The following is a 57,671-nucleotide window of genomic DNA, read 5'->3' on the forward strand; positions in this document are numbered from 1 at the left end:
TTATCGCTTTAATGCAGGAAGACATGAAAAAGCTAATTGCATATTCATCTGTAGCACATATGGGTTTTGTAACTTTAGGTATTTTTACTCTTCAACAGCAAGGTATTGAAGGAAGTATAATTCAGATGATTAGTCATGGATTAGTTTCTGCAGCTTTATTTTTGTGTGTTGGTGTTGTTTATGACCGTATGCATTCAAGGATGATAAATTCTTATGGTGGTATTGTTGCCATAATACCAAAGTATTCGATTTTATTTATGTTATTTACATTAGCCGCTTTAGGATTACCCGGAACAAGTGGTTTTATCGGTGAATTTTTAATTTTGATGGGTGCCTTTAAGGATAATTTTTTAGTAGCTGTGTTAGCAAGCTTAGGAGTAATTTTAGGAGCTGCTTATATGCTTTGGTTGTATAAAAGAGTTGTTTTTGGAAAATTAGTTAATGAAGATTTAAAACAAATGTTAGATTTGAATAAATCAGAATATGTAATTTTAACATGCTTAGCTATACCAACTTTATTTTTTGGTTTTTATCCAGATCCTTTGATTAATACAATTGAGGTTTCCGTTTCAAATTTAATAAATATGCATAATATTAATTTAGCGAGTAAATAACATGGAAAATTTAAATTTAATTTTACCTGAAATTTTTATCTCATTATCAATAATGTTTTTGCTTGTATTGGGAGTATTTAAAAAAAATAGTTCAGGCATTACTTTTAACTTGTCTTTATTTGTATTTTTAATCGCCGCTATAATTACTATTAACGAAACTTTCTCTGTGAATAGAGAAACTTTGTTTAATGGCAGTGTTGTAATAGATAAGATGTCTTCATTTATGAAGATCATTACATTATTAGGTGGTTTTCTAGTATTGGTTATTTCTTCTGGTTATTTAAAAATATTTAAAATTTTTAATATTGAATATCCAGTTTTAATTTTGAGTTCTGTACTAGGAATGATGGTTATGATTAGTTCTAATGATCTAATTGTGTTTTATATGGGCCTAGAGTTACAATCATTAGCCTTATATGTTTTAGCAACTTACAACAGAGATCAACTAAAATCATCTGAAGCAGGCTTAAAGTATTTTGTTTTAAGTGCATTATCATCAGGATTATTACTTTATGGATGTTCACTAATTTATGGTTTTTCAGGATCTACAAACTTTGATGTGATTTCCACGCAACTTAATTCAAATGAGTATGTACTGACTTTTGGGATAGTTTTTATTTTAGTAGGTTTAGCATTCAAAATTTCAGCAGTGCCATTCCATATGTGGGCACCAGACGTATACGAAGGATCTCCAACCACAGTAACTTTATTTTTTACAATGGTACCAAAAATCGCTGCGTTAACCGTATTTATTAGATTTTTATATGTTCCATTTTTAAATCTAATCGATCAATGGCAAATGATAATTGTATTTTTATCTATTGCCTCAATGCTATTTGGTGCAATTGCAGCAATTGGACAAACAAATATTAAAAGACTAGTTGCTTATAGCTCTATTGGACACATAGGTTACACATTGGCTGGTCTTGCCACTGCTTCTAATGAAGGAATTCAAAGTTCAATAATTTATATTTCAATTTATGTTGTAATGAATTTGGCTCTTTTTTCTTGTTTGTTAATGCTTAGAAGAAACAATCAATATTACGAAGATATTGATGACTTATCTGGTTTATCAAAAAATCATCCATTATTATCACTTTCTTTACTTGTAATATTATTTTCATTAGCAGGGATACCACCACTAGCAGGATTTTTTGCTAAGTTTTATGTTTTCAAAGCAGTTTTAGAACAATCAATGTATTTTTTAGCTATTGTTGGATTGTTATCTACTGTTGTTGCAGCTTTCTATTACTTAAGAATAATTAAGATTATGTACTTTGATAAAGAAAAAGATAAATATGATTCGGATCATAGTTTATGGTTAAAATTTTCATTAACTTTTTCTACAATATTAATTCTTTTATACTTCATATTTCCAAGCCAATTAATTGAGGTAGTATCAAGAATTAATATTATTTAATGAAATTTAAGAAATTTAATTTTAAAATAATAAAAAGTACTAACGATACAGCTGCAAGAATAATAAAAAAAACTAACTATAAATTTGGTATGGTTGTTGCTGAAAAACAATTTAGTGGTCGAGGTCAGTATGGAAGAAAATGGATTTCATATAAAGGAAATTTATTTGCTTCTTTTTTTCATCCATTTGATGAAAATAGATACTCAATAGAAAGAGTTACAAAGTTAAATTGTAATTTAGTTAAACAAACACTCTCTAAATATATAAAAAATAAAATTAATTTTAAAAAACCAAACGATTTATTAATTAATAAAAAAAAGATTAGTGGGATTTTACAAGAAATTATAACGAAATCAGATAAAAAATTTTTAATTACAGGAATAGGAATTAATGTAATAAAAAATCCAAATATTAAAAATTATCCAGCTACAAATTTATATAGAATAATAGGAAAAAAAATTAATAAATCTGAATTAGAAAAAAATTTGAAACTAGTTTTTGAAAAAAGAATATCAAAAATGTATAAAATAAATTAATTAATATGTATATTTTAGGTGACATAGGAAATACTGACACTAAAATTTTTTTAGTTTCCAAAAGGAATAAAATTTTAAAAAGAATTACTTTTATTTCAAAAAAAATAAATAATAAGCAATTAAAAATTTTATTTAAAAAAAATAAAATTCAAATAAATAAAATTGAAAAAATATTGTTTTGTAGTGTTGTCCCAAACACTTTTAAAATTATAAAAAACTACTTTTCTAAAATCACTAAAGTTAAATGCAATGAAGTAAAAAATTTGAATTTAAAATCAATGATTAAAATTAAAGTTGATTACAAACAGGTAGGTTCTGATAGAATTACAAATGCCATAAGCTTATTGGATAACAAAAATAATTATATAATTTTAGATTTTGGTACTGCTACAACATTTGATGTTTTAATAAAAAATACGTATATGGGAGGAATAATAGCTCCTGGTATTAAGTTGTCTCTTAATACTTTGTCAGACAGAGCTACTTTAATCCCAAAAATTGAGCTTAAACGTATGAAAAAAGTAATAGGCAGCAACACACTTTCTGCTGTTAGATCAGGTTTTTTTTGGGGTTATGCTGGTTTAATTGACAATATGATTAATTTAATTAAGAAAGAAACAAGAAAATCCTTTAAAGTTGTATTGACAGGTGGATTTTCTGATTTATTTACAAGTTCAATAAAATCGAAAGTTAAACATAACCAAGATATTACAATTAAAGGTCTAATAAAGATTTCTGAGCAAATAAAATAATATGAAAGATGAATTGTTATTTTGTCCACTAGGTGGATCTGGTGAGATTGGTATGAACATGAATTTGTTTGGTTACGGTCAACCAAGCGATCATAAATGGATAATGGTAGACATTGGTGTAACTTTTGCTGATGACACTATACCAGGTGTTGATTTAATTTATCCTGATCCTGGATTTATTGTTGAGAGAAAAGATAACTTGCTGGGTATAGTTTTAACTCATGCACATGAGGATCACATTGGAGCAATCGCACATTTATGGCCAAAATTACGATGTAAAATATTTGCTACTCCATTTACAGCAGTTTTGATTAGAGATAAGTTTCGAGAAAAACAAATAGATATTACTAGTGATTTACAAATTGTTGAATTGAATGGAACTGTTTCATTAGATCCATTTGAAATTGAATATATAACTTTAACTCATTCAATTTTAGAACCTAATGGCTTAAGAATAAAAACTCCAGCTGGTGTAATTTTACATACAGGAGATTGGAAAGTAGATCCCAATCCACTTATTGGTGAAAATATAAATGAGAAGAGATTAAAAGAAATTGGTGATGAAGGAGTATTGGCAATGATCTGTGACTCTACTAATGTTTTTAGTGCCGGCAAGTCTGGATCTGAACTTGATGTCAGAAAAAATATGTTAAATGTAATGTCGAGATTAAAAAAGAGAATTATAATTACTTCTTTTGCATCTAATGTAGCAAGAATGGAGACAGCATTTTATTGTGCTGAACAAACAGGAAGACAAATTTCACTAGTTGGAAGATCGATGCATCGTATTTACAAAGCTGCACGTCAATGTGGATATTTAAAAAATACAATTGAACCAATTGACCCTCGTGAAGCTAAAAATTTTTCAAGAGAAAAAATAGTTTATCTTTGTACAGGTAGCCAAGGAGAACCAATGGGAGCCATGATGAGAATTTCTAGTTATGTGCACCCTGATGTTTTCATTGAAAAAGATGATGCTGTAATATTTTCATCAAAAATTATACCTGGAAATGAAAAAAAACTTTATAAATTGCACAACCAACTTGTTAAAGATGGTATAGAAGTGATATCTGAAGAGACTGAATTTGTTCATGTTTCTGGTCATCCAAATAGAGAAGATTTAAAGGAAATGTATCAATGGGTTAAACCTAAATGCGTAATACCTGTACATGGTGAACATAGGCACATGATAGAACACATAAATTTTGCAAAAGAAATGCAAGTTCCATATCCTGTACAAGTAGAAAACGGTGATATAGTTAGGTTATATCCTGGTAATCAGCCTGAAGTTTACGACAAAGCTCCAAGTGGTCGATTATATTTAGATGGCAATGTAAGTGTTGATCCAGACTCACAGTCAATAAAAGATAGAAAAAATTTGAGTGCTAATGGATATCTAGAAGTAACTTTAATGATAACACCTAAGGGAAATATTCACAGCAATCCTGTGCTTTCTTTTCGTGGGTTGCCAGTAGATGATAGAGAAGAATTTGTATATGGGTTAGAAGAAGAAATAGAAAAAACTTCTAGAACTTTTAAAATTGGAAGCAAACAACAAGAGCATAATTTAATTGATGCATTGAAAATTGCCTGCAGAAAATTTTCTAAAGAAAGAACGGGAAAAAAACCTTTCACCAATATTAACTTAGTTAGAATTTAATGAGTGTAACTGGTTTAGCAATTATCTATGTAATTATATGGTGGATAGTTTTTTTTGCTATACTTCCTATTGATGTAAACAGAGCAAAAACAGTAAAAATTGATGGTGAAGATCCAGGATCACCTGAAAACCCAAAAATGTTGAAAAAATTCTTGTATTGCACTGGTATAACAACTGTAATTTTTATCATTATTTATTTATTAATAAAATTTGAATATTTAAATTTAAGAAATATGATTAGTTAAGATGCTTTTATCAAATTCATTTATTCCGATATTAAAAAATAATCCTTCTGAAGCAAAAATTAAATCTCATCAATTAATGTTAAGAGTTGGTATGATAAAGCAAGCTTCTGCAGGAATATACTCATGGTTACCTTTAGGCTTTAAGGTAATGAAAAAAATAGAACAAATTGTTAGAGAAGAGCAAAATAAGATTGGAGCTCAAGAAATATTAATGCCAACAATTCAATCTAGTGAGATATGGAAAGAAAGTGGTCGATATGATGATTACGGTGAGGAGATGCTTAGAATAACTGATCGTCAAAATAGAGAAATGCTTTATGGACCTACCAATGAAGAGCAAGTTACAGAAATTTTTAGATCTTCAATTAAATCTTATAAATTATTACCCCAACTTATGTACCACATACAATGGAAATTTAGAGACGAAATAAGACCTAGATTTGGAATAATGAGGGGAAGAGAGTTTTATATGAAAGATGCTTATTCATTTGATGTATCAGATGAGGAAGCATTTTTTTCTTATAATAAATTTTTTCTTTCATATTTAAAAACTTTTAAAAGATTAGATCTAACCGCAATACCTATGGCTGCTGATACAGGCCCAATTGGAGGAAATTTATCTCATGAATTTATTATCCTAGCAGACACGGGAGAAAGTAAAATTTTTACTGATAAAAGAATTTTTGACTTAAATAGTGATGATACTCAATTAGAAAAATCATCGTTAGAAGAAATGAGAAAAAAATATGAGCAATTTTATGCTGTGACAGATGAAAAGTTTAATAAAGATGAATTTGAAAAAATAGTTTCTAAAGAAAATCAATTAATCACAAAAGGTATTGAGGTAGGCCATATATTTTATTTTGGAGACAAATATTCAAAACCTATGAATGCATCAGTAGATTTACCAGGTGGAAAAAAAGATTTTGTTAAAATGGGTTCTTATGGAATTGGTGTATCAAGGTTAGTTGGGGCAATAATAGAGGCAAAATATGATGAAAAAAATGAAATCATGAAATGGCCATTGTCTGTTGCTCCATATGATATTGCTTTGATACCAATGATAAATAAAAACGATAATTCAGCACTTGTTAAAGCCAATAATATTAACAGTGAGTTATTAAAAAATAATATTGATGCTCTTATTGATGACACTGATGAAAATTTTTCATCCAAAATTAAAAAAATGAATTTAATTGGGGCTCCGTATCAAATTATCATTGGAAAGAAGAGTGAAGGTGATTTATTAGAGTTCAAAGAAACAGGTGGTGAAACTCAAAACTTGCCTTTAAGCAAAATTATAGAAATTATAAATAAACAAAAAAATTCAATTTGATTTCTACTTTAGAAAAAGAAATTACTTTAAGATTTTTAAAAGCTAGAAAAAAGGATGGCTTTTTAAATGTTATTTCAATATTTTCCTTCATCGGAATAAGTCTAGGAGTTGCTGTTCTTATTATTGTTATGTCAGTAATGAATGGCTTTAGAACAGAATTAATTAATAAAATTGTAGGATTTAATTCACATATTACTGTTAAACCTTATTCAAATTCAATAGATGAATATAAAATAAATAATAAACTAAAGTTAATCTCTAAGAATATAATTTTTAGTAATTCAGGAGAGGCAATTATTCTAAAAAACAATAATACTAAAGGAATAGTGTTACGAGGCTATAAACACAATGATCTTTTAAATTTAGAGGTATTAACAAATGAAAAATTTAAAGGCGACTTAAGTCTATTTGATGAAAATTTTATATCAATTGGAAGCGAACTAAGTTTTTCTCTAAATCTTGAAATAGGAGATGAATTGACTTTAATGTCACCATCCGGTGTTCAAACAATAATTGGCAGTATGCCAAAACAAAAAACTTTTATTGTTAATTCAATTTTTAATAGTGGTTTAGCAGAATTTGATAACAATATTGCATTTATAGAACTTAATGTTTTAGAAGAATTCTTTGGATACGATCCCAACGACAGAAATTTAGAAATTTATCTGAAAAATCCAAATAATATTGAAACTCAAAAATTAATAGTGAAACAAGTTTTTGATGATGATTTTGTCTTTAGTTGGGCAGATATGAATAGTTCATTATTTTCAGCTCTAAAAGTTGAACGGAATGTTATGTTTATTATTTTGTCACTAATAATAATTGTTGCTGCATTTAATATTATTTCAGGATTAACTATTTTAGTAAAAAACAAAACGAGGGATATTGCTATCTTAAAATCAATTGGAGTATTAAATAAATCAATAATTAAAATATTTTTTTTAGTTGGAGTAATAATAGGTACTTCTGCAACAATTTTTGGTATTTTTTTAGGTGTAACTTTTTCTATTTATATTGAAAATTTTAGACAATTTTTAAGCTCAGTTTTCAATATAAGTTTATTTCCTGAAGAAATATATTTTTTAAGCAAGATGCCTTCTGAAATCAATCTGACATCAATTATTCTAATTTCAGTTTGCTCAATAATTATAACTATTTTAGTATCAATTTTTCCTGCTTTTAAAGCAGCTAGATTAGATCCAATTAAATCTTTAAAATATGAGTAAGTATTTAGAATTAAAAAGTATATCTAAAAGCTTTGAGACTGAAAAAAAAATTAAAGTCTTAAAAGATTTGTCACAAAATTTTGAAAAAGGTAAAATTTATTCAATCATGGGCCCTTCTGGCTCAGGTAAATCAACTTTGTTAAATTTAATTTCTTTAATAGACAGACCTTCATCAGGTCAAATTATGTTTAATCAAAATCAAATTAATTTTAATGAAACAGAAGAAAATGATATTTTAAGATCCAAAAAAATTGGTATTGTTTATCAACAAAACAACCTTCTTTCTGATTTTACTGCCATCGAAAATATTTATTTAGCATCACTTGCTAACAATAATGATAAAGAATTAGCAATTATAAAGTCTAAAAAATTATTAAAAAAAATTGGTCTTTCAAATAGATCAAATCACTTTCCTTCACAACTTTCAGGCGGTGAGGCTCAAAGAGTAGCTATAGCAAGAGCTATCGTAAATGATCCTGAAATAATCTTGGCAGATGAGCCAACAGGTAGTTTGGATATGAATACAGCAAAAGAAGTTTTTAAACTTTTATATAATCAAAAAAAATCAGATAGATTAATAATATTTGCAACTCACAATAGATTTTTTGCTAATAAGGCAGATTGCCTATTGGAGATGAGAGATGGTATTATAAAATCATCTAATGTCTGAGTCATTAAATCAAAACTTTAATCATTTAAAAGTCCATACACAATATTCTATATGTGAAGGCGCAGCCAAGATTGATGATTTACAAGAATATTGTAAATCAAACAAAATTAAATCTTTAGGAATAAGTGATACTTCTAATTTATGTGGAGCTTTAGAATTTGCAGAAAAAATTTCTAAATCAGGAACACAACCAATTATTGGTACTCAAATTAATTTTAAACTAAATCATACAACTGGATTGTTGCCTTTATTTGCCTTGAATGAAACAGGTTATAAAAACATTATTGAATTGTCCTCGAATTCATATTTAGAAAACGATGAATTAAGTGATCCACATGTAAATTTTGATGAATTATTAAAAAGTTCTGATGGTGTTTCAGTTTTTTCAGGTACAGTTTTAGGTCTTTTTGGAAAATTATTTGATAAAGGAAAATATACAGAAATAAACGAAATTTATTCAAAAATTAAAGAAGTTTTTGGAGATAGGTTTTATTTAGAAATTCAACGTCATAATGATACAAATGAAAATGGGTTTGAAAAATTTAATCTAAAAAAGTCTATAGAATTAGAAATACCAATAATTGCTACTAATGAAGTTTTTTATTTATCAAAAGATATGCATGAAGCACATGATGCTTTGATTTGTATTGGTAACAAAACCTATATTAATGAAAAAAATAGATTAAAATTAAGCGATCAACATTATTTAAAAACTAACTCTGAAATGACAGAGTTATTTGCTGATATACCAGAGGCATTAGAAAACAATTATAACTTTCCTTTAAGATGTAATTTTAGACCATTATTCTCTAATCCTATATTGCCAAACATTAGCACTGATAAAGATGGTAATGCAGATGATCTTTTAACTAAATATTCTTTAGAAGGACTGCGAGATAAATTTTTAAAAGTTTTTAATGTTAAAGATAGCGAACTTGAAAATGATAAAAATTTTCTTCTTTATAAAGAAAGACTAGATCATGAACTTTCAATAATTATTAAAATGAAATATTCGAGTTATTTTTTAATTGTATCTGATTATATTAAATGGGCTAAAGAAAATGATATACCAGTTGGTCCTGGTAGAGGTTCAGGTGCTGGATCATTGGTTGCTTGGTGTATATCAATTACTGATGTTGACCCAATTAAGTTTAATTTAATTTTTGAGAGATTTTTAAATCCAGATCGTATTTCCATGCCTGATTTTGATATAGATTTTTGTGAGGATAAAAGAGACCTTGTTTTTGAATACTTAACAAAAAAATACAAAGATAGTGTAGCTCACATAATTACTTTTGGTAAACTTAAAGCAAGGATGGTGATCAGAGATGTTGGTAGAGTTATGGGATTACCTTATGGGTTTATTGATAGCATTTCAAAAATGATACCTTTTGATCCCTCCAGACCTCAAAATCTAACCCAATGTATAGCTGGAGAGCCAAGATTACAAAAGCTAATTAATGAAGATACTAGAGTAAAAAAATTAACAGAGTTGTCATTAAAATTAGAAGGTCTGAACAGAAATGTTGCTACTCATGCAGCAGGAGTTGTGATTGCTGATAAAAAATTAACAGAAGTAGTTCCTTTATATAAAGATACTTCTGCAGATTTACTTTTACCTTCAACACAATTTGATATGTATTCAGCTGAAAATGCTGGTTTAATTAAATTTGATTTTTTAGGGTTAAAGACATTAACAGTAATAAATAACACTCAAAAATTAGTTAGAAAAAAAGATAAAAAATTTAATATTGAAGAAATAGATTTTGATGATCAGAAAGTTTTTGATCTATTATCATCTGGTAAAACAGTAGGCTTATTTCAAATTGAAAGTGCTGGAATGAGAGAGGCTTTGCTTCATATGAAGCCAAATCATATTGAAGATATTATTGCACTAGTAGCATTATATAGACCAGGCCCAATGAGTAACATACCAACCTATAACGACTGCAAACATGGAAAGCAAAAACCTGATTACTTACACCCATTATTGGAAGATATTTTAAAACCCACATATGGGGTAATTATTTATCAAGAGCAAGTAATGCAGATTGCTCAAAAACTCTCAGGATTTACTGCGGGTCAAGCTGATCTTTTAAGAAGAGCAATGGGTAAAAAGAAGAGAGCAGAACTAGAGAAACAAAAACAAGGTTTTATTGCTGGAGCAGTTAAAAACGGTATTGCTAAAGATGTTGCAGCTGGAATATTTTTAAAAATCGAACCTTTTGCAGAATATGGTTTTAACAAAAGTCATGCTGCAGCTTATGCAATAATTTCTTATCAAACTGCATATTTAAAAACTTATTATCCTAAAGAATTTATTGCTGCATCAATGACTATGGATATTTCTAATCAAAATAAATTAAGTGAGTTTTATGAAGAATTAAAAAGACTTGATGTTGAAACAATTAGACCTGATATTAATGAATGTTTTGCTGATTTTAGAACTATTGATGGAAAATTTTATTATGCCTTAGGTGGAATTAAAGCTGTAGGTTATGAGGCAATTTCTAATATTGTTGAAGAAAGAGAGTTAAATGGAAATTTTAAATCTATTAATGACTTTATAAATAGAATTAATCCCAAAGATATAAATAAATTACAATTAGAGGGATTAGTAAAAGCTGGAGCATTTGACAATTTAAACTCAAATAGACAAGCAATCTTTAACTCAATACCTAATTTAATTTTAAAAAATAAAAATATTTCTGAAAATAAGCTAGCTAATCAAATAGATTTATTTTCTGATAACATTGAAACAGAAGAAGATATTATCGTTAAAATAGAAGATTGGAAATTTGAAGAGCGATTATCTAGAGAATTTGAAGCGGTTGGATTTTTTATATCTGATCACCCATTAAATCAATTTACAGAAATTTTTGAAGACTATAAAATTAATGATTATGCAAAATTTATATCAGATGATAATTCAGAAAATGTTAATGTAGCCGCAACATTACTTAAAGTTCAAGAGAGAAAAACTGCTAAAGGAAATGCGTATGCTGTTTTAAAGTTAACAGATTTAAATAGTGTATTTGAAATATTTATTTTTTCAGATTTGTTAGAATTAAATAGAGAAATCCTAAAAGAAGGTAACTCATTAATTTTAACCTTGGTTAAGAATATTTCTAATGATGAAAATCGTTTTAAAAGAATTAATGTTCAAAAAATAGCTTCTTTAAAAGATTTATTTAATAGTCCAATTAATGAAATATCATTTAATGTTAAATCTATTGAACAAATCCAAGAGATTTCAAAATTCTTAAATCAAGAAGGTAAAACCCAAGTAAAATTTAATCTCTCAACAAAAGATCAAATTTTAAATTTTCAATTAAAAAAACCAATGAATCTTGATAGAAAATCTTTAAATCTTTTAAGAAAACAGCAAATTCAAGCAGAAATTAGCTAAATAAAACTTGTCAATTTTAACAAATGTTTGTAAATAACCATTAATTTAAATTAACACGCACACAGTTGTTGGTTTTATACCTCCGGTCCTTAATTGGAAATTACTGTGGTGGCTTAACCGGGAATAAATATGAAAATACCTAACGTCACAATTCAACAATTATTAGAAGCTGGTGTTCATCTTGGACACAAAACTTTGAGATGGAATCCAAAAATGAAGAAATACATTTTTGGAAAAAGAGACTCAATTCATATAATGGACTTAACTCAAACACTTGAGTTGACTAAAGTAGCTTTAGAAAAAGTCTATAATACAATAGCAAATAATGGAAAAATTTTGTTTGTTTCAACTAAAAAACAGGCATCAGAAGCTATTGCAGAAGTAGCAAAAGAGACAGATCAATACTTTGTAAACTATAGATGGTTAGGTGGAATGTTAACTAATTGGGGAACAATATCTAATTCAATTAAAAAATTAAAAAAATTAGAAATTGATTTAGCTGCTGAAAATAGAGGGTTTACTAAAAAAGAACTTCTTAAAATGAGTGTAAAAAAAGATAAACTTCAAAGATCTTTAGGTGGAATTGCAGAAATGAAAAAAGTTCCTGAATTAGTTTTTGTAATAGACACTAACTATGAGTCATTAGCTATTGCCGAGTCATCAAAATTAGGTATTCCTATAATTGCCATTCTCGATAGCAACTCAAATCCTGATAATATTGATTATCCAATTCCAGGAAATGATGATGCAAGAAGAGCAATAGACCTTTATTGTAATTTAATTAAAGAAACAATTAATAATGCAAAAAGTTCAATCCAATCATCTGAACCTAAGCAAGAAAAAACAAAAGATATTAATGATGATAGTAAAAACAAAACTATTCAAGAAATTGATAGAGAAAAATTAGAAAAAAAATTCTCAAATGAAGATAAAGGAAAGTTAAATTAAAATGAGTGATATAGAAAAAGTAAAAAAATTAAGAGAAGCAACAGGTGCTGGATTTAAAGATTGTAATTTAGCAATTAAGGAATCTGATGGTGATTTAGATAAAGCAATTGAAATTTTAAGAGTAAAAGGAATATCAAAGGCGTCAAAAAAAATGTCTAGAGATGCCAAAGAAGGTGTTGTTGTAGTATCAGGCGATGAAAATAAAACTTCTGTAATTGAGGTGAATTGTGAAACAGACTTTGTTGCGAAAAATGATGATTTTATAAGTTTTGTTAAAGAATTAAGTGAATTAAATAATCAACACAGCTCTAATCAAGATGAATTAAAAAAATCTGTGATGCAAAATGGACAAAGTGTTGATGATAACTTAGTAGCATTAATTGCAAAAATTGGTGAAAAAATTACAATTGGGAAATCAAAAACTATTGAAAATAAAAATGGAGTAAACAATCATTACCTGCACACAGTAGTAAAAGATAATGTAGCAAAATTAGCAGTATTAGTATCTCTGGATACAAGGGATAAATCAGATACAGTTAAGTCATTTGGCAAACAACTGTCTATGCATATTGCAGCTTCAAATCCTTTAGCTCTAGAATCAAATTTAATTGATCAAGCATTAATTGACAAAGAGCAAGAACTTGTTGCTGAGGAATTGAAGAATTCAGGTAAACCCGAGGAAATTGCAAAAAAAATAAGTTTAGGTAAAATGAACAAATTTAAGGAAGAAAATGCACTTTTAACTCAAGCTTGGGTCATGGAACCAAAGAAAAAAGTTCAGGATATAGTTAAAGAACTATCTATAGCTGACCTAAAAATTAAAGAATTCTTTAGAATAAAAATAGGAGAATAAATGTTTGATGAAAAAACATATGGTGTAAAAATGGATAAAGCCATAGATGTATTTTCTAAAGAATTGTCTTCTTTAAGAACTGGTAGAGCAAATGCAGCAATGCTTGATCTCATTAAAGTAGATGTTTATGGTCAACAAATGCCAATTAATCAAATCGGAAGTATAACTACACCTGAACCAAGAATGATTAATATTCAAGTATGGGACGCAAATAACGTTCCTATGCTAGATGCCGCAATAAAAAAATCTGATCTAGGTTTAAATCCACAAATAGACGGTCAGTTAATAAGACTTCCTGTTCCAGAATTAAATGAGGAAAGAAGATCTGAATTAAAAAAATTAATTAAGACGATTGGTGAAAAATGCAAAGTATCAATAAGAAATATTAGAAGAGAAGCTAATGAAGATCTTAAAAAATTATTAAAATCAAAAGAAATTGGTGAAGATGATGAAAAATCTAAAGAAAAAATAATTCAAACAATAACTGATGATCATATTAAATCTGTTGATGAAAAAGTTTCTTTAAAAGAAAAAGAAATAATGACGATATGAACCCACTGAGTCATGTGGCCATAATTATGGATGGCAACGGTAGATGGGGTTTAAAAAATAAAAATTCTAGAAATGCAGGTCATAAAGCTGGATTAATTACTGTTGAAAATATCATTAAACATTCAATTCAAAGAAAAATAAAATTTTTAACTCTATATGTTTTTTCCACTGAAAATTGGAAAAGACCTAAAAGTGAGATTGAATATTTATTTGCCTTATTAGAGCATTTTTTAAAAAAAAAAATCGGAGAATTTGATAAAAATAAAATAAAACTTGTTGTAATTGGAAAAAAGAAATTCTCAAATAAACTTAATAAGTTATTATCTGAAAGTGAAAAAATAACCAAAAATAATTCAAAAATTCAAATTAACTTAGCATTAAATTATGGATCTAGGTCAGAAATTATTGAAGCTTTTAATAAACTTTATAAAAAAAAAATTAAGATAAATGAAAGAAGTGTTTCAAATTCTTTATATACAAAGAATATACCAGACCCAGATTTACTTATTAGAACTGGAAATACAAAAAGATTAAGTAATTTTTTATTGTGGCAATTATCATATTCTGAAATTTTCTTCTCTAAAAAATTATGGCCTGAATTTAATGAAAAAGATTACGATAATATAATTTATGAATTTAGAAGAATTAAAAGAAATTTTGGTAAAATATAATGAAGAATGAGTTAATTTTAAGAATTTTAAGTTCAATATTACTTTTACCAATATGTTTATATTTAATAATTAATGGTTCTTTAATTTTTAATGTTTTATTAATTATAATTTTTATAATAGCATCGTATGAGTGGCATTTAATGTCTAAGAATAAAAGATATTATTATTATGGATTCATTTTTTTAATATTTTCTCTTATTACAGTTTTCAAATTAAGAATTGATTTTCAAAATGATTACTGGCCATTGTTAGTAGCATCTTTAATCTGTATTTTCACAGATATTGGTGGGTATCTTTTTGGAAAAGTTTTAAAAGGTCCAAAATTAACAATTTATAGTCCAAATAAAACTTATTCAGGACTATTGGGGAGTTTTATTATTTCTTTTTTTTGTATTCCTATTTTTTTTTATTTTAATATTTTAAACGAGGAAAAAATTCTCAATTTTGTATTATTTATATTTATAATCTCAAGTACAAGTCAATTTGGAGATATTCTAATTTCATATTTCAAAAGAATTTCTAATATTAAAGATAGTGGGAAAGTTATACCAGGACACGGTGGCATACTTGATAGAATTGATGGAATGCTATTTGCATTACCAGTAGCATATTATTTATTCTTATTAGATTTTTTTAATGTATTAAAATGAAAACTCAAATTGCTATACTTGGTTCAACTGGATCTATTGGTAAATCTTTATTGAAAATTATTTCAAGAAATAAAAATAGCTTCAAAATATCTCTATTAACCGCTAATAAAAATTATAAATTATTATTAAATCAAGCAATAAAATTTAATGTAAGAAATGTGATTATTACTGACAGTGATTCTTATAATATTTCTAAAAATATATTTAAACAATATAGGATAAGAACATACAATAATTTTAAATATTTTAAAAAAATTTTTTCAAAAAAAAATGATTATGTGATGAGTTCAATTGTTGGTCTTGATGGTTTAATCCCAACTTTTGAAATAATAAAATTTACAAATAGAATTGCTATTGCTAATAAAGAATCAATAATATGTGCTTGGAATATATTAGCAAAAGAACTTAAAAAATATAAAACACAATTTATACCTGTTGATTCAGAACATTTTTCTGTTTGGTATGCACTTAAAGGAACATGTTTAAACAATGTAGATAAATTATATTTAACAGCATCTGGTGGACCTTTATTAAAAACGTCATTTAAAGAATTAGATAAAATCAAAATTAAAAAAATAATTAACCATCCTAATTGGAAAATGGGTAAAAAAATAAGTGTTGATTCTTCTACAATGATAAACAAAATTTTTGAAGTTATTGAGGCAAAAAAAATTTTTAATTTATCTTATAAAGATTTAGAAATAATAATTCATCCGAAATCATATATTCATGCTTTTATAAAATTTAAAGATGGTATGATTAAAATTATAGCTCACGAAACTACAATGGAGATACCTATATATAATACACTCAAATATCATAATATAAATAAACTTAAATCAAAAAAAATAGATTTAAAAAAACTTAATAATCTTAATTTCTCAAAAATTAGTTCAAAAAAGTTTCCTCTTATTAAAATAATTAATGAATTACCTAATTCTGAAACATTATTTGAAACTGTTTTAGTTACAATAAATGATGAGTTAGTAAAATTATTATTAAATAAAAAAATTACTTATTTAGATCTTATTAAAAAATTATTAAAACTTATTACCAGTAAAGAATTTGTGGAATATAAATTTATAGAACCTAAGAAAATTAATGATATATTAGATCTTAATAAAAAAATTAAATCAGTAATTCAAAATCATGATATTATTTATAAAAAATTTTAATGTAAAACTTTTTATTTTATTAATTATTTTTGTATTTAATTTTTCAATTTTGAATGCAAATACAATAAACAAAATTAATATTGACGGCAATGATCGTATTTCTAAAGAAACAATAATATTATTTTCAAATGTTCAATTAAATGAAATAATTAATGATGATAAGTTAGATCTAATTTTAAAAAATTTATATGAAACTAACTATTTTAAAAATGTTTCAGTGAAATTAGTTAACAATGAGTTATTTATTTATGTAGATGAATCGCCAATTATTGACCGTGTAGAGTTTGTTGGAATAAAAGCTGGCAGAATTATAGAAGATTTGAATAAATTAATAAGTCAAAAATCAAGAGTATCTTACAACGAATTCTTAATAATAAATGATAGAAATATTATAACAAACTTTTTAAAAAATTTAGGATACTATTTTTCAAAAGTTGAAACAATAGTTGAAGACTTAGAAAATAACTTAGTTGTTGTTAACCATAAAATTGATTTAGGTGATAAAGCAAAAATTAAAAAAATTTCTTTTTTAGGAGATAAAATTTATAAAGATAATAAATTAAGAAACATTATTGTAAGTGAAGAATATAAATTTTGGAAGTTTATTTCTGGCCGTAAATATTTAAATGAACAAGCAATAAATTTTGATAAGAGATTGTTAAAAAATTTTTACCTTAACAAAGGTTATTATGATGTAGAAATTAATAGTTCTTTTGCAAGACTTGTAGATGAAAAAGATTTTGAATTAATTTTTAATATAGACGCTAAAAAAAAAATTTATTTTAATAATATTTCTTTAAATATCCCAACTGATTTCAATATTAAAAATTTTGAAAATTTGAATGAATTTTTTGATGATTTAAGAGGAGAGCCTTATTCAATTAATAAAGTAGAATCTATTTTAGATAAATTAGATAAGATTACATTACTCGAAGAGTATAAATCAATTAATGCAAGTGTTAAAGAAAATTTTAATAACAATCAATTAGATCTTGTATTTGATATAGAAGAAACAGAAAAACTTTTTGTAGAGAAAATTAATATTTTTGGAAATAACATTACAAGAGAAAGTGTCATTAGAAATAATTTAGAAATAGATGAAGGTGATCCGTTTAATGAAATATTACAAAATAAAAGTGAAAATAATCTTAAAAGTTTAAATTTTTTTAAATCAGTAAACTCTGATATAGCAAATGGAAGCAAGCCTAACACTAAAATAATAAATATAAAAGTTGAGGAAAAACCAACTGGCGAAATATCAGCTGGTGCTGGAGTAGGAACATCAGGTGGAACTTTTTTATTTGGCATTAAAGAAAACAACTATCTTGGTAAAGGGCTGGGTGTTGATGCTAATGTCACTGTTAATTCTGAATCTTTTAAAGGTAAAGTCGGTATTGAAAACCCTAATTTTAATAATACAGACAAATCTCTTTTTGGAAACTTGCAGGCAATAGAAATAGATAGAATGAAAGCAAATGGTTATAAAACAAACAAAACTGGTTTTGAATTTGGAACAAGATTTGAATATTATGAAGATTTCAATCTAGGTTTGTCAACTAGATCGTTTTATGAAAAGATAGAAACAGATAGTACAGCATCTGCTAGACAACAAGCTCAGGAAGGAAATTATTGGGACACTTTTTTAAACACACGATTTGATTATGATAAAAGGAACCAAAAATTCAGAGCTGACGATGGGTTTAGATCCACTTATACTTTAGATATACCATTAATTAGTGACAACAATACATTAACTAATACTTATAATTTTCAAAAATATACATCTTTTTATCCAAATAATGTTTCCTCTATTGGATTCTTTATTGAAAGTGCAAATTCAATAACAGGAGACGATATTAAACTTACTGAAAGATTATTTATACCAACAAGTAAGTTACGTGGTTTTGAAAGAGGAAAAGTTGGACCTAAAGATGGGAGTGATTTTATTGGAGGTAATTTTGTTTCATCATTGAATGCTACTACAACTCTTCCTGTATTATTTGAAAATAATCAAAATCTTGACGCTTCAATTTTCTTAGATGTAGCCAATATATGGGGTGTTGATTACGACTCGACATTAGATGAAAGCAATAAAATAAGAAGTGCTATCGGTATTGGTATTGAATGGTTTTCAGCATTAGGACCTGTAAGTTTTTCTATTACAGAAACAATATCTAAAGCAGACACAGATATTACTGAGTCATTTAGATTTAATTTAGGAACAACATTTTAATGAAAGTAATTAAAAAATTTATTTTATTATTAATTTTCTTTTTTTCATCACCAAATTATGTTTTTGCTAATGAAAGTTATATGTTTTTAAATATCGATCTTTTAATTAAAGAGACAAATATTGGAAAAAATTCTTTAAAAAAAATTGGTAATATAGATAAAGAAAACTTAAAAAAACTAAATAAATATGAGGCAGAATTAGTTAAAATAGAAAATGAGATCAAAATTAAAAAAAATATTATCTCTGAAGAAGAATATAAGAATGAAGTTAATCAATTGAAATTAAAATTAAAAAAATATAATGATGAAAAGAACTTAATGGTTCAAGATTTAAATAATGTTAAAAAAAAGGAAATGAAAATATTTTTTGATACTATAAATCCAATTTTACAAGAATATATGAAACAAAATTCAATTGATATAATTTTTGATAAAAAGAATATTTTTATTGGAAATAAAAAATTAGATTTAACTCAATCCTTAATAGATGAAATAAATAGTAAAATTAAATAATGAGTGATTTCAAATTAAACAAACATCAAATAAGAGAGTTGTTGCCACATAGGGAACCAATGTTACTAATTGATGAACTTTATGATATAAAAAAACTTCATTCTGCAACTGCCGTTGTCTATGTTAAAAAGGATAGCTTTTTTGTGCAGGGTCATTTTCCTGATCAGCCCGTGATGCCTGGTGTATTAATTGTAGAGTCCTTTGGTCAAGCAGCTGCTGCTTTAACAGCTCATGGTTTGGATAAATCAACATATGAAAATAAACTTGTATTTTTAATGGGTGTAGAAAAAGCAAGATTTAGAAATCCAGTAATTCCTGACTGTAAATTGATATTAAAAATTGAAGCAATAAGATCTCATGGTAGAGTTTGGAAATACAAAGGTGAAGCTTTTGTAAATGAAGTTAAAATGGCAGACGCAATTTGGTCAGCTACAATTGTAGATAAGAAATAAATAGCAATAAATTTTGATAACCTTAATATAATTGCTCTGTTAAAAGCAATTATGTCTAATCCTTTCTTTAAAAACAGAGGTCCTTTTTTTATTCAAGATATTTTAAAGTTTATTGATGTTAAAGCTGAGAATGAGATAATAAATGTTGAAGTAAAAGACATAAAGGATTTATATAGCTCTAATAATTCTGAGATAACATTTTTTCATTCAAAAAAATACAAAGATTTAGCTCAAAAAACAAAAGCATCTTTTTGTATCACAACAGAGTCTTTAAAAAATGAACTTCCAACTAATTGTGTACCCATAATTGTTGAAAATGTATTGGTTTCAGTATCAAAGATAACTTCCAAGTTTTATCCTGATGCTGTTGATGATGATTTTGATAATAGTGCAACTTATATTGATGAAACAAATTTTAAAGATAATGTAATCCATGGCAAAAATGTTTTAATTGGAGAAAATGTATCATTAGGTAAAAATTGCAAGATAGGTCACAATACAATAATTGAAAAAAATGTTTTTATTGGAGACAATTGTTCAATAGGTTCAAATACAATAATTAGAAACTCACTAATAAGTAATAACGTTAAAGTTTTAGATAATTGCGTTGTTGGAAAACATGGTTTTGGTTTTTTTCCAAATAAAAATAAAAATTTAAGATATCCACATATTGGCATTGTAATTATTGAGGAAAATTGTGAAATAGGATGTGGGTCTACTATTGATAGAGGTTCGATGTCGAATACTGTTATTGGGAAAAATACATTTTTAGACAATCAAATACATGTAGCTCATAATGTTAAAATAGGAGAAAACTCTATCATAGCTGGACAGGTAGGAATTGCTGGCAGCTCAATTATTGGTTCTAATGTAAGAATAGGTGGCCAAGCTGGTATTTCAGGGCATATTAATGTTGGTAATAATGTGGAAATTGGAGGTAGCTCAGGTGTAATAAAAAACATTCCTGATAATGAAAAAGTAATGGGTTATCCAGCAAAAAATATCAGAAAGTTTTTAAGAGATAACAAATGATACACAAAACTGCAATTGTTGATTCAAGTGCCAAAATCTCAGTAAATACAAAAATAGGACCTTATTCCGTAATTGGTCCCGATGTGGAAATTGGAGAGGGTACAGTTGTCCAATCTCATGTTAATATAACAGGTAATACTATTATAGGTAGAAATAATAAAATTTATCCATTTGCATCTATAGGAAATGATCCACAAGATTTAAAATTTAGAGGTGAAAAAACATCATTAGAGATAGGTGATAACAATAAAATAAGAGAGTACGTAACCATTAATCCAGGCACCGAAGGTGGTGGAGGTAAAACTCAAGTTGGTAATAATTGTCTGTTTATGGTGTCTTCTCATATTGCCCATGACTGCATTGTTGGTGATAATGTTATTTTAGCAAACAATGTTCCATTGGGTGGTCATGCGCATGTAGATGATAATGCCATAATTGGTGGTAATTCAGCTGTACAGCAATTTACCAGGGTTGGTAAATTTGCAATGATAGGTGGTATGTGTGGAGTAGTTAGAGATGTGATACCATATGGTATAGCACATGGAAACAGAAGTATATTGCAAGGATTAAATCTTATTGGTTTAAGAAGAAAAAATATTCCAAATAAAGAAATATTATCTCTAACAGAAGCTTATAAAATATTATTTAAGAATGAGAATTTAACAGAGAATTTAAGTAATTTACCAAATGAATTAAGAAAAAATAAATTAGTTTCAGAGGTAGTTAATTTTATAACAAAAGATAAAAAAAGACCAATTTGCACTCCTTTTTCAAAATAAAATGATTGGTTTATTTTTAGGTGATACAGATTTTCCTGAAATAGTTTTAAATAAAATTAAAAAATTAAAAAAAGAATATTTTATTATAGATTTTTCAAAAAATAATAAATTTCATAAAGATAAAAACTCTCATAGGATAAGTATTGGAAAATTTGGAAAAATAATAAATTTAATTAAACAAAAAAAATCTAAAAAAGTTTTGTTTGCAGGTAAAATAGCTAAGCCTAATTTTACTTCTCTTAGATTAGATTTTAAAGGTATATATTATATGCCAAGTGTTATTAGAGCTTCTAAAATTGGTGATGCTGCAATTATAAAATCTATAATTAAGATCCTTGCAGATGAAGATATTAAAGTTATTAGCTCAATATATTTTAACCCAGAACTATCTCTTAAAAAAGGAAACTATACAAAAGCTAAGCCTAATAAGAATGACAACAACTCAATTGAAAAAGCTAAAAATTATTTCAATAAAATTAACAGTTTGGATCATATACAGGCTTTAGTTGTCAAAGATCAAAAAATAATTGCAAAAGAGGGAAGGCAAGGAACAAAAAAAATGCTTTCAAAAGTCAAGAAAAACTCAAAAGGTATATTAATAAAATTACCTAAAAATAAACAAGATTTAAGAATGGATTTACCAACTGTTGGTTTGCAAACTTTAAAAGATATAAAAAAATATGGATTAAAGGGTCTAGTCTTAAAATCTAAAAAAAATATTTTTCTCGATAAAAAAGAAGTAATAAATTTTGCAAATAAAAATAAAATTTTTATTAAAGTTATATGAAAAAAATTTTTGTGTTAACTGGTGAACCATCAGGAGATAAACTTGCATCGACTTTAATTTCAAGATTAAAACAAGAAAATTATGAAATTGAGTATTTATCCGTTGGTGGCACTCACTTAAAGAAACTAGGAATTAATTCTATATATGATTTGAAGGAAATTACTTACTTGGGGTTTACAAGTGTGTTGCTTAATATTTTTAGAATTAAATCAAAAATAAATAAAACTGTAGAAGAAATAGTAAAATTTAAACCTGATATATTGCTAAGTGTAGATAGTCCTGATTTTACTTTGCGTGTAGCTGAAAAAGTTAAAAAAATAAACAGCAACATTAAAACAATTCATTATGTAGCACCTCAAGTATGGGTATGGCGAAAGAACAGAGTTAAAAAAATTAAAAAATTTATTGATCATATTCTTTTGTTGTTTGAATTTGAAAAAAAATACTTTGATGAAGAAAATATTAATAATACTTTTGTTGGTCATCCTCTGATAGAAAGAAATGAAAACAACAAGACTATTATTGATAATATTTTACCTAAAAATAAAAAAATTATATCTTTATTTCCTGGTAGCAGAAATTCTGAAACTAATGTTTTGCTACCTATATTATTAGATTTTATTAAATTAATGAACAAAAAGCATAATGAATATTTTTTTTATATTCATGGAACAGAAGAAAATAAAAGTTTAATTTTAGAACATGTAAAAAAATATAACTTTGAAAATATAGATATAGTGTCTGATGAAAATATTAAATCTGAAATTCTGTCTAAATCTATTTTTGCTGTTTCAAAATCTGGTACTGTTTCACTACAAATTTGTAATTTTAATGTTCCATCAATTATTATTTATAAACTTAGTTTTATTAATTTTATGATTTTTAAAATGTTAGTTAACGTAAAATTTGCAAATATTATAAATATAATTAATAATCGTGAGGTAATTCCTGAGTTGCTTCAAAAAGAATGTAATGCAGATGAAATATATAGGTCTGTTATTTATTTTCTTAAAAACCCCGAGTTGATGAAAAAACAAGTAAGTGAGTGTTCCAAAACTTTAGAGGGCATCAGGTCTAAAACTTCATCTGCAGGAGAGGCAAGTTCTATTTTAATTAAGTATCTTTCTTAATCTTTTCTCAACATCTGCTTTACCTAAAGATATAACAATATCATATAGCCCTGGTCCAAACTTAGATCCTGTAAGGGCTACTCTTAACGGTTGACCTATACCTTTGAAATTTGTTTCATGTTTTTTTATCAAGTTGTTGACTATTGGCTCTAAATTATCTCTAGTTAAACTTTCTAAGTTTTTAATTTCATCTTGAAATTCATTAATTATTTTTTTCGACTTATCGTCAATTAGTTTTAAATCATTTTCATTAAAATTAACTTCATCACTAATGATATATTTTGCATTATTAAATATTTCTTCCAGTGTTTTTGCTTTATTTTTTAAAAATACTAAAGATGATTTTATTTTTGATGCTTTTTCTGTATCAATTTTATCTTTATATTCTTCACAATATCTCAAAAGATGATCATACAGATCATTTTCATCAATATTTTTGATATAATGCTCATTCATTGACAAAATACGGCTCATATCTAATTTTGACGGTGATTTTCCAATACCTTCTAAGTTAAAAAATTTTATACTTTCTTCTAAAGTAAATATTTCTTTGTCTTGATATGACCATCCTAGTCTTAGTAAATAATTTCTTAAAGCATCAGGCATAATTCCAATTTTTGAATAGTCATCCAAGGTTGAAGCATTATCTCTCTTGGATAATTTTTTACCCTCTATTGTGTGAATTAAAGGAATATGGGCAAATAGTGGCACATCCCATTTCATTGCTTCATAAATTTGTATTTGTTTAAAGGTATTTATTTTATGGTCATCACCCCTAATTATATGCGTCATTCCCATTTCATGATCATCTACAGTTGCTGACAAATTATAAGTTGGAGTTCCATCATTTCTTAATATTACAAAATCTTCTATTGTACTGTTTTCAATTTCAACATCGCCTTGAACTAAATCTTTAAGAATTGAACTTCCTTCAATTTTACTTTTAAATCTAATTACAGGTTTAATTTCTTTAGGAGCATCTTTTTCATCTGCATCTCTCCATTTTCTGTTGTAAATATAAGGTATTTTTTTTTGTCTAGCTCTTTTTTTTTGCTCTTCTATCTCTTCAGGTGAACAGTAACATTTATAGGCAAATCCATTTTTTAATAATTCATTTGCAATTTTTACATGATCATCAATTTTCCTTGACTGAATATATTCTTCACCATCATGTTTAATCCCTAACCAATTTAAGGATTTAATTATTTGTATTTTATGTTCTTCTTTAGATCTTTCTTTGTCAGTATCTTCAATTCTTAAATGAAAAGTGCCTTTTTGATTTTTCGAATATAACCAATTAAACAAGGCAGTTCTAACACCACCAATATGAAGAGCCCCAGTAGGAGAGGGAGCAAAACGAGTTGCTACTTTTGACATCAGAGATGTTTAGACTATTTTTTTAGAAGTTTCTATATAAAGATACTAAAACACCCTGAACTTTTACTCTATCAGGGCCAAATATTTTGGTTTCATAGTTTCTATTTGCACTTTCCAATGCAACAACTTTACCTTTTTTACGAATTCTTTTTAACATTGCTTCGTGTTCGTCAATTAATGCGACTACAATTTTTCCATTATCTGCTGTATCTGTTCTTTTAATAATAACTGTGTCTCCTTCGTGGATTCCAGCTTCAATCATTGAATCTCCTTGAACTTTCAATCCAAAATAATCTCCATTTTTTTCTAAATTATTTGGTAATGGAATTCTTGAAACTTCATTTTGTATTGCCTCAACAGGAGTACCTGCTGCAATTTTTCCTAATACTGGTACTTCCATTTCATCTGAATTGTTAATTTCTTCATCTAAACCACCTTTGATAACGCTTGGTGAAAAACTATTGTAAATATCGTTTGCTGAAGCTGTTTCTGGCAATTTTACTACCTCTAAAGCTCTCGCTTTATGAGCCAATCTTTTAATAAATCCTCTTTCTTCTAAGGCACTAATCAATCTATGAATACCCGACTTTGATTTTAAGTTTAAAGATTGTTTCATTTCTTCATAAGACGGAGATACTCCAGAACTTCTCAACTTTTTGTTGATAAATAAAAGCAGGTTTTTTTGTTTTTTTGTTAGCATAAGAACAAATATCGTACAAACAATGTTCTATAAAAGTTCTTTTGTTTTAACAATACTAAAAAAAGTCAGTAAAATAGGGCTTAAATTAACTACAAAACTGAAAAAATTGAATTTTCATCCAATTTTTTCAAAAGTGATTCACCAATTAAAAAAGTATTAATTGAAGTCTTACTGTTTAATTCCAATAATTCTTCTTTAGATTTAATACCACTCTCAGAAATTAGAGGTCCTTTATGGTTTTTTACAACATTATAAATATCATAGGTTGTATTTATATCAGTTTTAAGTGTTTTTAAATTTCTGTTGTTAATACCAATTAGTGCATCTTTAAAATTTAATGCTTTTTGAGCCTCTTCAACAGTATGTACTTCTACTATTACTGACATATCTAATTTCAATGCCTCTTGATATAAATTGTTTGCAAGATCATCTGAGACACCAGCTAAAATAATCAGAATTGCATCTGCGCCATAACTTTTGGCAAGTGGCACTTGAAAAGTATCAATAAAAAAATCTTTACATAATATCGGTAAATTAACCTTATCTTTTATTTTACTTATATGGATTAAATTTCCTAAAAAATAATCTTCTTCAGTTAAAACTGATAAACAAGTAGCATTATTTTTTAAATAAATATTAGCAATTTCTACTGGATTGTAGTCCTCAATTATAACACCTGCGGAAGGACTTGCTTTTTTTATTTCAGCAATAATTGAAGTTTTATTTTCTTTTAAATTGTTTTCAATTTTATCTTTAAAATTTATGTATGATTTATTTTTTTGTATTAATTCATCTAATTTTTTAAGATCTATTGATTTTTTTAGATTATCAATTTTTTCAATTTTTTTTTTAATTATATTTTCTAAAACGTTTTCAGACATTTTGTATTTGTTCCAAATGTAAAAAAGTTTTACCAGAAAGAATAAATTGTCTTGCATGATTATAGGCTTCTTCAAAATCAACAAACTTTTCTGCAACGATTAAACCAGCTGCAGCATTTAAACAAACTGCTTTTGAAAAATCATTATCTTTACCTTTGAATATTTCAATCATTTTATCTGCATTAAATTTTGCATCATTACCAATTAAGTTCTCAAATTTTTCTGCATTCACACCAATTGAATTAGGATCAACCAAGATTTCAGATATTTCTCCATTCTTCAATTGTATTATATTTGTTTTTGCATAAGGAGATATTTCATCCAATCCATCTTCGCTATTTACTATCCATGCAAATTTTATATTTAAATTTTTTAATCCCTCTGCAAAAATTCTTAACAATTTTTTATCAAATACTCCAACAACCTGTCTTTCTACTAGAGCAGGATTGCTTAAAGGACCAATCATGTTGAAAATAGTTCTTTTACCAATTTTCTTTCTTACAGGACCTACAAATTTCATGGCACTATGATAATTTGGAGCAAACATAAAACCAAAATTTTTATTGCTTATTTCTTGTTCTATTTCTCTCGGCTCTAAATCAATTTTAATATTAAGAGCTTCCAAAACGTCTCCAGAGCCACATTTTGAAGATACCGCTTTATTGCCGTGCTTTGCAACTTTTATACCCATACTAGCTAAAAGTAAGGCTGATGCAGTTGATATATTAACAGTGTTCATGCCATCACCACCTGTACCACATGTATCTATGCAATCTTGAACTTTTACTCTTTTTGATTTTTCTCTAAGTACATAAACACCTCCAGCAATTTCATCTGCAACTTCTCCTTTTTCAGACAGAAGTGTTAAAAAATTATAGATTTGATCCTCATCAGCTTTACCAGTCATTAAAATTTCAAATGCTGACTTACTTTCTTCAAAGGTTAAATTTTCTTTATTTTTAAGTTTTTCTAAAATCTTTTCCATAAAATTAATAATTTATAAAACTTTTTAAAATTTTTATTCCTATTTTAGTTTTAATACTTTCTGGATGGAATTGTACACCATGAATATTAAATTGCTTATGTTGGATAGCCATAATTACCCCATCATCAGTTTCAGCTGTAATCTCTAAATCTTTCGAAAGGGTTTTTTTATCAATAATTAAGCTATGATATCTTGTAGCTTCAAAGGTACGAGGTAGATTTTTTAAAATTCCAATTTTTTGTGACTTAATTTTGCTAGTTTTTCCGTGCATTAATTTTTTTGCTTGAATAATTTTAGATCCAAAGACTTGACCTATAATTTGATGTCCAAGACAAACACCTAAAAAGGGCAATTTTTTATGTAATGATTTTAAAATGCTTATGCAATTTCCAGATTGATTTGGATTTCCAGGTCCAGGTGAAATAACAATTTTATCATATTTTTTTCTTAATATTTCTTTAGAGTTAATTTTATCATTTCTTATGACATCAACTTTTACATCTAATGAAGAAATATAATGATAAAGATTAAATGTAAAACTATCATAATTATCTATTAATAATATTTTCATTATCTTAAAGCATTTATCAAAGCTTTCGCCTTGTTCACTGTTTCATCATATTCGTTTGTAGGCTTACTATCAGCTACGATACCTGCTCCAGCTTGTACATAGAATTTTTTATTTTTTGCTACAGCTGTTCTTAATGCAATACAAGTATCAAATTCACCATTAGCAGAAAAATATCCAATTCCACCAGCGTAAACTTTTCTTTTTGATGTTTCTAATTCATCAATAATTTCCATTGCTCTTATTTTAGGAGCACCAGATACAGTGCCAGCAGGAAATCCTGCCAACAGTGATTTAAATTTTGAAAACTTTTTATTATACTCTCCAACTACATTGGAAACTATATGCATTACATGAGAGTACCTCTCAATTATGAAACTCTCAGTTACCTTTACAGTATTTATTTTCGATACTTTACCGGCATCATTTCTTCCTAGATCTAAAAGCATTAAATGTTCAGAAAGTTCTTTTTTGTCTTTAAGAAGGTCTTTTTCATAAAAAAGATCTTCTTTTTTATTTTTTCCTCTTGGTCTAGTACCTGCTATTGGTCTAACTGTAATTTTATTATCTCTTAGTCTTACTAAAATTTCTGGACTTGCCCCAATAATTTGGAAGTCATTAAAGTTGAAGTAAAACATGAAAGGAGAGGGGTTAGTTACTCTAAGTTTTTTATAAATTTCCAAAGGTTTTTTTGTTAATTTTGCTTCAAATCTTTGACTTAAAACAACTTGAAAAATATCACCAAGTTTAATGTATTTCTTAGCTTTATTAACCATTGCAAGAAATTTATTTTTAGATGTGTTTGATTTAACTTTAATTTTTTTTTCTTTAAATACTCTTTTTGTATCAATATTTTTGATCGATGATTGAATTAATAGTTTAAATAGATCAGTTTTTATAGAGTCATACTTTTTTTGATAATTTTTAATTTTTTCATCATTAAAAACATTACTTATATAAAATATTTCTTTTTTTAAATTATCATGAATAACCAAGGTTCTTGGTCTCATCAATCTTACATCAGGTAAATTAAGATCATTTTTACATGAGTTAGGAATTTTTTCTATGTATCTAATAGAGTCGTATGAAAAATAACCAGAAATTAGCGAACAAATCTTAGGTAAATTCTTAGGTGTATCAAATTTAAAATTTTCAATAATCTTTTCTATTAGCTCTTCTGGTTTATCTTTAAGAATAATTTTCTTATTTTCAGTGATTAAATATGACTTTTGATTGTTGAACTCCCATATCCTATCAGGATTTTTACCAAAAATTGTGTATCTACCTTTAATTTTTCCTTTTTCAACAGACTCAAATATAAAACTATTTTTTTCCTCTAAAAAATTATCAATTAAATTTATTACTTCATCATCAGAATTTACTTTTTTAGAAGTGTATATAATTTGATTTTTTTTGCTTCTATGTCGAAACTTAAAATCTTTGAAGCTTCGATTAATTATCATTTGAAATAGTTTTTAATTCTATCAATAGTTTTTTGATTCAATTGAACCTGATATTTATTATTCAACAGGGTATCGTAAGATTGTAAAATACTTTTTCTGTTGTTTGTATTTTGTGAATTTACAAATCCTTTATATTCCTCACCTTGTTTATTTATAGTATTTTTATTTATATCTTTTATTTTGACTAAAAATATTTGATTATTAGTATTACTTACTAAAGCAAAAGAATTTTGAGGTAATGAGTAGAGCATTTTAATTGAATTTACTTCAAACAGCCCATCATCACTAATTGAATTAATTGATCCAGTTTGGATTTTACCTGAACTTAACTCTATAAATTTACTTTCATTAAATCCATCATTTTGTATTTCTTCAATTATTTTTCTATTGTAATCAAATTTACCTTTTTGATAAATAAGCTCGATAATTTCACTTTTTACTACCTCATCATTTAGATCTGGTGAACGATCATATTCATTCTCTATATTATAAAGAATATAATTATCGCCACTTTCAAATATATCTAATTTGCTTGATTTCTTAGAGTAAATTAACTTTTCGTTCGTACTAGTGTTTTCATTTGGAGCAAATTCATTAATATTATTCACATCCACATTTATGTTTTCGATTATCGAACTAAAACTTTCATTTTGAGAAATTTTATTTTCTATTGCATCAATTTCATTAAAAAAATCTTGATTAAATTCATCAATTCCAATTAAATTTTTTGGATTTAAAACCACATATTTGAAGTCAATATATTCTCTTTTTAATTGATCTTTATTTTCTTCAATAAATTTGTTGATTTCATCTGATGTATAATCATCTTTAATCTTATATAAATTTTCCATATCGAAGTATTCAATAGATAATGATTTATTGTTTTCTTCAAATTTACTTTCTGTTAGAAATTCAGGGGTAACAGTACCTGCACCGATAAAATCAAATAAGTGTTTCTGTAAACCTTGATTTTTTAATTTCAACTCAAACAAAGGAGCAGACATATTATTTGAAAGTAAAAATTTTTCGTATTTAATTCTTTCAAAAGCACCATTCTCGTCTTTAAAATTTTTATTGTCTCTTAAATATTTTAAAATTGTCTTTTCGTTTATAGAAAGTTTAAAATCTTCAATCTCTAGATCAATTAAAGTTGTTGAAATAAGTCCTGATAGTAATTCTTCTATAATGTTGTTGTCTAAATTATTTCTTATTGCTTCTTGTGAAATTCCACTTTGATTAACATAGTCCATAAAATCTTGAGTGGTAACGTTAGTTTTATTTATTTTAGCAATATTATTTTGATTGTTAGTACTAAAGCCGCCTCCAAAACCTCCAAAGATAAAAGCGAAAGCAACAAAAGCCATCACCAAAAATCCTCCAGATTTTTTCCAACCTAAATTTTTTATAGTGTTAAACATAGTGTTAAAATTTATTGATCTGTAAAAAACAAATCTATAGATTAAAAAGTCAATTATGACAAATAAATATATGTATTTTATAGCTAATTGGAAAATGTTTGGAGATTTAAAAACTATAAATTCATTAGATAAAGTTATTAAATTCTCAAAAAGTCATAAAAAAAATAAGTTCAAAGTAATTTATTGTCCTCCAAACACTCTAATACGTCCAATTTCAAAAAGACTTAGTAAAACAAATATTGAAGTTGGTGCACAAAATTCTCATCAAAATTTAGATTATGGAGCTTTTACAGGCCAGGTTAATGCAAGAATGCTTAAAAGTGTTGGAGCAAAATATGTGATCTTGGGTCATTCCGAAAACAGAATGGCTGGAGAGAATGATAATCTAATTAATCTTAAAATAAAAAATTCAATTAAATCTGGTTTAAAAATTATTTTTTGTATTGGTGAAACTCTAAAACAAAAAAGAGATAAAAAGACTAATCAAGTTTTAAATAGTCAATTAAAGAAAGGATTAAAATCTGTCAAAAAAATTAATGATATAATTATTGCGTACGAACCAGTATGGTCAATTGGAACTGGTTTAATTCCTTCATCAGAGGAACTGTCTAAATCAATTAAATTTATAAAAAATAAATTTGGAAAAAAATCTCCAAAAGTTTTGTATGGAGGCTCTGTTAACAGTAAAAATATTGATCAATTAAAAATAATTCCTGACATAGATGGTTTTTTAATAGGTGGAGCATCACAAAATCCAAAGAAATTTATTGATATAATTAAAAAAACCATTAATTAGTCCCCCATGGAAACATTATTACTTGTAATTAACATCATACTTGCATTTATTTTAGTTGTGCTTGTTCTACTTCAAAAATCAGAGGGTGGCGCTCTAGGTATTGGTGTTTCACAAGAAAATTTCATGCTATCGAGATCAGCTGGTAGTTTTATTACCAAAGCAACTGCGATAGTTGCAACTTTATTTATCATTTGTAGCTTAGCGCTGACAATAATTTCAAGAGCAGAATTAACGCCTACAGGATCAGTTTTAGACACGGTTGAAGAAAAAACTGAAGATACTCCATCAATTCCTGAAAATAATTAATTAATACTTTCTATTTCTTTTTTTATTAGCTATAAGATAATTCCATGGCGCGATATATATTTGTCACTGGCGGCGTGGTTTCATCACTTGGAAAAGGTCTATCATCAGCATCACTTGCTTATCTTCTACAATCTCGAGGTTACAAAGTTAGACTTAGAAAATTAGATCCTTATCTAAACGTTGATCCTGGAACAATGAGTCCATTCCAGCATGGAGAGGTTTTTGTAACAGATGATGGCGCTGAAACAGATTTAGATTTAGGTCACTATGAAAGATTTTCAGGAGTTACTGCAAAGAAAACAGATAATATTACTACAGGAAAAATTTATAGCGATGTTCTGAGGAAAGAAAGAAAAGGAGAATATCTTGGAAAGACAGTACAAGTTATTCCACATATAACCGATAGAATTAAAGAATTTATTAAATACGATACTTCAAAAGAAGATTTTGTAATTTGCGAAATAGGTGGAATTGTAGGTGATATTGAAAGCTTACCATTTGTTGAGGCTATTAGACAATTTTCAAATGATATTGGAAAAAAAAATGCTTTATTTATCCATTTAACTTTAGTTCCATATTTAAAAGCATCAGATGAAATAAAAACTAAACCAACACAACATTCCGTAAAAGAATTGAGAAGTATTGGTATTCAACCTGATATAATTATTTGTAGATCAGAAAGACCAATACCTTTAGAGCATAGAAAAAAAATATCTCTATTTTGTAATGTTGATATTAAAAATGTAATTGAAACGGTTGATGTAAAAACAATTTATGAAGCACCAATTAGTTTTGCTAGAGAAAAGTTAGATGTTCAAGTTTTAGATTACTTTAAAATAAAATCTAAAAAATCAAATAACTTAAATCCTTGGAAGAAAATTACCAAAATTACACTTAATACAAAAAAACAAGTTAATATTGCGATAATAGGTAAGTATGTAGAATTAAAAGATGCATATAAATCATTAGATGAAGCCTTAACGCATGGAGGAATTACAAACAACCTGAAGGTAAATTTAATTAGAATTGATTCAGAAAAATTAAAAGTTTCTGAAATTAAAAGCAAACTTAAAAATGTTTCAGGTATTCTAATACCAGGAGGATTTGGAAAAAGAGGAACTGAGGGAAAAATCGAAGCAATTAAATATTCAAGAATTAATAAAATACCATTTCTAGGTATTTGTTACGGTATGCAAATGGCAATAATAGAATTTGCTAGAAATAAATTGAAAATTAAAAAAGCAACTTCTTCTGAGTTTGATAAAGGTGGTGTTCATATAATTGGTTTAATGAATGAGTGGGAAAAAAGTGGAAAAAAAGTTAAAGGTACAGATAAAAATTTAGGTGGAACAATGAGACTTGGTTCTTATGATGCAATTTTAAAAGATAAGTCTAAAATTAGAGATATCTATAAATCAAGATTAATCAAAGAAAGACACAGACATAGATATGAAGTGGATATTTCATTTAAGGAAAAATTTGAGAAAAATGGACTAATATTTTCTGGTTTATCACCAGATAATAAACTTCCTGAGATAATTGAACTTAAAAATCATCCTTGGTTTATTGGAGTTCAGTTTCATCCTGAATTTAAATCTAGACCTTTATCTCCTCATCCTTTATTCTCTTCATTTATCAAAGCAGCAAAAAATCATAAATGAGTAGTATTACAGTCAATTGTGGGAACATAGAAATTTCAAACGATAAAAAAATTTGTATTATTGCTGGTCCATGTCAGCTTGAAACAGAACAGCATGCAATGGACATGGCTGGAAAAATAAAAGAAATAACTTCCAAATATGGTTTAGGTTTTATTTATAAAACTTCTTTTGATAAAGCTAACCGAACAAGTTTAAAAGGTAAGAGAGGTGCTGGTTTGGAAGCTTCATTACCTGTATTTGACAAAATTAAAAAAGAATTAAATGTTCCAATTTTAACTGATATTCATAATTCAGAGCAATGTTCAGTAGTTGCTAATCATGTTGATGTTTTACAAATTCCAGCTTTTCTTTGTAGACAAACTGATCTTTTAATTGCTGCTGCAAAAACAAACAAAATTATAAATGTTAAAAAAGGTCAATTTTTAGCTCCTTGGGACATGGTAAATGTTACAAAAAAAATATCAGACTCAGGAAACTCAAATATTCTTGTTACTGAAAGAGGTGCAAGTTTTGGATACAACACTTTGGTTTCTGATATGAGATCTTTACCTATTATGGCTAAGAATGGTTATCCAGTTATTTTTGATGCAACGCATTCAGTTCAGCAACCTGGAGGACAAGGAGAGTCTTCCGGAGGTCAAAGAGAATTTGTTGAGTATCTTGCAAGAGCGGCTGTTGCTGTTGGGGTAGCTGGTGTATTTATAGAAACTCATCAAGATCCTGATAATGCGCCATCTGATGGACCTAACATGGTTCCTCTAGATAAACTAGAAAATTTACTAAAACAGTTAACTGAAATTGATAAGCTTATTAAGTGAGTAAAATAACAAAAGTAAAAGCACGGCAAGTTTTTGATAGTCGGGGAAATCCAACTGTAGAAGCTGAGGTTTATACAAATAATTTAAGTGCATCTGCCATATGTCCATCAGGTGCATCAACTGGAACTTATGAAGCTTTTGAAAAACGAGATAAAAATAATAAGAAGTATCTAGGTAAAAGTGTTTTAAAAGCTGTTGAATTAGTAAATTCAAAAATTTCAAAAAAATTAAAAGGTCAAAGCGTTCATAATCAAGAGAGAATTGATGCCTTATTAATTAATTTAGACGGTACCAGACAAAAAACTAATCTAGGTGCAAATGCTATGCTCGCAGTATCAATGGCTGTAAAAAAACTTTCTGCAAAAGTAAAAAAACTACCTTTGTATAAAACATTTTTTTTAAAAAATAATTTTCAATTACCTTATCCATTAATGAATATTATTAATGGTGGAGCTCATGCCAACAATGGTCTAAGAATACAAGAATTTATGATACGACCAGATAGAGCAAAAAGCTTCTCAGAAGCAATGAGGATTTGTTTTGTTGTAATTAAAAACTTAGGTAATTTAATAAAAAACAAAGGTTATTCTACTTCAGTTGGTGATGAAGGTGGTTTTGCACCTATGATTAGTAGCAATAACCAGGCTTTAGATTTGATTGTTTCAGCAATTAAGAAATCTGGATTTGTTAATGGTAAAGATGTTTCAATTTGTTTGGATGTAGCTGCAAATGAACTATTAAAAAAAAACAAATATTCAATCCATTCAAAAAATTTTGTTTCCGTTGAAAAATCAATAAAAGAATACCGAAAAATTATTAAGAAATATAAAATTAAATCTATAGAAGATCCTTTTGCAGAAAATGATTGGTTAGCTTGGAATAAATTAATGCGATCTGTTAAAAACATTCAGATTGTGGGAGATGATCTTTATGTTACAAATCTTGAGAGATTAAAAAAAGGATTTTTAAATATTTCATCTAATTCGATATTAATTAAGCTTAATCAGATAGGCACTGTTTCTGAAACTCTAGATGTAATTAAATTTGCTCAAACTATCGGTTATAAAACAATAATTTCTCATAGATCTGGAGATAGTGAGGACACATTCATTGCTGATTTAGCAGTTGGAACAAATTCTAATCAAATTAAAACAGGATCTTTAGCACGTTCAGAAAGAGTTGCTAAATACAATCAATTAATTCGTATTGAAGAAGAACTTGGAAATAAGGCAAGAATGAATAAAATCAATTAATGTTGAGATTAATAAAAAGAAATTATTTTTTATTAATATCAATTTTTTTAATATTTTATTTTATTTTTAATTTAGTTTCTGGAGAAAGAGGGCTTTTTTCGTATTTTGAAAAAAAAGAACTTTTGTCTGACTTGAAAAAAGAAGAGACATTATTAACTAAGAAGATAGAGGATATAGATCATAAAAATTCTCTATTAAGCACAAATCTAGATTTAGATTATGTAGAAACATTAATTAGAGAAAGATTTTTATTTGGTAAAAAAGGTGAAACGATTTATTTAATTAAAAAAGATGAAAAGTAGACATCCTGAAAAAGAAAATAAGCCGATAAATCCAATTAAAAAAAAACCAGATTGGATTAGATCAAAGCTTACAAATAGCAAAGAATTTTTTTTAACAAAAACAATAGTTAATAATAATAATTTAGTAACTGTTTGTCAGGAAGCAAACTGTCCAAATATTACTGAGTGCTGGAGTAAGAGACACGCAACTTTTATGATAATGGGTGATACTTGTACAAGAGCATGTGCTTTCTGTGATGTTAAAACTGGCGTTCCAGGAAATTTAGACTTATTAGAACCAGTCAAAATTGCAGAAGCTGTAAAAAAATTAAACTTAAAACATGTTGTAATAACTTCAGTTGATAGAGATGATTTAGATGACGGAGGTTCTGAACATTTTTTTAGTGTGATTAATCAAACAAGAAAATCAAATCCAAATACAACTATAGAAGTTTTAACACCAGATTTTTTAAGAAAAGGGGAAGCGTATAAAAAAGTTATTGAAGCTAAACCAGATGTTTTTAATCATAATATTGAAACTGTACCTAGTCTTTATTTAAAAGTAAGACCAGGATCTAGATATTTTGCATCTTTAGAACTTTTAAAAAATGCAAAGAAAATTGATAAAAATATTTTTACTAAATCTGGAATTATGGTCGGGTTAGGAGAAACAAGAGATGAAATATTGCAGGTTATGGATGATTTAAGAGCAGCTGATGTAGATTTTATAACTATCGGACAGTATTTGCAGCCATCAACAAAACATTTTCCATTAGATAGATATTATACCCCAAAAGAATTTGATGATTTAGGAACTATAGCAAAAGCTAAGGGATTTTTATTAGTTTCCTCATCACCTTTAACAAGGTCTTCTTATCATGCTGATGAGGATTTTGCTAAGTTACAACAAAACAGAATAAAAAATAGTTAATGCCTAAAGCATCAGTTACACGTCACATTGCACGTGATAAACAAACATTAATTGATTTTGTCTTAGATATTGAAAAGTACCCTGAATTCATTCCATTTTGTATAGACTCAAAAGTTTATGAAACAAATGACGAAGGAGATGTAAAAAAAATAATTGCTGATCTGACCATTGGTAAAAGACCCTTTATAGATACTTATAAAAGTGATGTAAGATATGATAAAAAAAATGACTCTATTCATGTAACCAATGTTGAAGGTCCCTTAAAACATCTAGAAAATAATTGGAAATTTGTAGAAAAAGATAATTTAACAGAAGTTCAATTTGATGTTGATTTTGAAATTAAAAATAAGTTTTTGAATTTAATAATGGAAAAATCATTTCAATTTGGTTTAAATAAAATAGCTGATGCTTTTCAAAAAAGAGCTGAAAATCTTTAGGAAATAATTTTTGTAATTTTATTTAATACTTCTCTTACTGTATTTTTTTGAATACTTGATCTGTTCCTAGATTTAAATTTATTTTCTAAAATTAATAAATATTTTCCTGTTTTAATCCCAATATAGACAAGACCAACTGGTTTTAATTTTGATCCTCCTCCTGGTCCAGCTATACCAGTGATTGATACATTAATTTTGCTTTTAGAAATTTTAGATAAATTTTTTACCATTTCTTCACAGCATTCTTTGCTCACAGCACCATATTTTTTAATGATATTTCTATCTATTTTTAAGATTTTAGTTTTTGCCTCATTAGAGTAAGTAATTAAACCCATTTGAAAGTATTTGGATGAATTTGCTAGTTTAGTAAGATTGCTAGCCAACAAACCTCCTGTACATGATTCAGCTACAGAAATTGTTAATTTTTTATCTATCAATTTTTTATGTAGTTTTTTTAAATTCATCAAAATACGAAACTAACTAGATAGACTACAAACATTGAGTAAAGACCAGCCATTATATCATCCATAATTATACCAAAATAATTTTTATGATTTTTATCGAAATAGCTTACCGGAAATGGCTTTAAAATATCAAAAAATCTAAATGATAATAAAGATATGATGTAATAAAATTCAATAGTAATATTGATTTGATTGGTTTGATTTAAATATAGCAGAAGTATCAAAGGCATGGATTGACCTAAAACTTCATCGATTACAATTTGTCTAGGATCTTTATTTTCAAATTCACTCTCTGTATCTTTGACTGCATAAAAAGAGTAAAAAAACAAAATAATAAAAAAAACTATTGAGAATTTTAAACTTGTATAATCAAGAATTTCATAAGCTATATAAATAAAGATTGTAGTGACAACCGATGCAACAGTGCCAGGCATTTCTGTTAAGTATCCGTACCCAAAGAAAGTTGAGATTAAAATATTAATTTTTTTCATATTGATATCGAACAAATTACTTCACAGGCAATCGCTTTTTCTTTTCCTATTAATCCAAGTTTTTCTGTAGTTTTACCTTTTAAATTTATTAAATCTTTATTTAAATCTAACAGATTTGAAAGCGAATTTATTATTTTATCTCTGTATTTTGATATTTTTGGTTTTTCACATATCAAATTTATATCTAAATTATTGATATGGTAATTATTTGAATTTAATAATTCTATTATTGGTTTCAGCATTTTTGGAGATCTAATATTTTTAAACTTGTTACCGTTATCTGGAAAAAAAGTTCCAATATCCTTTTCTCTCATAGCTCCTAATATCGAGTCAATTATCGAATGAATAATTACATCACCATCAGAGTGTCCTTTTAATCCTGAGTGATAAGGTATTTTAATACCTCCCAAATAAAGTTTTTTACCTTTGATTAATCTATGAATATCAAATCCTAAACCAAAGTAGGTTTTTTTTCCTTTAATATCTTCTTTGAAAGTAATTTTAGTATTTAGATTTTCACCTTGAATAAATTTTACTTTAAGATTGTTTTCAATAAATATTGTTGCTTCGTCTGTGACTATCTTTTTTTGCCTTATTGATAAGTTATATAAATCTTTAAATTTAAAAGCCTGGGGGGTTTGTGTTAAAATAGAATTATCTCTGCTTAAATTGAATATTTGATTTTTAATTTTATATTTGATTGAGTCTTTAGATTTGATTGCAGGTATTACTGCTTTATATTTTTTTAGTGAAGTTATTAATTTATTTAACAGATTTATTGTAAAATTTGGTCTTGCGGCATCATGTATTAGTACATTGGTGGGTTTGTATTTCTTAATAAACTTTAAAGCAATCAATGAAGAGTCAGATCTTTCTTTCCCACCAATAATAATTGAAACATTTTTAGGAAATTTTTCTTTTATTTCCTTTTTTTTATTAACTACAATTACAATTTTTTTGAAAAGTTTTGATTTTAAAGCTTTATCAAGAGAGTGTTTGAATAAAGGCTTACCCTCATAAATGTTGTATTGTTTAGGTTTTTTTGAATTAAACCTTTTGCTTTGTCCTGATGCAAGTATTATAAAATAGTTATTCATAATTTTTGAAATTTTATACCTAAATGACAGATTTTATTAAAAAAAATATCTATATGATAATATTATTTATTATCACATTATCGATAGGTTTTTTAACATTTTTAACTTTTATTGATAAAGGGTTTATAAAACTAACTGATAAGAATTTACAATATCTTTTAATATTAAATATACTGCTTCTAACTTCACTCTTTGTATTTATTTTTTTTGAAATAAGAAGAGCAATTAAAACAGATATTGATAAAGATGGTTTAAAATCGAACAAAAAGTATATTACTGTATTTGCTCTATTTACTTTAATACCTTCAGTTTTAATCTCTATTTTTTCACTTTTTCTATTCTCTTTTGCTTTAGAAAAATATTTTGATAAGAAAGTTACGACTGTAGTTAATAATTCATATGAGTTAGCAAAAAACTATGTAGAAGAAATTAGAAATAAAATTCAATCAGATATAGTTCTTATTGCCTTCGATACAACCAAAAGTAAGAATTTTTTAAATGATAATCCTAAAGAGTATAAAAGATTTTTAGATACGCAAAAATTAATCCGTGGAGTTGATGAGATCCATATTATAAATTTAGATAAAAAATTACTATTTACATCCTTAAAAGATAATCAGCCATATATACCTCCTCTTGATGGTGCTTTGGCTTTAGTGATAGATGATGATCGCCCTTTAAAGATTATTGATGCACCAAAAAATATTTCAGCAGCTATAATGAGATTGCAAAATTTCGATAATAGGTTTGTATACGTAGTGAAATATTTAGATAAAGATATTTCAAAATATTTAACTGAGTCAGAAGAAGCTATTAATTTTTATTACACTGTTGAGGAAAAAAGTACTGGTATTAAAATATCTTTTGCGATTATTTATGTGATAGTTGTAAGTGTGTTATTGTTTGTTTCCATATCTATAGCTATAAGATTTTCTTCTAGGTTTTTCAGATCAATTAACAATTTAATTAATGCATCAGTCTCAATAGGAGATGGTAAATTTGACACCAAAGTTCCTGAAGTAAAAACTGATAAAGATTTAGAAATTTTAAACAAAAATTTTAATTTAATGATTGATAGACTTAGAAATCAACAAGAAAAATTAATAATAAACGAAAGACACGAAGCTTGGAGTAACTTAGCAAGAAAATTAGCACATGAAATTAAGAACCCATTAACCCCAATTCAGTTAACAATAGACAGAATGAAATCAAAATACTCCAATCAAGTTAATGAAAAAGATAAAAATAATTTTGATGAAAATCTAAAGATAATAAATAATCAAATTAAACAAATAGGAAATTTAGTTAATGAATTTTCTGATTTCGCTCGGATGCCAAAACCTATTTTAAAAGAAAACAATTTAATTCAAATTATTGAGGAAAATATTAAACTATTAAATGAATTAGATAATTCGATTAGTATTTCTGTTAACACCAATACAAAAGAGGTTTTTTTAAATAGTGATAAAGAACAACTTGCAAGAGTTTTCTTTAATTTAATTAAAAATTCGATCGAAAGTATTCAACAAAGAGCAGAAAATGACAGTAATATTGAGAAAAAAATTACCATTGAAGTTAATGATCAAAATAACCACATAACAATCAACTTAGTAGATAATGGTATAGGTTTTGGAATATTTTCAGCGAATATTAAAGATATTTTAAATCCATACTTCACTACAAAAAAAAATGGAACTGGATTGGGTCTTTCAATAGTTAGTAAAATTATAAATGACCATAACGGAAAAATTGAATTTATACCTTTAGATGTAGGTGCAAAAATTAAAATAGATTTTATTAAATAGAATGAGTTCTGAAATTTTAATTGTAGATGATAATGCTGATATAAGGAATATCATTAATGAATTAATTTTAGATGCTGGTTATAAAACAAGACTTGCTGCTAATTATAATCAAGCATTATCTGAGATAGATAAAAAACTTCCAGATGTTGCAATTCTTGATGTTAAATTAGATAAGGGTGATAACGATGGTATAGAATTGTTATCACATATTAAATCAAAAGATAAAGATGTACCAGTTATAATAATATCAGGACATGCAAATATAGAAATGGCTGTCAAATCTCTACATGAAGGAGCCTTTGAATTTATTGAAAAACCCTTTGATCAAGAGAGGCTGCTTAATTTTGTTAGAAGAGCTGTTGAAAACTATAATCTTAAAAAGCAAAATAAAGAATATGAAACAAAATTGTTTTCATCCTATGAATTAATTGGAAATAGTAAAAATATTTTAAATATAAACGATCAAATTAAAAAAATTTCAATTACAGAAAGTAGAGTGTTTATTAATGGTCCATCAGGATCTGGAAAAGAATTAATAGCAAGAAAAATTCATAAATTATCTAAAAGAAATAAAAATCCTTTTGTAGTTTTGAATGGAGCTTTATTAGATTCAAATAAATATGAACTTGAATTATTTGGAGAAGAAAAAGACAACGGCTCTATATCTTATGGGGCGTTAGAAAAAGCAAACAAAGGTACTTTAATGATAGACCAAGTTTCGGAAATACCTTTGGATATACAGTCAAAAATTTTGAGAGTTTTAACAGATCAAAAGTTTAAAAGAGTTAATGGTTCAAATGATGTCACTGTAAATGTTAGATTAATTTGTTCTTCAAGTAAGGATTTGAAGCAAGAAATTGAAATAGGAAATTTTAGAGAAGATCTATTTCATAGACTTAATGTTTTTGAAATAAATGTTGAACCATTGAGTCAACGTATTTCAGATATTCCACTTTTGATTAAATATTTTTCAAAAAAAATATCTGAAAATTACAATATTAATGAGTTAGAAATAGATGAAGACAATGCTTATATCCTAAATCATGATTGGCACGGTAATGTTAGAGAATTAAGAAATTTAATTGAACGAATTGCAATTTTACAACCTGACACAAAGGAAAAAATTTCAAATATAATAAAAGAATCCTTAAAAAATATTAATTTCAACGAACAATTGGCTGAAAACAGCCTATCTGTACCATTAAAAGAGGCTAGAGAAAAATTTGAAAAGGAGTATTTAACTATTCAATTGAAAAAATTTAATGGAAATATTTCAAAAACAGCTAATTTCGTTGGAATGGAAAGAAGTGCCTTACATAGAAAGTTAAAAGGCTTAGGAATTAAAGAATTTAATTAAATGAACATAATCATTTGTGGTGCAGGTAGAGTAGGTTTTACTATTGCTAAACAGCTTAGTGAACAAGGTCATTCTATCACCGTAATAGATCCTTCTAGCGAGGATATTCAAAAAATTGACGATGCACTTGATGTAAAAGCTATTGTTGGAAAAGGCAGCTATCCATCAATACTTGAAAAAGCAAATGCTCAAGAAGCAGACATGATTATTGCCGTAACTCGAAATGACGAAATTAATATGGTAATATGTCAAATTGCATTTTCTATTTTTAAAATACCAAAAAAGATTGCCAGAATAAGATCTCAGGATTATTTAAATCCCAAGTTTACAACAGTTTATAATAAGGAAAACTTACCAATAGATGTTATTATTTCACCTGAAATTGAAATTGCAAAATCGATTCAAAGAAAATTAGAAGCCCCAGGAGCTTTAGACAGCGTACCTTTTGCAGAAAATAAAATTAGGTTACTCGAAATATTAATTAATGAAAATTGTAATTTGATCAATATTAAATTAAGTGATCTTACAAAAAAATACCCTAATCTTAAAGCAAATGTTATTGGTGTTATAAGAGAAGAAAGATTTTTTATTCCAAAAAAAACCGATGAAATAAAGATAAATGATAAAATTTATGTAATTATAAACTCAACCCAAATGTCCGAAACATTGGAAGCATTTGGACATACCGAAAAAGTTTCTAAAAAAATTCTTATAGTCGGTGGAGGTAATATAGGTTTTAATTTAGCAAAGAATATTGAGGAAAATTTGGATGCAGCTCGAGTAAAAATTATTGAGAAAAATAAAGAAAGAGCTGAATTTCTTGCAAGTGAACTAAATAATACAATAGTAATAAATGGTGATGCTCTAGATGAAGAAGTTTTATCAGAAGCAAATTTAGAAGAGGCAGAAACTGTTTTGGCACTTACAAACGATGATGAAGATAATTTAATGGTTAGTGTATTGGTCGAAAAATTTGCAAAAGATGAAAAAGAAATTGATGATAAACGAACAATGGCTTTAATTAATAAACCAAACTATTCATTATTACAGAATTCACTTAAAATTGATGATTTGATTGACCCTAGAATGAATACTGTATCGAGCATTTTAAAACATATCCATAAAGGTACAATTGAGACAGCTTACACAATTATGAATGGTGAATATGAAGTTATAGAGGCTGAGATAATCGAGACATCTGAATTAATTAATAAAGAGTTAAAAAATTCTAATCTTCCTGAAGAAATTCGAATTGGCGCTATTCTTAGAGACGGTAAAGTAATTATCCCTAGATCAGACTTTGTGTTTCAAAAAGAAGATAAAGTAGTTTTTTTAGCCAAAAAAGACTCAATCTCAGTTGTTGAAAACATTTTTAGAATTAGCTCAATTTAATTTAATGCCAATACTTCGGGTAAAATATTTAAGTTTTTTCTTTCTGTTAATTTCAGTTTTTTCATTTTTAAATATTATTTACTCTTATTATTTCAACTTGTACTTAAACTTAAATACATATTACTTTAGCTTAGTAATTTCTGGTTTAATTAGTTTTTTGTTTTACAAAATTGACACCTCTGAAAAAAAACCCACTATATTTGAAAAAATACTAACAGTACTTTTGGGATATTTTTTTATGCCGTTGGTATTATTAATTCCATTTTATTTTAGTATTTACAACCTAACTTTTTTAAATGCTTTATTTGAAGCAGTTTCTGGTTTTACTTCAACTGGTTTTACAATTTTTGAAAACATAAAACATATTGATCAAGGATTAATAATATGGAGATCATCAATTCAATGGATAGGTGGGTTATACTTCTTATTTTCAATAATATTTTTGATTGATATCTATGATGAAAATTTGAAAAAATCTCTTACAAACTTTTTATCATTTAATACAACAGAAATTTTAAAACAAACTATAAAAATATTTATACTATACTCGAGCTTAACATTAGTAATATTTATAATTTTAAATATTTTTGGAATTAGATCATTTAATTCTTTTAATCTTGCAATGACTTTAATTTCCTCAGGTGGTTTTTTACCCGTAAATGATCTCTCAACTATACTAGTCCAAAACTCACAGATAATAATTTTTTCTTTATTAATGCTAGTTTCTTTTTTTAGTATTTTCTTTGTATATAATTTAATTTTTCTAAGAAAAAATATTAATTTTTTTCATGAGGATATTCATTTATTTTTATACTTTGTAGTAACAGTTGGAATTTTTTTTATATTTTTTAGTTATGATAATACTTTTTCAAATAGTTTTTTATCTTTAGTAAGTAGTATTTCTAACATTGGAATTTCATTGAATCTGGAACAAACTAATCTTCAATTTTTGTATTTGCTTTTGGTTATAATTGGAGGTTCATTTATTTCAACAAGCTCAGGGTTAAGATTTTTGAAAATTTACTCATTAACAAAATATTCTTTAAATCAAATACTTTCATTTAGTAGACCAAAAAATGTATTTATGAATAAGCTAGTATTTTCTAAAATTAATTTTGCAACTCAAGATATAAATAAATATTTTCTTACAATTGTTATTTTTATAATTTCACTTTTTTCGTTAACAATTTTTTTATCTCTAAGTGATATAAATTTTGAATATTCATTTAAACTGGCAGTATTGACATTAATGAATACAGTTAATTCTTCAGCATATGGAATAAGTGATTTTGATTTCCAAAATTTACATTTTATTACTAAATATATTCTTATTTTCTTTATGATTATTGGTCGAATTGAATTGTTATCTTTATTATTGATAGCTAAAAAATTTCTGTTTAAATATTAAATTTGTAATATATATGTAACTCAAATATTGCGCCCTTAGCTCAGCTGGATAGAGCATCGGTTTTCTAAACCGAGGGTCGTAGGTTCGAATCCTTCAGGGCGCGCCATTCCTTTGTCTTTTGACCATAATTTCCTCTTGAAGTAGTTTTTCTAAAATGGTTTAATCCTCCGAATTCAAAACTAAGTTTTGAATTATTTGTTAACAAATAAAAATAACTAAAAAGGAAGAATAATGTTTAAATACTTAAAACAATTAACTTCTTTAGTAGCAATGGTTGCTATGTTGTTTACTTTTACAACAGAAACTATGGCTGCTAAAAAATCTAAAACACTTAAAAATACTCAAAAGAAGGGTTTTGTAAGATGTGGAGTATCTCAAGGTCTTCCAGGATTTTCTAATGCTGATGCAGCTGGAAATTGGACTGGTATTGATGTTGATGTATGTAGAGCGGTTGCTGCTGCAGTGCTAGGTGATGCAAACAAAGTTAAGTTTACACCATTAAGTGCTAAAGAAAGATTTACAGCTTTAACTTCTGGTGAGATTGATATCTTATCAAGAAACACAACTTGGACTCTTTCTAGAGATGCTGATATTGGACTTACTTTCGTTGGAGTAAACTTTTACGATGGTCAAGGTTTCATGGTTAGAAAAAGTTCTGGTATTACATCAACAAGCCAATTCAAAGATGGTATCTCAGCTTGTACAAACATTGGTACAACAACTGAGTTAAACATGAGAGACTTTTTTAACTCTAAAGGAATTTCTTATGAGCCAGTTGCTTTTGAAAAAGCTGATGAAGTCGTAGCTGCTTATGATGCCGGTAGATGTGATACTTACACTACTGATAAATCAGGTCTTGCTGCACAAAGAACTAAAATGACTAACCCAGATGATCACATTGTATTACCTGAAACTGTTTCTAAAGAGCCTTTAGGACCAGTTGTTAGACAAGGTGACTCAGTATGGGAAGATATCGTTAGATGGTCTTTAAATGCTATGATCGAAGCTGAGGAGTATGGAATTACTTCAGCTAATGCAGATTCTATGAAAACTTCAGATAACCCAGCTGTAAAAAGATTAGTTGGAGCTGAAGGTGAATTAGGTGCTGCTTTTGGTCTAGACAATGAGTGGAGCTTAAGAATTATCAAGCAAGTTGGTAACTATGGCGAAAGCTATAAGAGAAATATAGCTGACACTGGAATTTTACCAGACAGAGGTCCAAATGAATTATGGACTAAAGGTGGAATTCTTTACGTACCACCTGCAAGATAATTGCATATTTAACTAATTAAAAAGGGCTAGATTTTTCTAGCCCTTTTTTTTATAAGCTCTTAAATGAACTTCAAATTACAAAAAATAGTTCCTCAATTAATTACAGTTTTAGCAGTAGTTCTAGTTTTTGGTTTCTTTAGTTATAACGCCCAAGTCAATATGGAAAATAGAGGTATTGATTTTGGATATGGTTTTTTATCTCAAGAATCTTCATTTGATGTCCAATTTTCTTTAATTGAATACGACGGATCACATTCTTATTTTAGAGCTTTTCTTGTTGGTTTGTTAAACACTATTTTAGTTTCTGTAATTGGAATTATCATTGCAACTATACTTGGAATAATTGTTGGTGTAGCAAGACTTTCGCCAAACTATTTAATTAATAAATTTGCAGCTTTTTACGTAGAATTTTTTAGAAATATTCCATTACTTTTACAAATATTTTTTTGGTATTTTGCAGCCTTAAGAGCTTTACCTTTACCTCAAGATGCTGATGCAATGTTTGGCGTTTTCTTTTTAACTATTAAAGGACTGTATGTTCCAGCTTTTGTTTGGGAAAATTTTAATGTTTTCTTTTATTCAATAGTTGCAGCAATAATTGCAATAGTTGTTATCAGAGTTCATGCGAGAAAAGTTCAAGAAACCCAAGGTAAGCAATTGCCAGTTTTATGGATATCTTTAGGATTAATTTTTATATTGCCTATGTTAAGTTTTTTAATCGGAGGTGTTAATCTTTCTTTTGAAATACCTAAATTAAAACAATTAGCAGCAACTTCTTACAGATATGAAGGTGGATTAAATTTACCACCTGAATTAATTGCATTAACTTTATCTTTAGCATTATATACAGCAACTTTTATTGCTGAGTGTGTAAGAGCTGGAATTCAAGGTGTTGGAAAAGGACAAAAAGAAGCCGCTGCATCTATTGGTTTAAATCCAAATCAAGTTTTAAAATTAGTAGTAATGCCACAAGCTTTAAGAATCATTATCCCGCCAACTACTAACCAATATTTAAATTTAACTAAAAATTCATCATTAGCAGCAGCTATTGCTTACCCTGATTTAGTTTTAGTATTTGCAGGGACTGCGTTAATGCAAACAGGAAAAGCTATTGAGATTGTTTCTATTACTATGCTTACTTACTTAAGTTTGAGTATATCAATTTCTATATTGATGAATTGGTACAATAAAAAAATTGCTATTAAGGAAAAATAAATGTCAAAAATTAATTTTTTAAGACCTGATAAAGAAAATTTGAATACATTTTTGTATCTAGGTTCTTTGTTATTTTTTATTAGTGTTTTAGATGTATTTTTGAATTCATTTTTTAATGTTAACATCACGGGTTTTCTACCAACGTTGTTAAGTTTTCTGATCCCTTTAGTGATCGGGTTTATAGGTCTTCACTTTATTAGAATTGAACATAGTGGATATAAATTTTTAGACAGTTTAAATAAAAATATTAATACCAATGGTTTTAATGCTGTTCTTTCTTTATTAATTATTTTTGTAATAATTAAAGCAACACCACCAATACTAAGCTGGTTTTTTGTTGATGCTAGTTTTGCTGGTGACAGTAAAGATGTTTGTTCTGGGTCTGGTGCATGTTGGACATATATCAAAGTTTGGTTAAACAGATTTATGTATGGAATGTATCCAAATGCTGAACAATGGAGAATAAATTTATCTTTTATTTCTTTAGCGTTACTTGGATCAGTTGGATATTTTGCTACAGAAAAATTTAAAAAGTATTTAACTTTATACTATGTAGTAATTTATCCTTTTATAGCATTTTTATTTATTTTCTTTTTTATATCAGGTGGTCCAGTATTTTTTGATTTTTCTTACGGTATAATTGCTGCAGTTATTTCAATTATTCTTGGATTTTTTATTCCAAGTAGATTTAAGTTTTACTATTTTTTAATTGTACCAATTACTCTTTATATAGTTCTTAAATACTTTGTTTTTTATGAAGAGCTAATCGAGCTTGGTAAACTTGATGGTTTAAATTGGGTTGAAACTGGTGCTTGGGGTGGATTGTCTCTAACATTCATTATTTCGTTCTTCTGTTTAATTTTCTGCTTTCCTATTGGGATGGCTTTTGCTTTAGGAAGAAGATCTGAGTTACCTTTGATTAGATATATTTCTGTAGGATTTATTGAATTTTGGAGAGGGGTACCGCTAATCACAGTTCTATTTATGTCTGCTGTGATGTTTCCAATGTTTTTACCGGAAGATTTTTTCATAGATAAACTAGTTAGGGCAATTATAGCTATTTCATTATTTGAAGCTGCATATGTTGCAGAAGTAATAAGAGGCGGCTTACAAGCGTTACCACGAGGTCAATACGAAGCTGCAAAATCATTAGGTATGGGATATTGGAAGATGCATATATTTGTAATCTTACCTCAAGCACTTAAATTAGTAATCCCGGGTATTGCTAATACTTTCTTAGCATTAGTAAAAGATACACCTTTAATATTCGTAGTTGGTTTATTAGAGATTGTTGGAATGTTAAATTTAGCAAAAACTAATCCAGAATGGTTAGGATTTGCAATGGAAGGCTATGTATTTGCAGCAATAATTTTCTGGATTATTTGTTATGCAATGAGTAAGTATAGCTATAATTTAGAACAAAAATATAAAACAGAACGGTAATTATGTCTGACAGTATAATTCAAATTAAAAATGTAAATAAATGGTTTGGGGATTTTCAAGTACTAAAAGATATAAATTTAGAAGTTAAACCAAAAGAAAAAATAGTAGTTTGCGGACCGTCTGGTTCTGGTAAATCAGCTTTAATTAGATGCATAAACAGATTAGAAGAACATCAGCAAGGAGATATTATTGTTGATGGTAATACTTTAACTGAAGATACAAAAAATATTGAGCAAATTAGAGCTGAAGTTGGAATGGTATTCCAGCAATTTAACTTATTCCCGCATTTATCTATTGTAGATAACTGCACACTTGCTCCTATTTGGGTAAAAAAAATGCCCAAAAAAGAAGCTGAAGAATTAGCACTAAAACATTTAGAAAGAGTTCAAATTCTTGATCAAGCTCAGAAATTTCCAGGTCAATTATCTGGTGGACAGCAACAAAGGGTAGCAATTGCTAGAGCGCTTTGTATGGAACCAAAAATTATGTTGTTTGATGAACCAACATCTGCCCTTGACCCTGAAATGATTAAGGAAGTTCTTGATGTAATGGTTGATTTAGCCAATCAGGGTATGACTATGATCGTTGTTACTCACGAGATGGGCTTTGCTAAAGAAGTTGCAGATAAAATGATCTTTATGGACGAAGGTATGATAGTAGAAAAAGCTGATACAAAAGCGTTTTTTGCTAATCCAAAGAGTGATCGTACTAAGCTTTTCTTAAGCCAAATCTTATAAAATTTATATACATTACAATCTTAACAATTGCTTGACAGGTTTTCAGTTTTTAAGGTTTTTTTATTAAAATAAATAAATTTTTCTATTGCAGTAGTTAAAATAAATTTGTTCAATAGACTTTTAAAATTTAATTAAGAGGGGTCTTAATGGAAGATAATTTCAACAAACACTTAGGGAATAAACTTAAGTTAAGAAGATTGGCTTTAGGTTTAACCCAAACAAAAGTAGCAAAAGCAATTAATGTAACATTTCAACAAATTCAAAAATATGAAAAAGGAACTAATGGAGTAAGTTCAATTAGGTTACTTCAACTTTCAAATTATTTGAAAGTGCCTATCAATTATTTCTTCGAAGATTTTTCAGAATATTTAGTTAATTTAGAAAAATCTCAAGAAGGACATATGAATGTTAATTATAATTTTTTAGCAAAAGTTTATTCAGAACTTAATGCTGATCAAAAATTAAAATTTAACAAAACATTACAAATTTCAGGATCTAATATTTCTAAAGCAGTTTAATCATAACCAAAATGTGACCCCTTTGGTTAGTTGCATATATTTAATATTTTTTGGATTAATTTTTTTGGCTCCTCGGGCAGGACTCGAACCTGCGACCAATTGATTAACAGTCAACTGCTCTACCAACTGAGCTACCGAGGAATGTAAAAATCACAACTTACTTTTTTTTAAAACTAAAACAAGATTTTTTTTGGAGGCAACGCCCGGAATCGAACCGGGATACAAGGATTTGCAATCCTCTGCGTAACCATTCCGCCACGTTGCCTTCTTGTTTTAGACGAATAGCTTCAAGCCTTTTTATATTAAATTTTTTATATTAGTCTATTAAATAACGTTCCAAATTGATTATTGTTAAATAAGATTATTAAATTATAAACTTTAAAATCAATGAGTAACGATAAATATATCCATTCTGAAGTTGAAAATAAGATTTATTCATATTGGGAAAAAAACGAATTATTTAAACCAAAAGAAAATTCTAAAAAATTTTCAATAGTAATTCCTCCACCTAATGTCACTGGTAGTCTTCATATGGGGCATGCATTAAATAATTCTATTCAAGATTTATTAGTGCGTTACCACCGTATGAATAATTATGAAACTTTATGGCAACCAGGAACTGACCATGCTGGTATAGCAACGCAAGCATTGGTAGAGAAAAAACTTACTTCAGAAAAAATAGATAAGAATAAGATTGGTAGAGATAAATTTATTGAAAAGGTTTGGGAGTGGAAAGAGCAATATGGTGACATAATAATCAATCAATTAAAAAAACTTGGTTGTTCTTGTGACTGGTCAAGAAATGCATTCACAATGGATGAAAACTTGTCTAAATCAGTTATTAAGGTTTTTGTAGAACTTTATAATAAAGGTTTAATTTACAAAGATAAGAAATTAGTTAACTGGGACACGGTACTTAAAACAGCTATTTCAGATTTAGAAGTAGATCAAAGAGAGGTAAATTCAAAAATTTACTACATTAAATATCCTATAGATGGAACTAGTGAATTTATAACTATAGCAACCACAAGACCTGAAACAATGTTAGGTGATACCGCTATAGCTGTTAATCCAAAAGATGAAAGGTTTAAATCATTCGTTGGTAAAACAGTAACTATTCCAATTGTTGGTAGAAAAATAAAAATTATAGAAGATGATTATGCTGATCCCGAACAGGGTACAGGTGCATTAAAAATAACCCCCGCACATGACTTTAATGATTATGATGTAGGTCAAAGAAACAATCTTGAAATTATAAATATTTTTACTGAAGAAGGTAAGATAAATGAAAATGCTCCTAAGCATTACGTAGGTCTTGATAGATTTGAAGCTAGAAAAAGAATTTTAAAAGAACTTAAAGAAAAAGAATTTTTTGTAAAAGAAGAAAATATTAAAAATAAAGTTCCATATGGTGATAGATCTAATTCTATAATTGAACCTTTTCTTACAGAACAATGGTTTGCTGATGCTGTTAAGTTATCTGTTAAAGCAAAAGAAGTTGTTAATTCTAAAAAAACAAATTTTTTTCCTGAAAATTGGTCTAAGACATATTTTCAATGGATGAACAATATTGAACCTTGGTGTATTTCAAGACAATTGTGGTGGGGACATCAAATTCCTGCATGGTACGGACCAGATAATAAAATTTTTGTTGCTATAAATGAAGAAGAAGCAAAATCACAAGCAAAAAAATTTTACAAAAAAGAAGTAGAACTAAATAGAGATCCTGATGTGTTGGATACTTGGTTTTCATCTGGTTTATGGCCTTTTGCTACTTTAGGGTGGCCAGAAGATGATGATTATTTAAAGAAATTTTATCCAACTTCAGTATTAGTAACTGGTTTTGATATTATCTTTTTCTGGGTTGCAAGAATGATTATGTTTGGAACAGAATTTTTAAATAAAGAACCGTTTAAAGATATATATGTTCACGCACTTGTAAGAGACGAAAAAGGACAGAAAATGTCTAAATCAAAAGGAAACGTAATTGACCCTTTAGATTTAATAGAAAAATACAGTGCTGATGCATTGAGATTTACTTTACTTTCAATGGCTTCACCTGGAACAGATGTAAAGTTATCGGAAGATAGAGTTAAGGGTTATAGAAATTTTCTAAATAAATTGTGGAATGCCAATAACTTTTTAATAACAAATGAATGTGATTTTAAATATATTGATCAGCTACCAAATTTAAATGTAAATATTAATAAGTGGATATATTCAGAGTTAATAGAGGCAAAGAATAAAATACAAAAAAATCTTGAGGATTATAGATTTGATGAAGCTGCAAAAAACGCTTATCAGTTTGCTTGGCACTCATATTGCGATTGGTATCTGGAGTTATCTAAAACTATTCTTTTTTCAGATGATAATGATGCAAAAGCAGAGGTTAAAAAAGTGTCATCTTATGTATTCAAACAAATATTAATCTTACTTCATCCATTTATTCCGTTTGTAACAGAGGAAATATGGCTCAAAGACCAATTTGATAAGAATGGAAGCGATTTTTTAATGCATAAAAATTGGGTAACAGGAGAAGTTAAAAAAGATAATAGCACTGAGCAGGTAGAAAATATCATAAATATTATTTCAGAGCTTAGATCCTTTAAAAATGAGCTAAATGTTAGCCCAGGATCATTTATTGATGTTTCAATTAAAGGTATCAATGACAATCAAAAAGAATTTATTAATAAGAACGAAGTAATCTTAAAAAAACTTGGAAGAATAAATAACATACTTGATGATGATTTAGAAAAACCTGCTGCAACAATGGTTGTCTCAGGTGACTTATTTAAAATTTATTTTGATAAAGATGTGGATTTAAAATTAATCAAAGAAAACCTAACAACCAAACAAAGTAGATTAGAACAAGAAATGAGTAAAATTTCTCAAAGATTAGAGAATAAAAGTTTTGTAGACCGTGCTCCAAAAGAGATTGTTGAACAAGAAAAAACTAATTATAATAATTTAAAGAATGATATTGAGAAAATATCAGTAACAATAAAGGGTATATAATGGCAAAATTTAATAAAAAGAAACTTCCAAGTAGACATACATCATTAGGACCAGATAGAGCACCACATAGATCTTTTTACTATGCAATGGGTGAAACCGAAAAAGATGTAGCAAAACCCTTTGTTGGAGTAGTCTCAACTTGGAATGAAGCAGCGCCTTGTAACATTGCTTTAATGAGACAAGCGCAATCTGTAAAAAAAGGCGTCAGAGCAAATGGTGGAACACCAAGAGAATTTTGTACAATTACAGTTACTGATGGAATTGCAATGGGTCATGAAGGAATGAAATCTTCCTTAATTTCAAGAGAAGTTATTGCAGACTCTGCTGAACTTACTGTTAGAGGTCATTGTTATGATGCATTAGTTGGTATTGCGGGCTGTGATAAATCTTTGCCAGGTTTAATGATGTCAATGGTTAGACTAAATGTACCAAGTGTATTTATTTATGGAGGATCTATTCTTCCAGGAACTTACAAAGGAAAAGATGTAACTGTAGTGGATGTATTTGAAGCAGTAGGTAAACATTCATCAGGCCAAATGTCTGCAGCAGAACTTAGAAAATTAGAATTAGTTGCTTGTCCAAGTGCTGGTGCTTGTGGTGGTCAGTTTACTGCTAATACAATGGCATGTGTATCAGAAGCTATTGGTTTAGCATTACCTTATTCTGCGGGAACTCCTGCTCCTTATGAGGAAAGAGATAAGTATGCAAAAGAAAGTGGTAAAATGGTTATGAACCTTTTACAGAAAAAAATTAAACCAAGAGATATTGTTACAAGAAAAGCTTTAGAAAATGCTGCAACAATTGTTGCTGCAACAGGTGGATCTACTAATGCAGGTCTTCATTTACCAGCTATTGCTAATGAGGCAGGTATAAAATTTGATTTAATGGATGTTGCAAAAATATTTAAACGAACACCTTATCTTGCAGATTTAAAACCTGGTGGAAAATATGTTGCAAAAGATATGTGGTTAGCAGGTGGTGTACCAATGTTATTAAAAACTTTATACGAAGGTGGATATATTTATGGAGACTGTATGACTGTTACAGGTAAAACTATGAAAGAAAATTTAAAAGATATTAAATTTAATCCTAAACAAAAAGTAATGAGATCTTATAAAGATCCATTATCTCAAACAGGAGGTGTTGTTGGATTAAAAGGAAACTTAGCTCCAGAAGGAGCAATTGTTAAAGTTGCAGGACTTAAAAAATTACAATTTACTGGAAAAGCAAGATGCTTTGATAATGAAGAAAGCGCTATGAAAGCTGTTCAAAGTAGAAAGTATAATGATGGCGATGTAATTATAATTAGATACGAAGGACCAGTTGGAGGTCCAGGTATGAGAGAAATGTTATCAACAACTGGTGCAATTTACGGTCAGGGAAAAGGGGAGAAAGTAGCCCTTATAACTGATGGAAGGTTCTCTGGTGCTACAAGAGGCTTTTGTGTGGGTCACGTAGGCCCTGAGGCCGCTCTAGGAGGTCCTATAGGTCTTTTAAAGAATGGAGATATCATTGATATTGATGCTAAAAAAGGAACTATCAATGTAAGACTTTCTAAAAAAGAATTAGCTTCTAGAAAAAGAAAATGGAAAGCTAAAAAATCTGACTTTGGATCAGGTACATTGTGGAAATATGCTCAAACAGTTGGACCAGCATATTTAGGTGCTCCAACTCATCCAGGTAAGAAAAAGGAAGTTAAAGATTACTCAGAGATTTAATGAAAATAAGACCAGTTATTTTATGTGGTGGTGCTGGTACCCGTCTTTGGCCTAATTCTAAAAATCATCAAGCTAAACAGTTTATTGATTTTGGTAGTTGGACTTTACTTGGAAAAACTTTAGAGAGAACAAAAGCATCCATTTATGATGCACCCATTATAAGCACAAACAAAAAATATCTAAGTAAAGTTAAACAACATCTAAGAAAAAATAAAATCAATAAATATAAAATTGTTGTTGAGCCAGCTAAAAGAAATACGGCTCCAGCTATTTTAAGCACAACTTTAATAAAAGATATTCCTGATAATCAGCCACTAATGTTTTTCACAGCTGATCATTTGATTGAGAAAATGAATATATTTAATAAGGCTATCAATAAAAACAAATCTAATCTTAATGAAAATAATATTTTTGTATTTGGTATTAAACCAAAATCTCCAACAAGTGATTACGGTTATTTCTTAACTAAAAAAATTAAAGGTAACATTAATAAAGTAACTAGATTTATTGAAAAACCTAAAGAAGCAAAAGCAAAGGAAATTATAAAAAAAAATGGATATTGGAACTCAGGAATGTTTTATCTTCGAAAAGATTCAATCATCAATAACTTTAAAAAATATAACCCAACTATATATAGAAATTGTGTAGCAGCAGTTAATAAGGCAAAATATAAATCAAACACTTATCATTTAAATAATGCTTCATTTATAAAAGCAACTGCAAAATCTTTTGATTACGCAATACTTGAAAAAACAAAAGAAATTAATGCAATTAAATTAGATATACCTTGGTCAGATCTAGGAAGTTGGAAAGAGATTTTAAAAATGTATGACAAAAATAAAAACAAATACATTAAAAAGAAAAATATTTATTTTAGACCATGGGGTAGGTACACAAACCTTTTTGAAGGCAAAGAATTTTTAATTAAAGAACTTTATGTTAAACCAAAAGGAATACTAAGTTTACAAAAACATTATCACCGTGCTGAACATTGGTTGGTTACACAAGGAAATGCTAAAATAACTCTAAGTAAAGAGACAATTATTAAAAAACCCGGTGAACATATATTTATACCACTAGAAGCTATTCATAGAGTTCAAAATCCTGGACAAAAACCAGTTAGAATTATGGAAGCTCAAGTTGGATCAATATTAAAGGAAACTGATATTGTAAGATATCAAGATGTTTATGGCAGAGTAAAGTAGTGGACTTGTTAACAATAATTTTATTAATAATAATTGGATTATTAACTTTCTTACTCTTAAAAAAAGAAAGAGTGTTTGGAATTAATACTGAAGAAAACTCTGAAAAAGAAACAGTTAAAATTGTTGAAAGCAAAGATTACAGAAATAATTTGTATGATTTACTAAATTATATTCCAGAAGCAGTAATCATATTAGATAAAAGTAAAAAAATTATTTTTAGCAACAATTCCTCAAATAAACTTTTTCAAATAAAGCTAAATGAAAATATTAGTGGCTTTTTACGTAATCCAGATCTTCTAAATTCTATTGATAAAGCTTTTCAAGGCACAAATGTTACAGATTTAGAAATTGAAATCAGAAATCAAGCAACTCAAAGATTAAATATAACTGCTTATTTAGATCACAATAACATTTTTTTTGATGAACAATCATGCGTGCTGCTAATGAGAGATTTAACTGAATTCCATAAATTTCAGCAGCTAAAATCAGATTTTGTAGCTAATGTTTCTCATGAACTTAGAACACCATTACAGTCAATTAAAATGGGCCTTGAGACCTTTGATGACAATTCAGAATTAAAAAAAAATTCAGAAATAAACAATTTGCTACCAGTAATGATATCTCAATCAGAAAGAATGGAAAATTTGATTAGAGATTTATTGTCATTATCAAAAATAGAACTGCAAGAGCACATAAGGCCAACTCATGAGATAGATTTAATAGAATTGTTAGATTATGTAATTAAAACATACGAAAAAATAATTAGTAAAAATAATATTAAAATTAAATTTAATAAAATTGAAAATTTTAAAATAATTGGTGACAGAGATAAATTAATTGAAATTTTTACAAACCTTATTGATAACTCAATTAAATATAGTAACAAAAATAAAGAAATTACAATTTCAGCAAAAAAAGATGGTGAACTTAATATTGTTTCAATAGCAGATCAGGGAATAGGTATACCAAAAGAATCTTTGCATAGAATCACAGAGAGATTTTTTACAGTTGATCCTA

At 27.3% G+C, this 57,671-nt stretch carries 54 protein-coding genes and 3 tRNA genes (2 of these 57 running past the window's edge); 45 read left to right on the top strand and 12 right to left on the bottom strand.

From position 1 onward, the window contains the following. From ACTTA0_RS04495 to lpxB, 23 genes are all read left to right on the top strand, one after another. On the top strand, window positions 1-614 hold the 3' portion of the coding sequence (locus ACTTA0_RS04495; protein WP_440676246.1) for an NADH-quinone oxidoreductase subunit M. The gene continues 868 nt to the left of window position 1, outside the view; the window shows 614 of its 1,482 coding nt (coding positions 869-1,482); its start codon lies off the left edge, out of view; the stop codon is at window positions 612-614. 1 nt (window position 615) lies between these two features. Continuing rightward, on the top strand, window positions 616-2,034 hold the full coding sequence (gene nuoN / locus ACTTA0_RS04500) for an NADH-quinone oxidoreductase subunit NuoN (protein ID WP_440676247.1): 1,419 nt from the start codon (window positions 616-618) through the stop codon (window positions 2,032-2,034). After that, window positions 2,034-2,570: a biotin--[acetyl-CoA-carboxylase] ligase gene (locus tag ACTTA0_RS04505; RefSeq protein WP_440676248.1), complete on the top strand. Its 537-nt coding sequence runs from the start codon at window positions 2,034-2,036 to the stop codon at window positions 2,568-2,570. Before nuoN ends, ACTTA0_RS04505 begins: the two co-directional genes overlap by 1 nt. A gap of 5 nt (window positions 2,571-2,575) precedes the next feature. Beyond that, window positions 2,576-3,322: a type III pantothenate kinase gene (locus ACTTA0_RS04510; RefSeq protein ID WP_440676249.1), complete on the top strand. Its 747-nt coding sequence runs from the start codon at window positions 2,576-2,578 to the stop codon at window positions 3,320-3,322. 1 nt (window position 3,323) lies between these two features. Continuing rightward, the gene (locus ACTTA0_RS04515) at window positions 3,324-4,982 is read left to right on the top strand and encodes a ribonuclease J (RefSeq protein WP_440676250.1); all 1,659 of its coding nucleotides are present in this window, start codon (window positions 3,324-3,326) and stop codon (window positions 4,980-4,982) included. Next, window positions 4,982-5,227, top strand: a complete 246-nt coding sequence (locus ACTTA0_RS04520; protein WP_075506651.1) for a DUF1467 family protein — start codon at window positions 4,982-4,984, stop codon at window positions 5,225-5,227. Before ACTTA0_RS04515 ends, ACTTA0_RS04520 begins: the two co-directional genes overlap by 1 nt. 1 nt (window position 5,228) lies before the next feature. Beyond that, window positions 5,229-6,563 (top strand): proline--tRNA ligase, encoded by a 1,335-nt coding sequence (proS, locus tag ACTTA0_RS04525; RefSeq protein ID WP_440676251.1) that lies wholly within the window; start codon window positions 5,229-5,231, stop codon window positions 6,561-6,563. Beyond that, window positions 6,560-7,789, top strand: coding sequence for a lipoprotein-releasing ABC transporter permease subunit (locus ACTTA0_RS04530; RefSeq protein ID WP_440676252.1), 1,230 nt, complete (start codon window positions 6,560-6,562; stop codon window positions 7,787-7,789). The genes proS and ACTTA0_RS04530 overlap by 4 nt, the downstream gene beginning before the upstream one ends. After that, window positions 7,782-8,459 (top strand): ABC transporter ATP-binding protein, encoded by a 678-nt coding sequence (locus ACTTA0_RS04535; RefSeq protein WP_440676253.1) that lies wholly within the window; start codon window positions 7,782-7,784, stop codon window positions 8,457-8,459. Before ACTTA0_RS04530 ends, ACTTA0_RS04535 begins: the two co-directional genes overlap by 8 nt. Beyond that, the gene (gene dnaE / locus ACTTA0_RS04540; protein WP_440676254.1) at window positions 8,452-11,868 is read left to right on the top strand and encodes a DNA polymerase III subunit alpha; all 3,417 of its coding nucleotides are present in this window, start codon (window positions 8,452-8,454) and stop codon (window positions 11,866-11,868) included. The genes ACTTA0_RS04535 and dnaE overlap by 8 nt, the downstream gene beginning before the upstream one ends. A 129-nt stretch (window positions 11,869-11,997) precedes the next feature. After that, a complete protein-coding gene (gene rpsB, locus ACTTA0_RS04545) occupies window positions 11,998-12,816 on the top strand; it encodes a 30S ribosomal protein S2 (RefSeq protein ID WP_440676255.1) in 819 nt (272 codons plus the stop codon). Between the two features lies 1 nt (window position 12,817). Beyond that, window positions 12,818-13,669: a translation elongation factor Ts gene (gene tsf / locus ACTTA0_RS04550; RefSeq protein ID WP_440676256.1), complete on the top strand. Its 852-nt coding sequence runs from the start codon at window positions 12,818-12,820 to the stop codon at window positions 13,667-13,669. Continuing rightward, on the top strand, window positions 13,670-14,221 hold the full coding sequence (gene frr, locus ACTTA0_RS04555) for a ribosome recycling factor (protein WP_440676257.1): 552 nt from the start codon (window positions 13,670-13,672) through the stop codon (window positions 14,219-14,221). After that, a complete protein-coding gene (gene uppS / locus ACTTA0_RS04560) occupies window positions 14,218-14,892 on the top strand; it encodes a polyprenyl diphosphate synthase (RefSeq protein ID WP_440676258.1) in 675 nt (224 codons plus the stop codon). The genes frr and uppS overlap by 4 nt, the downstream gene beginning before the upstream one ends. Then, window positions 14,892-15,542: a phosphatidate cytidylyltransferase gene (locus ACTTA0_RS04565; RefSeq protein ID WP_440676259.1), complete on the top strand. Its 651-nt coding sequence runs from the start codon at window positions 14,892-14,894 to the stop codon at window positions 15,540-15,542. Before uppS ends, ACTTA0_RS04565 begins: the two co-directional genes overlap by 1 nt. After that, on the top strand, window positions 15,539-16,717 hold the full coding sequence (locus tag ACTTA0_RS04570; protein WP_440676260.1) for a 1-deoxy-D-xylulose-5-phosphate reductoisomerase: 1,179 nt from the start codon (window positions 15,539-15,541) through the stop codon (window positions 16,715-16,717). Before ACTTA0_RS04565 ends, ACTTA0_RS04570 begins: the two co-directional genes overlap by 4 nt. Then, window positions 16,692-18,950 (top strand): outer membrane protein assembly factor BamA, encoded by a 2,259-nt coding sequence (gene bamA / locus ACTTA0_RS04575; protein WP_440676261.1) that lies wholly within the window; start codon window positions 16,692-16,694, stop codon window positions 18,948-18,950. The genes ACTTA0_RS04570 and bamA overlap by 26 nt, the downstream gene beginning before the upstream one ends. Next, complete coding sequence (locus ACTTA0_RS04580) at window positions 18,950-19,462, top strand: OmpH family outer membrane protein (RefSeq protein WP_440676262.1); 513 nt, start codon at window positions 18,950-18,952, stop codon at window positions 19,460-19,462. Before bamA ends, ACTTA0_RS04580 begins: the two co-directional genes overlap by 1 nt. Further along, window positions 19,462-19,914 (top strand): 3-hydroxyacyl-ACP dehydratase FabZ, encoded by a 453-nt coding sequence (gene fabZ, locus ACTTA0_RS04585; RefSeq protein WP_440676263.1) that lies wholly within the window; start codon window positions 19,462-19,464, stop codon window positions 19,912-19,914. Before ACTTA0_RS04580 ends, fabZ begins: the two co-directional genes overlap by 1 nt. 51 nt (window positions 19,915-19,965) lie before the next feature. Continuing rightward, complete coding sequence (gene lpxD / locus ACTTA0_RS04590; RefSeq protein ID WP_440676264.1) at window positions 19,966-20,946, top strand: UDP-3-O-(3-hydroxymyristoyl)glucosamine N-acyltransferase; 981 nt, start codon at window positions 19,966-19,968, stop codon at window positions 20,944-20,946. Beyond that, entirely contained in the window at window positions 20,943-21,725 is a 783-nt protein-coding gene (lpxA, locus tag ACTTA0_RS04595; RefSeq protein ID WP_440676265.1) for an acyl-ACP--UDP-N-acetylglucosamine O-acyltransferase, read from the top strand. Before lpxD ends, lpxA begins: the two co-directional genes overlap by 4 nt. 1 nt (window position 21,726) lies before the next feature. Next, window positions 21,727-22,512: a UDP-2,3-diacylglucosamine diphosphatase LpxI domain-containing protein gene (lpxI, locus tag ACTTA0_RS04600; RefSeq protein ID WP_440676266.1), complete on the top strand. Its 786-nt coding sequence runs from the start codon at window positions 21,727-21,729 to the stop codon at window positions 22,510-22,512. Then, entirely contained in the window at window positions 22,509-23,642 is a 1,134-nt protein-coding gene (gene lpxB, locus ACTTA0_RS04605; RefSeq protein WP_440676267.1) for a lipid-A-disaccharide synthase, read from the top strand. The genes lpxI and lpxB overlap by 4 nt, the downstream gene beginning before the upstream one ends. Here the strand turns inward: lpxB and gltX are convergent. The 7 genes from gltX to ACTTA0_RS04640 form a co-directional block, all read right to left on the bottom strand. Then, on the bottom strand, window positions 23,622-25,019 hold the full coding sequence (gene gltX, locus ACTTA0_RS04610; RefSeq protein WP_440676268.1) for a glutamate--tRNA ligase: 1,398 nt from the start codon (window positions 25,017-25,019) through the stop codon (window positions 23,622-23,624). The genes lpxB and gltX overlap by 21 nt on opposite strands. A gap of 22 nt (window positions 25,020-25,041) precedes the next feature. Then, the gene (gene lexA / locus ACTTA0_RS04615) at window positions 25,042-25,719 is read right to left on the bottom strand and encodes a transcriptional repressor LexA (protein WP_262589277.1); all 678 of its coding nucleotides are present in this window, start codon (window positions 25,717-25,719) and stop codon (window positions 25,042-25,044) included. 89 nt (window positions 25,720-25,808) lie between these two features. Next, window positions 25,809-26,600, bottom strand: a complete 792-nt coding sequence (locus ACTTA0_RS04620) for an indole-3-glycerol phosphate synthase TrpC (protein WP_440676269.1) — start codon at window positions 26,598-26,600, stop codon at window positions 25,809-25,811. Beyond that, the gene (gene trpD, locus ACTTA0_RS04625; protein WP_440676270.1) at window positions 26,593-27,585 is read right to left on the bottom strand and encodes an anthranilate phosphoribosyltransferase; all 993 of its coding nucleotides are present in this window, start codon (window positions 27,583-27,585) and stop codon (window positions 26,593-26,595) included. Before trpD ends, ACTTA0_RS04620 begins: the two co-directional genes overlap by 8 nt. A gap of 4 nt (window positions 27,586-27,589) precedes the next feature. Beyond that, entirely contained in the window at window positions 27,590-28,156 is a 567-nt protein-coding gene (locus ACTTA0_RS04630; protein WP_440634093.1) for an anthranilate synthase component II, read from the bottom strand. Then, complete coding sequence (gene trpE / locus ACTTA0_RS04635; RefSeq protein ID WP_440676631.1) at window positions 28,156-29,613, bottom strand: anthranilate synthase component I; 1,458 nt, start codon at window positions 29,611-29,613, stop codon at window positions 28,156-28,158. Before trpE ends, ACTTA0_RS04630 begins: the two co-directional genes overlap by 1 nt. Next, a complete protein-coding gene (locus tag ACTTA0_RS04640) occupies window positions 29,613-31,034 on the bottom strand; it encodes a SurA N-terminal domain-containing protein (RefSeq protein ID WP_440676271.1) in 1,422 nt (473 codons plus the stop codon). The genes trpE and ACTTA0_RS04640 overlap by 1 nt, the downstream gene beginning before the upstream one ends. 55 nt (window positions 31,035-31,089) lie before the next feature. Here ACTTA0_RS04640 and tpiA point away from each other — a divergent pair, with 55 nt between their 5' ends. From tpiA to ACTTA0_RS04680, 8 genes are read left to right on the top strand one after another with little or no spacing between them, the layout of a single operon-like run. Continuing rightward, window positions 31,090-31,830, top strand: coding sequence for a triose-phosphate isomerase (tpiA, locus tag ACTTA0_RS04645; protein ID WP_440676272.1), 741 nt, complete (start codon window positions 31,090-31,092; stop codon window positions 31,828-31,830). A 6-nt stretch (window positions 31,831-31,836) separates the two neighbouring features. Then, complete coding sequence (gene secG, locus ACTTA0_RS04650) at window positions 31,837-32,136, top strand: preprotein translocase subunit SecG (RefSeq protein ID WP_075506676.1); 300 nt, start codon at window positions 31,837-31,839, stop codon at window positions 32,134-32,136. A gap of 44 nt (window positions 32,137-32,180) precedes the next feature. Further along, window positions 32,181-33,797, top strand: a complete 1,617-nt coding sequence (locus tag ACTTA0_RS04655; RefSeq protein WP_440676273.1) for a CTP synthase — start codon at window positions 32,181-32,183, stop codon at window positions 33,795-33,797. Beyond that, the gene (gene kdsA / locus ACTTA0_RS04660; RefSeq protein ID WP_440672296.1) at window positions 33,794-34,615 is read left to right on the top strand and encodes a 3-deoxy-8-phosphooctulonate synthase; all 822 of its coding nucleotides are present in this window, start codon (window positions 33,794-33,796) and stop codon (window positions 34,613-34,615) included. Before ACTTA0_RS04655 ends, kdsA begins: the two co-directional genes overlap by 4 nt. Further along, a complete protein-coding gene (gene eno / locus ACTTA0_RS04665; protein WP_440676274.1) occupies window positions 34,612-35,868 on the top strand; it encodes a phosphopyruvate hydratase in 1,257 nt (418 codons plus the stop codon). Before kdsA ends, eno begins: the two co-directional genes overlap by 4 nt. Next, window positions 35,868-36,170: an FtsB family cell division protein gene (locus tag ACTTA0_RS04670; protein WP_440676275.1), complete on the top strand. Its 303-nt coding sequence runs from the start codon at window positions 35,868-35,870 to the stop codon at window positions 36,168-36,170. Before eno ends, ACTTA0_RS04670 begins: the two co-directional genes overlap by 1 nt. Further along, window positions 36,160-37,080: a lipoyl synthase gene (gene lipA / locus ACTTA0_RS04675; RefSeq protein ID WP_440676276.1), complete on the top strand. Its 921-nt coding sequence runs from the start codon at window positions 36,160-36,162 to the stop codon at window positions 37,078-37,080. The genes ACTTA0_RS04670 and lipA overlap by 11 nt, the downstream gene beginning before the upstream one ends. After that, window positions 37,080-37,517 (top strand): type II toxin-antitoxin system RatA family toxin, encoded by a 438-nt coding sequence (locus ACTTA0_RS04680; RefSeq protein ID WP_440676277.1) that lies wholly within the window; start codon window positions 37,080-37,082, stop codon window positions 37,515-37,517. The genes lipA and ACTTA0_RS04680 overlap by 1 nt, the downstream gene beginning before the upstream one ends. Here the strand turns inward: ACTTA0_RS04680 and ACTTA0_RS04685 are convergent. From ACTTA0_RS04685 to ispF, 3 genes are read right to left on the bottom strand one after another with little or no spacing between them, the layout of a single operon-like run. Continuing rightward, window positions 37,514-37,981: a CinA family protein gene (locus ACTTA0_RS04685; RefSeq protein ID WP_440676278.1), complete on the bottom strand. Its 468-nt coding sequence runs from the start codon at window positions 37,979-37,981 to the stop codon at window positions 37,514-37,516. The genes ACTTA0_RS04680 and ACTTA0_RS04685 overlap by 4 nt on opposite strands. Further along, window positions 37,981-38,472 (bottom strand): phosphatidylglycerophosphatase A family protein, encoded by a 492-nt coding sequence (locus ACTTA0_RS04690; RefSeq protein ID WP_440676279.1) that lies wholly within the window; start codon window positions 38,470-38,472, stop codon window positions 37,981-37,983. The genes ACTTA0_RS04685 and ACTTA0_RS04690 overlap by 1 nt, the downstream gene beginning before the upstream one ends. Then, complete coding sequence (gene ispF, locus ACTTA0_RS04695) at window positions 38,469-39,569, bottom strand: 2-C-methyl-D-erythritol 2,4-cyclodiphosphate synthase (RefSeq protein ID WP_440676280.1); 1,101 nt, start codon at window positions 39,567-39,569, stop codon at window positions 38,469-38,471. The genes ACTTA0_RS04690 and ispF overlap by 4 nt, the downstream gene beginning before the upstream one ends. Window positions 39,570-39,622: 53 nt before the next feature. On the opposite strand from ispF, the gene ACTTA0_RS04700 reads away from it, so the two are divergent. From ACTTA0_RS04700 to ACTTA0_RS04745, 10 genes are all read left to right on the top strand, one after another. Beyond that, entirely contained in the window at window positions 39,623-41,374 is a 1,752-nt protein-coding gene (locus ACTTA0_RS04700) for an ATP-binding protein (RefSeq protein ID WP_440676281.1), read from the top strand. Window position 41,375: 1 nt separating this feature from the next. Then, window positions 41,376-42,731 carry a sigma-54-dependent transcriptional regulator gene (locus ACTTA0_RS04705; protein WP_440676282.1) on the top strand — a complete coding sequence of 452 codons (1,356 nt, stop codon included), beginning with the start codon at window positions 41,376-41,378 and terminating at the stop codon, window positions 42,729-42,731. Continuing rightward, a complete protein-coding gene (trkA, locus tag ACTTA0_RS04710; protein WP_440676283.1) occupies window positions 42,732-44,123 on the top strand; it encodes a Trk system potassium transporter TrkA in 1,392 nt (463 codons plus the stop codon). Window positions 44,124-44,361: 238 nt separating this feature from the next. Then, window positions 44,362-45,531, top strand: coding sequence for a TrkH family potassium uptake protein (locus tag ACTTA0_RS04715; protein WP_440676284.1), 1,170 nt, complete (start codon window positions 44,362-44,364; stop codon window positions 45,529-45,531). A gap of 29 nt (window positions 45,532-45,560) precedes the next feature. Next, a tRNA-Arg gene (locus ACTTA0_RS04720) sits at window positions 45,561-45,637 on the top strand. 125 nt (window positions 45,638-45,762) lie between these two features. After that, on the top strand, window positions 45,763-46,803 hold the full coding sequence (locus ACTTA0_RS04725; RefSeq protein WP_440676285.1) for an amino acid ABC transporter substrate-binding protein: 1,041 nt from the start codon (window positions 45,763-45,765) through the stop codon (window positions 46,801-46,803). 63 nt (window positions 46,804-46,866) lie between these two features. Beyond that, a complete protein-coding gene (locus tag ACTTA0_RS04730; RefSeq protein WP_440676286.1) occupies window positions 46,867-48,018 on the top strand; it encodes an amino acid ABC transporter permease in 1,152 nt (383 codons plus the stop codon). Further along, window positions 48,019-49,461 (top strand): amino acid ABC transporter permease, encoded by a 1,443-nt coding sequence (locus ACTTA0_RS04735; RefSeq protein ID WP_440676287.1) that lies wholly within the window; start codon window positions 48,019-48,021, stop codon window positions 49,459-49,461. 2 nt (window positions 49,462-49,463) lie between these two features. Continuing rightward, entirely contained in the window at window positions 49,464-50,198 is a 735-nt protein-coding gene (locus ACTTA0_RS04740; protein ID WP_440676288.1) for an amino acid ABC transporter ATP-binding protein, read from the top strand. Window positions 50,199-50,344: 146 nt separating this feature from the next. Further along, window positions 50,345-50,716, top strand: a complete 372-nt coding sequence (locus ACTTA0_RS04745) for a helix-turn-helix domain-containing protein (protein WP_262589252.1) — start codon at window positions 50,345-50,347, stop codon at window positions 50,714-50,716. 65 nt (window positions 50,717-50,781) lie between these two features. Here the strand turns inward: ACTTA0_RS04745 and ACTTA0_RS04750 are convergent. Beyond that, a tRNA-Asn gene (locus ACTTA0_RS04750) sits at window positions 50,782-50,857 on the bottom strand. Between the two features lie 50 nt (window positions 50,858-50,907). Next, window positions 50,908-50,981: transfer RNA gene (locus ACTTA0_RS04755), tRNA-Cys, on the bottom strand. Between the two features lie 122 nt (window positions 50,982-51,103). Here ACTTA0_RS04755 and ACTTA0_RS04760 point away from each other — a divergent pair. The 4 genes in view from ACTTA0_RS04760 to ACTTA0_RS04775 are tightly spaced (each overlapping or abutting the next) and all read left to right on the top strand, a layout consistent with a single transcriptional unit that may run on beyond the window. Further along, window positions 51,104-53,731 (top strand): valine--tRNA ligase, encoded by a 2,628-nt coding sequence (locus ACTTA0_RS04760; RefSeq protein ID WP_440676289.1) that lies wholly within the window; start codon window positions 51,104-51,106, stop codon window positions 53,729-53,731. Further along, window positions 53,731-55,449: a dihydroxy-acid dehydratase gene (gene ilvD, locus ACTTA0_RS04765; protein WP_440676290.1), complete on the top strand. Its 1,719-nt coding sequence runs from the start codon at window positions 53,731-53,733 to the stop codon at window positions 55,447-55,449. The genes ACTTA0_RS04760 and ilvD overlap by 1 nt, the downstream gene beginning before the upstream one ends. After that, the gene (locus tag ACTTA0_RS04770) at window positions 55,449-56,654 is read left to right on the top strand and encodes a sugar phosphate nucleotidyltransferase (protein ID WP_440676291.1); all 1,206 of its coding nucleotides are present in this window, start codon (window positions 55,449-55,451) and stop codon (window positions 56,652-56,654) included. Before ilvD ends, ACTTA0_RS04770 begins: the two co-directional genes overlap by 1 nt. After that, window positions 56,654-57,671 carry the 5' portion of an ATP-binding protein gene (locus ACTTA0_RS04775; RefSeq protein ID WP_440676292.1) on the top strand. 140 nt of this gene lie beyond the right edge of the window, so only the first 1,018 of its 1,158 coding nucleotides appear in the window; it begins with the start codon at window positions 56,654-56,656; the stop codon falls past the right edge of the window. Before ACTTA0_RS04770 ends, ACTTA0_RS04775 begins: the two co-directional genes overlap by 1 nt.

Source organism: Candidatus Pelagibacter sp. HIMB1593 (assembly GCF_052047755.1).
Lineage (GTDB): Bacteria > Pseudomonadota > Alphaproteobacteria > Pelagibacterales > Pelagibacteraceae > Pelagibacter.

Bases quoted from the DNA above. Each gene is read 5' to 3' on its own strand.
- nuoN (WP_440676247.1), top strand. From the start codon at position 616: ATGGAAAATTTAAATTTAATTTTACCTGAAATTTTTATCTCATTATCA.
- ACTTA0_RS04505 (WP_440676248.1), top strand. From the start codon at position 2,034: ATGAAATTTAAGAAATTTAATTTTAAAATAATAAAAAGTACTAACGAT.
- ACTTA0_RS04510 (WP_440676249.1), top strand. From the start codon at position 2,576: ATGTATATTTTAGGTGACATAGGAAATACTGACACTAAAATTTTTTTA.
- ACTTA0_RS04515 (WP_440676250.1), top strand. From the start codon at position 3,324: ATGAAAGATGAATTGTTATTTTGTCCACTAGGTGGATCTGGTGAGATT.
- ACTTA0_RS04520 (WP_075506651.1), top strand. From the start codon at position 4,982: ATGAGTGTAACTGGTTTAGCAATTATCTATGTAATTATATGGTGGATA.
- proS (WP_440676251.1), top strand. From the start codon at position 5,229: ATGCTTTTATCAAATTCATTTATTCCGATATTAAAAAATAATCCTTCT.
- ACTTA0_RS04535 (WP_440676253.1), top strand. From the start codon at position 7,782: ATGAGTAAGTATTTAGAATTAAAAAGTATATCTAAAAGCTTTGAGACT.
- dnaE (WP_440676254.1), top strand. From the start codon at position 8,452: ATGTCTGAGTCATTAAATCAAAACTTTAATCATTTAAAAGTCCATACA.
- rpsB (WP_440676255.1), top strand. From the start codon at position 11,998: ATGAAAATACCTAACGTCACAATTCAACAATTATTAGAAGCTGGTGTT.
- tsf (WP_440676256.1), top strand. From the start codon at position 12,818: ATGAGTGATATAGAAAAAGTAAAAAAATTAAGAGAAGCAACAGGTGCT.
- frr (WP_440676257.1), top strand. From the start codon at position 13,670: ATGTTTGATGAAAAAACATATGGTGTAAAAATGGATAAAGCCATAGAT.
- uppS (WP_440676258.1), top strand. From the start codon at position 14,218: ATGAACCCACTGAGTCATGTGGCCATAATTATGGATGGCAACGGTAGA.
- ACTTA0_RS04565 (WP_440676259.1), top strand. From the start codon at position 14,892: ATGAAGAATGAGTTAATTTTAAGAATTTTAAGTTCAATATTACTTTTA.
- ACTTA0_RS04570 (WP_440676260.1), top strand. From the start codon at position 15,539: ATGAAAACTCAAATTGCTATACTTGGTTCAACTGGATCTATTGGTAAA.
- bamA (WP_440676261.1), top strand. From the start codon at position 16,692: ATGATATTATTTATAAAAAATTTTAATGTAAAACTTTTTATTTTATTA.
- ACTTA0_RS04580 (WP_440676262.1), top strand. From the start codon at position 18,950: ATGAAAGTAATTAAAAAATTTATTTTATTATTAATTTTCTTTTTTTCA.
- fabZ (WP_440676263.1), top strand. From the start codon at position 19,462: ATGAGTGATTTCAAATTAAACAAACATCAAATAAGAGAGTTGTTGCCA.
- lpxD (WP_440676264.1), top strand. From the start codon at position 19,966: ATGTCTAATCCTTTCTTTAAAAACAGAGGTCCTTTTTTTATTCAAGAT.
- lpxA (WP_440676265.1), top strand. From the start codon at position 20,943: ATGATACACAAAACTGCAATTGTTGATTCAAGTGCCAAAATCTCAGTA.
- lpxI (WP_440676266.1), top strand. From the start codon at position 21,727: ATGATTGGTTTATTTTTAGGTGATACAGATTTTCCTGAAATAGTTTTA.
- lpxB (WP_440676267.1), top strand. From the start codon at position 22,509: ATGAAAAAAATTTTTGTGTTAACTGGTGAACCATCAGGAGATAAACTT.
- gltX (WP_440676268.1), bottom strand. From the start codon at position 25,019: ATGTCAAAAGTAGCAACTCGTTTTGCTCCCTCTCCTACTGGGGCTCTT.
- lexA (WP_262589277.1), bottom strand. From the start codon at position 25,719: ATGCTAACAAAAAAACAAAAAAACCTGCTTTTATTTATCAACAAAAAG.
- ACTTA0_RS04620 (WP_440676269.1), bottom strand. From the start codon at position 26,600: ATGTCTGAAAACGTTTTAGAAAATATAATTAAAAAAAAAATTGAAAAA.
- trpD (WP_440676270.1), bottom strand. From the start codon at position 27,585: ATGGAAAAGATTTTAGAAAAACTTAAAAATAAAGAAAATTTAACCTTT.
- ACTTA0_RS04630 (WP_440634093.1), bottom strand. From the start codon at position 28,156: ATGAAAATATTATTAATAGATAATTATGATAGTTTTACATTTAATCTT.
- ACTTA0_RS04640 (WP_440676271.1), bottom strand. From the start codon at position 31,034: ATGTTTAACACTATAAAAAATTTAGGTTGGAAAAAATCTGGAGGATTT.
- tpiA (WP_440676272.1), top strand. From the start codon at position 31,090: ATGACAAATAAATATATGTATTTTATAGCTAATTGGAAAATGTTTGGA.
- secG (WP_075506676.1), top strand. From the start codon at position 31,837: ATGGAAACATTATTACTTGTAATTAACATCATACTTGCATTTATTTTA.
- ACTTA0_RS04655 (WP_440676273.1), top strand. From the start codon at position 32,181: ATGGCGCGATATATATTTGTCACTGGCGGCGTGGTTTCATCACTTGGA.
- kdsA (WP_440672296.1), top strand. From the start codon at position 33,794: ATGAGTAGTATTACAGTCAATTGTGGGAACATAGAAATTTCAAACGAT.
- ACTTA0_RS04670 (WP_440676275.1), top strand. From the start codon at position 35,868: ATGTTGAGATTAATAAAAAGAAATTATTTTTTATTAATATCAATTTTT.
- lipA (WP_440676276.1), top strand. From the start codon at position 36,160: ATGAAAAGTAGACATCCTGAAAAAGAAAATAAGCCGATAAATCCAATT.
- ACTTA0_RS04680 (WP_440676277.1), top strand. From the start codon at position 37,080: ATGCCTAAAGCATCAGTTACACGTCACATTGCACGTGATAAACAAACA.
- ACTTA0_RS04685 (WP_440676278.1), bottom strand. From the start codon at position 37,981: ATGAATTTAAAAAAACTACATAAAAAATTGATAGATAAAAAATTAACA.
- ACTTA0_RS04690 (WP_440676279.1), bottom strand. From the start codon at position 38,472: ATGAAAAAAATTAATATTTTAATCTCAACTTTCTTTGGGTACGGATAC.
- ispF (WP_440676280.1), bottom strand. From the start codon at position 39,569: ATGAATAACTATTTTATAATACTTGCATCAGGACAAAGCAAAAGGTTT.
- ACTTA0_RS04700 (WP_440676281.1), top strand. From the start codon at position 39,623: ATGATAATATTATTTATTATCACATTATCGATAGGTTTTTTAACATTT.
- ACTTA0_RS04705 (WP_440676282.1), top strand. From the start codon at position 41,376: ATGAGTTCTGAAATTTTAATTGTAGATGATAATGCTGATATAAGGAAT.
- trkA (WP_440676283.1), top strand. From the start codon at position 42,732: ATGAACATAATCATTTGTGGTGCAGGTAGAGTAGGTTTTACTATTGCT.
- ACTTA0_RS04715 (WP_440676284.1), top strand. From the start codon at position 44,362: ATGCCGTTGGTATTATTAATTCCATTTTATTTTAGTATTTACAACCTA.
- ACTTA0_RS04725 (WP_440676285.1), top strand. From the start codon at position 45,763: ATGTTTAAATACTTAAAACAATTAACTTCTTTAGTAGCAATGGTTGCT.
- ACTTA0_RS04730 (WP_440676286.1), top strand. From the start codon at position 46,867: ATGAACTTCAAATTACAAAAAATAGTTCCTCAATTAATTACAGTTTTA.
- ACTTA0_RS04735 (WP_440676287.1), top strand. From the start codon at position 48,019: ATGTCAAAAATTAATTTTTTAAGACCTGATAAAGAAAATTTGAATACA.
- ACTTA0_RS04740 (WP_440676288.1), top strand. From the start codon at position 49,464: ATGTCTGACAGTATAATTCAAATTAAAAATGTAAATAAATGGTTTGGG.
- ACTTA0_RS04745 (WP_262589252.1), top strand. From the start codon at position 50,345: ATGGAAGATAATTTCAACAAACACTTAGGGAATAAACTTAAGTTAAGA.
- ACTTA0_RS04760 (WP_440676289.1), top strand. From the start codon at position 51,104: ATGAGTAACGATAAATATATCCATTCTGAAGTTGAAAATAAGATTTAT.
- ilvD (WP_440676290.1), top strand. From the start codon at position 53,731: ATGGCAAAATTTAATAAAAAGAAACTTCCAAGTAGACATACATCATTA.
- ACTTA0_RS04770 (WP_440676291.1), top strand. From the start codon at position 55,449: ATGAAAATAAGACCAGTTATTTTATGTGGTGGTGCTGGTACCCGTCTT.